Source organism: Halomarina salina (genome assembly GCF_023074835.1).
Classification (GTDB): Archaea; Halobacteriota; Halobacteria; order Halobacteriales; family Haloarculaceae; genus Halomarina; species Halomarina salina.
The window spans coordinates 2,061,345-2,115,838 of record NZ_JALLGW010000001.1; the positions used below are offsets into that span (position 1 = coordinate 2,061,345).

The 54,494-nt window shown below is 68.3% G+C and carries 58 protein-coding genes (1 of these 58 only partly in view); 21 read left to right on the forward strand and 37 right to left on the reverse strand.

Features of this window, described 5'->3' with window-relative positions:
- Nucleotides 1-661, reverse strand: partial view of a diacylglycerol/lipid kinase family protein gene (locus tag MX571_RS10480; RefSeq protein ID WP_247416340.1) — the 5' portion only. Its footprint begins 314 nt before the window's first position; 661 of the gene's 975 nt are visible here — the first part of the coding sequence; its start codon is at nt 659-661; its stop codon lies beyond the left edge, outside the window.
- Between the two features lie 54 nt (nt 662-715).
- On the opposite strand from MX571_RS10480, the gene MX571_RS10485 reads away from it, so the two are divergent.
- Nucleotides 716-1,444: a PHP-associated domain-containing protein gene (locus MX571_RS10485; protein ID WP_247418467.1), complete on the forward strand. Its 729-nt coding sequence runs from the start codon at nt 716-718 to the stop codon at nt 1,442-1,444.
- A gap of 90 nt (nt 1,445-1,534) precedes the next feature.
- Here the strand turns inward: MX571_RS10485 and MX571_RS10490 are convergent, their stop codons facing one another.
- Nucleotides 1,535-1,948, reverse strand: a complete 414-nt coding sequence (locus tag MX571_RS10490) for an Lrp/AsnC family transcriptional regulator (protein ID WP_247416342.1) — start codon at nt 1,946-1,948, stop codon at nt 1,535-1,537.
- A gap of 105 nt (nt 1,949-2,053) precedes the next feature.
- On the opposite strand from MX571_RS10490, the gene carA reads away from it, so the two are divergent.
- On the forward strand, nt 2,054-3,115 hold the full coding sequence (gene carA / locus MX571_RS10495; protein ID WP_247416344.1) for a glutamine-hydrolyzing carbamoyl-phosphate synthase small subunit: 1,062 nt from the start codon (nt 2,054-2,056) through the stop codon (nt 3,113-3,115).
- A 54-nt stretch (nt 3,116-3,169) separates the two neighbouring features.
- Here the strand turns inward: carA and MX571_RS10500 are convergent, their stop codons facing one another.
- The 4 genes from MX571_RS10500 to MX571_RS10515 form a co-directional block, all read right to left on the reverse strand.
- Nucleotides 3,170-4,321 carry a carbon-nitrogen hydrolase family protein gene (locus MX571_RS10500; RefSeq protein ID WP_247416346.1) on the reverse strand — a complete coding sequence of 384 codons (1,152 nt, stop codon included), beginning with the start codon at nt 4,319-4,321 and terminating at the stop codon, nt 3,170-3,172.
- Between the two features lie 261 nt (nt 4,322-4,582).
- A complete protein-coding gene (locus tag MX571_RS10505; protein WP_247416348.1) occupies nt 4,583-5,821 on the reverse strand; it encodes a serine hydrolase domain-containing protein in 1,239 nt (412 codons plus the stop codon).
- Entirely contained in the window at nt 5,818-6,327 is a 510-nt protein-coding gene (locus tag MX571_RS10510) for a DUF4188 domain-containing protein (RefSeq protein ID WP_247416350.1), read from the reverse strand. The genes MX571_RS10505 and MX571_RS10510 overlap by 4 nt, the downstream gene beginning before the upstream one ends.
- Nucleotides 6,328-7,240: 913 nt before the next feature.
- A complete protein-coding gene (locus tag MX571_RS10515) occupies nt 7,241-7,405 on the reverse strand; it encodes an FmdB family zinc ribbon protein (RefSeq protein ID WP_247416352.1) in 165 nt (54 codons plus the stop codon).
- A gap of 222 nt (nt 7,406-7,627) precedes the next feature.
- Between MX571_RS10515 and MX571_RS10520 the strand changes: the two genes are divergently transcribed.
- Nucleotides 7,628-7,783 (forward strand): hypothetical protein, encoded by a 156-nt coding sequence (locus MX571_RS10520; RefSeq protein WP_247416354.1) that lies wholly within the window; start codon nt 7,628-7,630, stop codon nt 7,781-7,783.
- 84 nt (nt 7,784-7,867) lie between these two features.
- On the opposite strand, the gene MX571_RS10525 is transcribed toward MX571_RS10520, so the two are convergent.
- The 3 genes from MX571_RS10525 to MX571_RS10535 form a co-directional block, all read right to left on the reverse strand.
- Nucleotides 7,868-8,983 carry an AI-2E family transporter gene (locus tag MX571_RS10525; RefSeq protein ID WP_247416357.1) on the reverse strand — a complete coding sequence of 372 codons (1,116 nt, stop codon included), beginning with the start codon at nt 8,981-8,983 and terminating at the stop codon, nt 7,868-7,870.
- A 112-nt stretch (nt 8,984-9,095) separates the two neighbouring features.
- On the reverse strand, nt 9,096-9,518 hold the full coding sequence (locus MX571_RS10530) for a hypothetical protein (RefSeq protein ID WP_247416360.1): 423 nt from the start codon (nt 9,516-9,518) through the stop codon (nt 9,096-9,098).
- Between the two features lie 137 nt (nt 9,519-9,655).
- The gene (locus MX571_RS10535; protein ID WP_247416363.1) at nt 9,656-10,228 is read right to left on the reverse strand and encodes an HD domain-containing protein; all 573 of its coding nucleotides are present in this window, start codon (nt 10,226-10,228) and stop codon (nt 9,656-9,658) included.
- A gap of 98 nt (nt 10,229-10,326) precedes the next feature.
- On the opposite strand from MX571_RS10535, the gene MX571_RS10540 reads away from it, so the two are divergent.
- The gene (locus tag MX571_RS10540; RefSeq protein ID WP_247416365.1) at nt 10,327-10,785 is read left to right on the forward strand and encodes a DUF6069 family protein; all 459 of its coding nucleotides are present in this window, start codon (nt 10,327-10,329) and stop codon (nt 10,783-10,785) included.
- 39 nt (nt 10,786-10,824) lie between these two features.
- On the opposite strand, the gene carB is transcribed toward MX571_RS10540, so the two are convergent.
- Nucleotides 10,825-14,064: a carbamoyl-phosphate synthase large subunit gene (gene carB / locus MX571_RS10545; RefSeq protein WP_247416367.1), complete on the reverse strand. Its 3,240-nt coding sequence runs from the start codon at nt 14,062-14,064 to the stop codon at nt 10,825-10,827.
- Between the two features lie 277 nt (nt 14,065-14,341).
- Entirely contained in the window at nt 14,342-14,896 is a 555-nt protein-coding gene (locus MX571_RS10550; RefSeq protein ID WP_247416370.1) for a DUF7529 family protein, read from the reverse strand.
- A 105-nt stretch (nt 14,897-15,001) separates the two neighbouring features.
- Here MX571_RS10550 and MX571_RS10555 point away from each other — a divergent pair, with 105 nt between their 5' ends.
- Nucleotides 15,002-15,406, forward strand: a complete 405-nt coding sequence (locus tag MX571_RS10555; RefSeq protein WP_247416372.1) for a VOC family protein — start codon at nt 15,002-15,004, stop codon at nt 15,404-15,406.
- Nucleotides 15,407-15,435: 29 nt separating this feature from the next.
- On the opposite strand, the gene MX571_RS10560 is transcribed toward MX571_RS10555, so the two are convergent.
- The 11 genes from MX571_RS10560 to MX571_RS10610 form a co-directional block, all read right to left on the reverse strand.
- The gene (locus tag MX571_RS10560; RefSeq protein WP_247416375.1) at nt 15,436-16,539 is read right to left on the reverse strand and encodes an ABC transporter ATP-binding protein; all 1,104 of its coding nucleotides are present in this window, start codon (nt 16,537-16,539) and stop codon (nt 15,436-15,438) included.
- On the reverse strand, nt 16,532-17,800 hold the full coding sequence (locus MX571_RS22695) for an ABC transporter ATP-binding protein (RefSeq protein ID WP_247416378.1): 1,269 nt from the start codon (nt 17,798-17,800) through the stop codon (nt 16,532-16,534). Before MX571_RS22695 ends, MX571_RS10560 begins: the two co-directional genes overlap by 8 nt.
- Nucleotides 17,797-18,816, reverse strand: a complete 1,020-nt coding sequence (locus MX571_RS10570) for an ABC transporter permease (RefSeq protein WP_247416380.1) — start codon at nt 18,814-18,816, stop codon at nt 17,797-17,799. The genes MX571_RS22695 and MX571_RS10570 overlap by 4 nt, the downstream gene beginning before the upstream one ends.
- The gene (locus tag MX571_RS10575; RefSeq protein ID WP_247416383.1) at nt 18,816-19,799 is read right to left on the reverse strand and encodes an ABC transporter permease; all 984 of its coding nucleotides are present in this window, start codon (nt 19,797-19,799) and stop codon (nt 18,816-18,818) included. Before MX571_RS10575 ends, MX571_RS10570 begins: the two co-directional genes overlap by 1 nt.
- Nucleotides 19,800-19,821: 22 nt before the next feature.
- Entirely contained in the window at nt 19,822-21,543 is a 1,722-nt protein-coding gene (locus MX571_RS10580; protein WP_247416385.1) for an ABC transporter substrate-binding protein, read from the reverse strand.
- A 152-nt stretch (nt 21,544-21,695) separates the two neighbouring features.
- A complete protein-coding gene (locus MX571_RS10585) occupies nt 21,696-22,226 on the reverse strand; it encodes a DUF5815 family protein (RefSeq protein WP_247416387.1) in 531 nt (176 codons plus the stop codon).
- Between the two features lie 36 nt (nt 22,227-22,262).
- Nucleotides 22,263-22,709, reverse strand: a complete 447-nt coding sequence (locus tag MX571_RS10590; RefSeq protein ID WP_247416390.1) for a hypothetical protein — start codon at nt 22,707-22,709, stop codon at nt 22,263-22,265.
- Between the two features lie 44 nt (nt 22,710-22,753).
- Nucleotides 22,754-23,575: a DUF7847 domain-containing protein gene (locus MX571_RS10595; protein ID WP_247416392.1), complete on the reverse strand. Its 822-nt coding sequence runs from the start codon at nt 23,573-23,575 to the stop codon at nt 22,754-22,756.
- A 53-nt stretch (nt 23,576-23,628) separates the two neighbouring features.
- Nucleotides 23,629-24,042: a DUF7124 domain-containing protein gene (locus tag MX571_RS10600; protein ID WP_247416394.1), complete on the reverse strand. Its 414-nt coding sequence runs from the start codon at nt 24,040-24,042 to the stop codon at nt 23,629-23,631.
- A 242-nt stretch (nt 24,043-24,284) separates the two neighbouring features.
- On the reverse strand, nt 24,285-25,673 hold the full coding sequence (locus MX571_RS10605; RefSeq protein WP_247416397.1) for an FAD-binding oxidoreductase: 1,389 nt from the start codon (nt 25,671-25,673) through the stop codon (nt 24,285-24,287).
- Nucleotides 25,674-25,927: 254 nt separating this feature from the next.
- Nucleotides 25,928-27,190, reverse strand: a complete 1,263-nt coding sequence (locus MX571_RS10610; protein WP_247416400.1) for an NAD(P)/FAD-dependent oxidoreductase — start codon at nt 27,188-27,190, stop codon at nt 25,928-25,930.
- A gap of 138 nt (nt 27,191-27,328) precedes the next feature.
- Between MX571_RS10610 and MX571_RS10615 the strand changes: the two genes are divergently transcribed.
- Entirely contained in the window at nt 27,329-27,931 is a 603-nt protein-coding gene (locus MX571_RS10615) for a DUF6149 family protein (protein WP_247416407.1), read from the forward strand.
- Between the two features lie 10 nt (nt 27,932-27,941).
- On the opposite strand, the gene MX571_RS10620 is transcribed toward MX571_RS10615, so the two are convergent.
- The gene (locus MX571_RS10620; RefSeq protein ID WP_247416412.1) at nt 27,942-29,360 is read right to left on the reverse strand and encodes an NAD(P)/FAD-dependent oxidoreductase; all 1,419 of its coding nucleotides are present in this window, start codon (nt 29,358-29,360) and stop codon (nt 27,942-27,944) included.
- Nucleotides 29,361-29,511: 151 nt separating this feature from the next.
- On the opposite strand from MX571_RS10620, the gene MX571_RS10625 reads away from it, so the two are divergent.
- Together MX571_RS10625 and MX571_RS10630 are read left to right on the forward strand one after the other, a co-directional pair.
- On the forward strand, nt 29,512-30,390 hold the full coding sequence (locus MX571_RS10625) for a homoserine kinase (protein WP_247416413.1): 879 nt from the start codon (nt 29,512-29,514) through the stop codon (nt 30,388-30,390).
- An 81-nt stretch (nt 30,391-30,471) separates the two neighbouring features.
- Nucleotides 30,472-30,894 carry an SCP2 sterol-binding domain-containing protein gene (locus tag MX571_RS10630; RefSeq protein ID WP_247416418.1) on the forward strand — a complete coding sequence of 141 codons (423 nt, stop codon included), beginning with the start codon at nt 30,472-30,474 and terminating at the stop codon, nt 30,892-30,894.
- Nucleotides 30,895-30,933: 39 nt separating this feature from the next.
- Here MX571_RS10630 and MX571_RS10635 read toward each other — a convergent pair whose 3' ends face one another.
- Nucleotides 30,934-31,905, reverse strand: coding sequence for a hypothetical protein (locus MX571_RS10635; RefSeq protein WP_247416420.1), 972 nt, complete (start codon nt 31,903-31,905; stop codon nt 30,934-30,936).
- 232 nt (nt 31,906-32,137) lie between these two features.
- Here MX571_RS10635 and MX571_RS10640 point away from each other — a divergent pair, with 232 nt between their 5' ends.
- Both MX571_RS10640 and MX571_RS10645 read left to right on the forward strand, forming a co-directional pair.
- Complete coding sequence (locus MX571_RS10640) at nt 32,138-33,190, forward strand: glycosyltransferase (RefSeq protein WP_247416422.1); 1,053 nt, start codon at nt 32,138-32,140, stop codon at nt 33,188-33,190.
- 96 nt (nt 33,191-33,286) lie between these two features.
- The gene (locus MX571_RS10645) at nt 33,287-34,486 is read left to right on the forward strand and encodes a Gfo/Idh/MocA family protein (RefSeq protein ID WP_247416424.1); all 1,200 of its coding nucleotides are present in this window, start codon (nt 33,287-33,289) and stop codon (nt 34,484-34,486) included.
- Between the two features lie 91 nt (nt 34,487-34,577).
- On the opposite strand, the gene MX571_RS10650 is transcribed toward MX571_RS10645, so the two are convergent.
- On the reverse strand, nt 34,578-34,865 hold the full coding sequence (locus MX571_RS10650) for a hypothetical protein (protein WP_247416426.1): 288 nt from the start codon (nt 34,863-34,865) through the stop codon (nt 34,578-34,580).
- Between the two features lie 110 nt (nt 34,866-34,975).
- Complete coding sequence (pdxS, locus tag MX571_RS10655) at nt 34,976-35,884, reverse strand: pyridoxal 5'-phosphate synthase lyase subunit PdxS (protein ID WP_247416427.1); 909 nt, start codon at nt 35,882-35,884, stop codon at nt 34,976-34,978.
- 104 nt (nt 35,885-35,988) lie between these two features.
- Between pdxS and MX571_RS10660 the strand changes: the two genes are divergently transcribed.
- On the forward strand, nt 35,989-36,744 hold the full coding sequence (locus tag MX571_RS10660) for a DUF1405 domain-containing protein (RefSeq protein ID WP_247416429.1): 756 nt from the start codon (nt 35,989-35,991) through the stop codon (nt 36,742-36,744).
- A 241-nt stretch (nt 36,745-36,985) separates the two neighbouring features.
- Here MX571_RS10660 and MX571_RS10665 read toward each other — a convergent pair whose 3' ends face one another.
- Together MX571_RS10665 and MX571_RS10670 are read right to left on the reverse strand one after the other, a co-directional pair.
- Nucleotides 36,986-37,903 (reverse strand): HFX_2341 family transcriptional regulator, encoded by a 918-nt coding sequence (locus tag MX571_RS10665; protein ID WP_247416431.1) that lies wholly within the window; start codon nt 37,901-37,903, stop codon nt 36,986-36,988.
- Between the two features lie 92 nt (nt 37,904-37,995).
- Nucleotides 37,996-38,799, reverse strand: a complete 804-nt coding sequence (locus MX571_RS10670) for a DNA polymerase sliding clamp (RefSeq protein ID WP_247416433.1) — start codon at nt 38,797-38,799, stop codon at nt 37,996-37,998.
- Nucleotides 38,800-38,917: 118 nt separating this feature from the next.
- Between MX571_RS10670 and MX571_RS10675 the strand changes: the two genes are divergently transcribed.
- From MX571_RS10675 to MX571_RS10695, 5 genes are all read left to right on the forward strand, one after another.
- The gene (locus tag MX571_RS10675) at nt 38,918-39,505 is read left to right on the forward strand and encodes a DUF8102 family protein (RefSeq protein WP_247416436.1); all 588 of its coding nucleotides are present in this window, start codon (nt 38,918-38,920) and stop codon (nt 39,503-39,505) included.
- Between the two features lie 763 nt (nt 39,506-40,268).
- Nucleotides 40,269-41,201: a methenyltetrahydromethanopterin cyclohydrolase gene (mch, locus tag MX571_RS10680; RefSeq protein WP_247416439.1), complete on the forward strand. Its 933-nt coding sequence runs from the start codon at nt 40,269-40,271 to the stop codon at nt 41,199-41,201.
- Between the two features lie 38 nt (nt 41,202-41,239).
- Nucleotides 41,240-41,758 (forward strand): double winged helix-containing putative transcriptional regulator, encoded by a 519-nt coding sequence (locus tag MX571_RS10685; RefSeq protein ID WP_247416442.1) that lies wholly within the window; start codon nt 41,240-41,242, stop codon nt 41,756-41,758.
- A complete protein-coding gene (locus MX571_RS10690) occupies nt 41,755-42,510 on the forward strand; it encodes an HAD family hydrolase (RefSeq protein ID WP_247416446.1) in 756 nt (251 codons plus the stop codon). The genes MX571_RS10685 and MX571_RS10690 overlap by 4 nt, the downstream gene beginning before the upstream one ends.
- Before the next feature lie 187 nt (nt 42,511-42,697).
- Nucleotides 42,698-43,093, forward strand: a complete 396-nt coding sequence (locus MX571_RS10695) for a DUF7344 domain-containing protein (RefSeq protein WP_247416449.1) — start codon at nt 42,698-42,700, stop codon at nt 43,091-43,093.
- A gap of 29 nt (nt 43,094-43,122) precedes the next feature.
- Here the strand turns inward: MX571_RS10695 and MX571_RS10700 are convergent, their stop codons facing one another.
- The 4 genes from MX571_RS10700 to MX571_RS10715 form a co-directional block, all read right to left on the reverse strand.
- Nucleotides 43,123-43,353 carry a hypothetical protein gene (locus MX571_RS10700; RefSeq protein ID WP_247416452.1) on the reverse strand — a complete coding sequence of 77 codons (231 nt, stop codon included), beginning with the start codon at nt 43,351-43,353 and terminating at the stop codon, nt 43,123-43,125.
- 71 nt (nt 43,354-43,424) lie between these two features.
- Entirely contained in the window at nt 43,425-45,053 is a 1,629-nt protein-coding gene (locus MX571_RS10705; RefSeq protein WP_247416454.1) for a GTPBP1 family GTP-binding protein, read from the reverse strand.
- Between the two features lie 73 nt (nt 45,054-45,126).
- Nucleotides 45,127-46,077, reverse strand: coding sequence for a DMT family transporter (locus MX571_RS22700; RefSeq protein ID WP_247416456.1), 951 nt, complete (start codon nt 46,075-46,077; stop codon nt 45,127-45,129).
- 58 nt (nt 46,078-46,135) lie between these two features.
- On the reverse strand, nt 46,136-46,822 hold the full coding sequence (locus MX571_RS10715) for a phosphoglycolate phosphatase (protein ID WP_247418468.1): 687 nt from the start codon (nt 46,820-46,822) through the stop codon (nt 46,136-46,138).
- 44 nt (nt 46,823-46,866) lie between these two features.
- Between MX571_RS10715 and MX571_RS10720 the strand changes: the two genes are divergently transcribed.
- Nucleotides 46,867-47,730, forward strand: a complete 864-nt coding sequence (locus MX571_RS10720; RefSeq protein ID WP_247416458.1) for an MBL fold metallo-hydrolase — start codon at nt 46,867-46,869, stop codon at nt 47,728-47,730.
- A gap of 248 nt (nt 47,731-47,978) precedes the next feature.
- Here the strand turns inward: MX571_RS10720 and MX571_RS10725 are convergent, their stop codons facing one another.
- Nucleotides 47,979-48,560 carry a J domain-containing protein gene (locus tag MX571_RS10725; RefSeq protein ID WP_247416462.1) on the reverse strand — a complete coding sequence of 194 codons (582 nt, stop codon included), beginning with the start codon at nt 48,558-48,560 and terminating at the stop codon, nt 47,979-47,981.
- Between the two features lie 84 nt (nt 48,561-48,644).
- On the opposite strand from MX571_RS10725, the gene MX571_RS10730 reads away from it, so the two are divergent.
- Nucleotides 48,645-48,851 carry a hypothetical protein gene (locus MX571_RS10730; RefSeq protein WP_247416465.1) on the forward strand — a complete coding sequence of 69 codons (207 nt, stop codon included), beginning with the start codon at nt 48,645-48,647 and terminating at the stop codon, nt 48,849-48,851.
- A gap of 244 nt (nt 48,852-49,095) precedes the next feature.
- Here MX571_RS10730 and pyrF read toward each other — a convergent pair whose 3' ends face one another.
- A complete protein-coding gene (gene pyrF, locus MX571_RS10735) occupies nt 49,096-49,887 on the reverse strand; it encodes an orotidine-5'-phosphate decarboxylase (RefSeq protein WP_247416468.1) in 792 nt (263 codons plus the stop codon).
- A gap of 77 nt (nt 49,888-49,964) precedes the next feature.
- Between pyrF and MX571_RS10740 the strand changes: the two genes are divergently transcribed.
- The 3 genes from MX571_RS10740 to MX571_RS10750 all read left to right on the forward strand — a co-directional run bounded on the left by MX571_RS10740 (nt 49,965) and on the right by MX571_RS10750 (nt 52,130).
- On the forward strand, nt 49,965-50,420 hold the full coding sequence (locus tag MX571_RS10740) for a hypothetical protein (protein ID WP_247416472.1): 456 nt from the start codon (nt 49,965-49,967) through the stop codon (nt 50,418-50,420).
- 66 nt (nt 50,421-50,486) lie between these two features.
- On the forward strand, nt 50,487-51,230 hold the full coding sequence (locus MX571_RS10745) for a PHP-associated domain-containing protein (RefSeq protein ID WP_247416474.1): 744 nt from the start codon (nt 50,487-50,489) through the stop codon (nt 51,228-51,230).
- A gap of 117 nt (nt 51,231-51,347) precedes the next feature.
- Entirely contained in the window at nt 51,348-52,130 is a 783-nt protein-coding gene (locus MX571_RS10750; protein ID WP_247416477.1) for a PHP domain-containing protein, read from the forward strand.
- Between the two features lie 42 nt (nt 52,131-52,172).
- Here MX571_RS10750 and MX571_RS10755 read toward each other — a convergent pair whose 3' ends face one another.
- The 3 genes from MX571_RS10755 to MX571_RS10765 form a co-directional block, all read right to left on the reverse strand.
- Nucleotides 52,173-53,492, reverse strand: a complete 1,320-nt coding sequence (locus tag MX571_RS10755; RefSeq protein ID WP_247416479.1) for an oxidoreductase — start codon at nt 53,490-53,492, stop codon at nt 52,173-52,175.
- A 68-nt stretch (nt 53,493-53,560) separates the two neighbouring features.
- Nucleotides 53,561-54,031, reverse strand: coding sequence for a DUF7993 family protein (locus tag MX571_RS10760; protein ID WP_247416481.1), 471 nt, complete (start codon nt 54,029-54,031; stop codon nt 53,561-53,563).
- Nucleotides 54,028-54,474 carry a DUF2240 family protein gene (locus tag MX571_RS10765; protein ID WP_247416483.1) on the reverse strand — a complete coding sequence of 149 codons (447 nt, stop codon included), beginning with the start codon at nt 54,472-54,474 and terminating at the stop codon, nt 54,028-54,030. The genes MX571_RS10760 and MX571_RS10765 overlap by 4 nt, the downstream gene beginning before the upstream one ends.
- Nucleotides 54,475-54,494 lie beyond the last annotated feature (20 nt).

The window sequence follows — 54,494 nt, forward strand, 5'->3', positions numbered from 1 at the left end:
CGTTCCCGAAGAGGACGAGGGCAGCGCTCCCCGACCACCCGTCGCCGCCCTCGACCGGTTCGATGGAGATGTCGAGACCGTCGTATGCGGCGAGTTGGCGGAGCGAGTTGGCCGCGTAGGCGAGGACGCCGTACTGCTTCTTCTGCTCGGGCGTCGTCTCGGCGCTCGCGTCGGCCGTCAGCCCGCAGATACAGGAGTTGAGGAACGGAATCGGCTCGCCGTCGTCGACGGTGACGGTCCCGAGGTCGATTGACCGGACCGGTCCCTCGGCCAGCACCTCGAACGCGTCTTCGATGCCCTCGATGCCCACGTTGTTGGCGAAGTTGTTGCCCGTGCCGCCTGGGACGACGCCGAACTCCACCTCCGGCAGCGCATCGGCCTGCCACAGTCCGCGGACGACGTGGTTGTACGTCCCGTCGCCGCCGCAGGCGACGACCCGGTCGGCGTGGTCGGCGGCCTCGCGTGCGATGTCGATACCGTCGCCCTCGTTCTCGGTCTCACGGACCGCGTAGCCGTACTGGTCGGCCAGTTCCCTGACGCGTGGGCCGTGCTCCCCGTCGCCGCTGATGGGGTTGAGGACGACGACCCGGTCGGCGTCGCGGTCGGAGGGGCTCTCGACCTGCATGTCGGTCGCGGCGTTCTGGTCCTCGGGCGGTACCATACCTCGATTGTAACGAGCGGAAGGACAAAGGCCTACACCTCGGTAGTGCAAGCCGTGTTCGCGCTCGACCTGCACACGCACACGCGATTCTTCCACGGCTTCCACTGCCGACCGACGCCGTACGACCCGGTCGGTGCGCGACTCCTCGGCCTCGTCGCCCGGCGTCGGGGCCTCGACGGTCTCGCGTTCACGAACCACGACTACTACGCGCCACAGAGCGCCGGACCGGTCTCACACGTGCCCGGTATCGAGGTGACGACGACCCGTGGCCACGTCCTCGTCGTCGGGCCGGACCCGCCGACGTTCACCAGACCCGAGCGGCTGGAACCCGAGGCGGTGGTCGAGATGGCCCACGACCGGGACTGTGCGGCCATCATCGCCCACCCGTACCGCAACTCGACGGTCCGGGAGGTCGACGCCGACTTCGACGCCATCGAGGTCAACGGGAAACACCCCCGGACGCAGAGCTGGGTCGAGCGACTGGCCGGGGAGTACGACCTCCCGTTGGTCGGCGGGAGCGACGCCCACTACCCGTTCGAGGTCGGTCGCGCGTTCACGCGCGTGGACGCGGACGAACTCACCCCCGAGAGCGTCGTCGACGCCATCCGAGGCGGCGACGTCGAACCCGTCGTCGGCGACTTCGTCACCGACCGTCTCGTCCGGAAGCTCTACCGACAGATACACCAGCAGAAAGAGCACCTCCAGCGACCCGCCTGGCTCGACACCGGCGGCGAGAGCGACCAGCCGACCCCCGGCGTCGGGAGCGCCCCCGACGAGGACTGAGGCGACGGCGGTCCCGCTCTGCGAGTTCCGACCGGCGCTCGACCGTCCAGCACCGGAAGAATTGCCACAACCTGCGGATTTCGTAGCGGCTCAGCCCAACTGCTCGTCCAGAATGAGTCGCGTCTTCGTCGAGATGACCTCCTCCTGCTCGCGGGCGCGCGTGATGAGGTCGTTGACCCCTCGCGTGTCCGCCGCGTCCACGATGAGCACGAGGTCCTCCTCGCCGCTCACCTGCCAGACGAAGTCGACGCTCTCCCACGTCGCCATGCGCTCGGAGATGCCCGCGGTGTCGACGGCCACGTCGACGCCGATCTCTATCATCGCCTTGACGTTCCCCGTGTGGGTGGCGACGGTGAACCGCTCGATGACGCCGTCGTCGACGAGTTTGTCCACGCGATTGCGCACGGTGCCCTCGCTCGTCCCCACCTCGTCGGCGATCTCGGTGTACGGCGTACGGGCGTCTCGGCGAAGCACGTCGAGGATGTCGCGGTCGAGTGCGTCCATGGAGGTGGGTACCTACCAACCGGCAACAGTTGACACTTACGAATTTCGTAATCACGCTTCGAAGGACAACACCTAAGAGGCCTTGCTGCTAGGTGATTCGTAACGATGGACGCCTACGTGGCAATGGAGGACGGACGTGTCGTCTCGGCGCGCGGACGTGCTCCCGGCCGGACACGTGGAGAACTGGTGTTCACGACCGCCTATACGGGCTACGAGGAGAGCCTCACCGACCCCTCCTACGAGGAACAGGTGCTCACCTTCTCGTACCCCCTCATCGGTAACTACGGCGTCCGAACCGAACGATTCGAGTCCGAGCGCGTCCACCCCACCGCCGCCGTCGCCCGCGAGTTCACCGACGACGTGGCCGACTGGCTGACCGAGGAGGGGATTCCGGCGCTCGACCACCTCGACACCCGCGACCTCGTCACCACCGTGCGCGACGAGGGCGCGATGAAGTGCGGCGTCGCCGTCGGCGAGGACGTCACGCCCGAGGACGCGCGCGAGGAACTCGCGAAGTGCGAGGGGATGAGCGACCACGTCGACATCGGCGACCAGGTGTCGGTGCGCCAGCGCGTCGTCTACAACGCCGGCGGCGACGGTCCCACCGTGGCCCTCGTCGACTGCGGCGTCAAGGGGAGCATCGTCTCCTCGCTCGTCGACCGCGGCGCGACCGTCTACCGCCTCCCGCACGACGCCGACCCGGAGGCCGTCGCCGAAGTGGACCCGGACGTGCTGTTCGTCTCGAACGGTCCCGGCGACCCGGAGAACTTCGAGGCGACCCAGGACATCGTCCGCGAGTTCGCGGGCGAGGTGCCGATGGCGGGCATCTGTCTCGGGCAGCAGATCGTCGCCAGCGCGCTCGGCGGCACGACCGAGAAGATGACGTTCGGCCACCGCGGCGTCAACCAGCCCGTCATGGACCTCGAATCGGGGCAGGTCGTCATGACGACCCAGAACCACGGCTACACGGTCGCCGACCCCGGTCCGCTCGACGTGACGCAGGTCAACGTCAACGACGACACGCCGGAGGGACTGGAGAGCGACGAACTCGACGTCCTCACGCGCCAGTACCACCCCGAGGCCAACCCCGGCCCCGAGGACACCCTCGGCTTCTTCGACGACGTGCTCGGCCTGGCGAACACCCGGACGCCGATGCTCGCGGACTGACCGTCCGACCGCAGGCCCGCTGCTTCTCGACCGTTCTTCGACCCCGCAGCGTCGCTACTCCTCCAGCGACCGCGCGACGGCCTCGACCGCCTCGACCGGGACGTCGTGGTCCGTCGCTATCTCCTCGGCGCGGGCGGCCGACAGCCGGCCGTCCCCTCGGCCGATGTCGCCGGACTGCCGACCGGTCGCGTCCGCCCGCCCGTGGTCGTGGCTGTGGACCGGGTCGAACGTCTCGTCGTTCACCTCCAGATTGACGGCGTCCCAGCGCGCGTAGTGGCCCATCGCGTCGAAGTACGCCTTCGTCGCGCGGCGCTCGTCGCGGTCGAACTCCGCCGTCAGCAGAGCTTCCTCGTTCAGGACGGGACCGGCCTTCACGACGCCCGCGGGGTTGACGAGCATGCTCCCGCCCGCCGCGAGGTCGTAGCCGAGTTCTCCCTCCTCGAACCCCTCCGGTTCCAGGTCGCCGAGGTACATCGAACAGGAGGCGACGAACGACTGCGTCTCGAAGGCGTACTCGCGGACCGCGGGGTAGATGTCGCAGGTGTCGGCGGCCTCGCTCGACTCGGCGCGAGCCTTGTCGCCGGGGTGGCCGTTCTGCGTCCAGAACCCGGGCCAGGTCGCGGCGTGGACCTCCTCGCCCATCGCACAGAGCGCCGCCTTCGAGAGCGTCATGTGGTTCTCGTAGCAGACGAGACCACCGAGCGTGCCGATATCGGTGTCGTGGGTGGCGAGGCTCGACGGGTCGCCACGGCCCCAGATGGTCCGCTCGCCGTGCGTCGGCATCAGTTTCCGGTGGCGACGCACCAGGTCGCCCGAACGGTCGAAGAAGAACAGCGAGTTGTACAGCGTCTCGCTCCCGCGGCGGTCGCTCCGCTCGTTCGCGCCGAGGACGACGTGACAGTCCGCGTCTTCGATGGCGTCGCCGAGTACCTCGACCGCCTCGTCTTCGACGTGCAGACTGTTCTTCTGGAGGTCGACCATCAACTCGGTCCAGCGCGGAATCGAGACCGACCCGCGCCAGTAGGGGTACCCCGGGAAGTACGTCTCCGGGAAGACCACGAGGTCCGCACCCGCGTCGCCCGCCCTCGCTATCCACTCGCAGGTCCGGTCGAGCGTCGCCTCCTTGTCGTGGTAGACGGGTTCGACCTGCGCCGCCGCGAGCGTGAACGACTCCTTCGGTTCGGTCTCCGGTCCGGTCGCGTGCATGACGTGAGATGTGTGGGCACGTCGCAAAAGCGTTCGCGCGACGCGGTACGCCGACGAGATCCTGCCCTCGCTCGTTCACGCGAGGACGCCGCGTGAACCGACAGAGTCGTGTCCCGAGTGAAATCTACGCCCCCGACCAGACAGGCCGCGTGTTCTCGGGCCCCGTGTGCAGCGGCTGCGTCCGGCAGCGCGAGTTCGACGCGGACACGAGTGCCTATCGCAATCGGTGGTCCGTCGCTCGACCGTGGTCGGGATACTGATTCAGGTGTGAGCCGAAACTGTCTCCCCGTCCTGGTGCTCGATGCACTCGTAGACGGCGTTCCTGAGTGCCACCTGTCGGGGGTCGTCAGTCAGGTGCAGGCCCATCCGGTTCGGGGTGTAGGCGAACCCCAGCCCCAGTTCGGGGTCCGCGAACCCGAACGACCCGCCCGCGCCGGGCGTGCCGAACGCGGCGTCCGACGTTCCGAACGGGAAGTCGGGAGACGGTTTCGAGTACCCCATCGCGTACGCCGTCTCGATGCCGATGACGATGTCCCTCGTCTCACCGGACGGTGGCACCGGGGGCGCAGTCAGTTCGGCGAACACGGACTCGGCGAGGCCCAGCGCCTCGCCGCCCGTCGCCAGCTCGCCGTACAGCCGAGCCATCGAGCGGGCGGTCCCGATACCGTTCGCCGAGGGAATCTCGACGGCGCGGAACGCACGACCGTTCAGGTCGGCCGGACGCCGCGTGTCGAGGACGTTCAGTGCCCGCCTCGTCACCGACCACGGGGTGAAGTACGACAGGACGAACCGGGGCGACATCGTCCGGAGGTTCCGAAGCATGTCCAGCGGCCCGAACGCGTCCAGTTCGGCGACGCGCTCGTCCGAGATCTCTTCGGGCAGCCCGATGTAGAACGCGAGTTCGAGCGGCTCCGCCACCTCCTCGGCGAAGAACCGGCCCAGCGTCCGCCCGTCGGTCCGGCGGAGCAGTTCGCTCGCGTACCAGCCCAGCGTGAACGCGTGGTACCCCTGACGGGTGCCGGGCCCCCAGTCGAGGTCCTCGTCCGCGAGCAGGTCCGAGAGGAACGCCGTGTCGGCGATCTGTTCGGGCGACAGACGCCCGTCGAGCGTCGCGACTCCCGCCTGGTGGTTCAGCAGCTGCCGGACCGTGACGTCGGCTTTCCCGCGCTTCGCGAACGCCGGCCAGTGGTCCGCGATACGGTCATCGAGGGCGAACAGCCCCCGGGAGAGTGCGACGGCGATGGCCGCCCCCGCCATCCCCTTCGTCCCGGAGGCCACGAGGACCATCGTCTCGGCCTCCCAGGGGTGTTCGCGGGCGGTGTCCCGGTGGCCACCCCAGAGGTCCACGACGGCCTCGCCGTGGCGGTAGACGGCGAGGGCCGCGCCGAGTTCGTCTCGGTCGTCGAAGTTCTCGGCGAACACCGCACGGACCGACTCGAAACCGGGCGCGACGGTACCGTGAATCGCTACGGTATCGGTACCCGGTGCCACAGTCGTCATCTCGCCGTCTCCGACCGACTCTCGACCGGTGCCGAGCGACCCGGCGTCATGCCGAGGCGGCGCGTCCGGGAAGCAATCGGGACGAGCTCCGTCACCTCGCCCAGCCCCTTCGGGGGCATGTCCCGGTAGAAGGTCTCGTAGTTGCCGTCCTCGACGAGGTAGATCTCGGCCCAGAACCCGACTTCCCCGTTCCGCAGGCTCTCGTCGACCCACTTCCAGGCGGGGACGTGCATGTCGTTCGGGTCGTGAGCGAACCGCTGGAGGTCCTCGAGCGACCGCCAGTACTGTATCGAACCACCGCCGCGGAGGCCCTGCAGGGCAGGCTGGTACCCGAGGAAGCCGCTGTCGGGGTCCGCCGCCAGCTCCTCGAACATCGCACCGATCTTCCGCCCCGCGAGAAACCACCTCCTGACGGCTCGGAGCTTGTTGAGCCGAAACCCGTTGATGTAGAGTACGAAGTCGCCGTCGGTCTCCGCAGCCATCCGGCCACTGATTACTCGTGCCATCTCCTCCTGTAGGCCCTCTGCAGACATAACCGTGACAGTCGACGTGTGGTCGTCGACGGCCCTGGTCGTCGTCGGCTGGGCCACTCTCGGCACGTTCGACGGACCAGCTACGACACTCCGTCGACGGACGGACGCTCCCGGCCCGACCACCGAGATGATCGACCGACGAAGGTGCGCTCGGGCCGAGTCGGCGACTCGTCTTCTGGACTCGGACCGTGATTACATGAGCGCACATCTAGAGTTATGGAATGGTAGGGAAACTGCTGAACTTTCGACCGAGCGTTAACATGCAGGGGGTATCTTTTTGTCCGTGGCAAGTGTTGCCAGTCGTGGTTCGCTCGTCCTGTTCGACGGGGGACGCGGACGGGAGAGAAGGTGGAAGCGGTTCCCGGGACGCTCCGGGCGAGTGAGCCCGGCCACGCGACAGCCATCGTGTGCCTCTGACAGCCCCGAACTGCTGTCGCGTGGCCCTCACCGACACCCGAAGAGTGGAGATGCTGTGTCGACGAGACGTCGAATCTCACACGACTGTCTGACGTTTCTACTATCGAAACGGTACGCGAGATCTCATCACCGCTGCGCTGTCAGTCGATTGTGGACTCACTCCTCACGGCTCGCGAACGGATGGGGGCGAGAGAGAAGGTGGAAGCGGTCCTCGGGACGCTCCGGGGCGAGTGAGTCCGGCCACGTAACGGGTGTGAGCCTCTGACAGCCCGACTCCTGTCGCGGGGCGTTCCCAGGGCGAGCCACCGGACCGAACGGTAACGAGGTCGTGTTTCCAGTGAACGATTCTCTGCGACGAGTTCGAGGCGGCGCGTCGGCGCCACCTCTCCGTCGAGAGGCTCGCCCTCTGTGTCCCTCACTGCCGGGACTCGACCCCGTGAGTCGAGTCTGGGTGATTCGGTCGGCGTTCTCACACTATCTGTCGAACGTTGTGCCCTCCACACTCCGGACAGGCGACGTTGGCCATGCTCGCCTCGGTCGATTCGAACGTACGTTGACAGTCGCGACAACTGTACGTATGCTCGGTCTCACCCTCCATGCCGATGGCCTGCTTCACCTGCCTGATGATGCTCATTGTCGAACCCCGTTCGTCAGTCGGTACCAATGGTCAATAAACTGTGAGTTCGTTGCACCGTTCCCAACGTTCGTAACTCTCTGGCTTCCGAGGTCTTACCACTGGAAGACTCCGGGCGAGTAGACGACTCGTGATAGACCCGCTCTCTGCGTCGCTCGTTCGGTACGAACGACGAATCTAACGCACGAGTGTTCCCTCGAAATGACACGATACCCGACACGAGTGGCAGAGAGTCCCAGTCTACGGACGCTGTTCGCGGGGACACAGATGACGCTGGTCGCTCTCGTGCTGTTCCTCGGGGGAACGTCCGGCTATCCCCTCGGAACCGGATTCCTCCTCCCTATCGCCGGACCCGTCGCCGTCGGCGTCACCCGATAGACCCACGCTCTCACACGACCGTTCCAACGCAGTGAGCGACCCATTACCCGTTACCGAACGCCGGGGACAGGGACCCCGGTGAACTCACTCGTCGGAACTCGCACCCGTGGTGTCCGTTCGCGGACTCGACCCGAGACTCTCGGCGTCCGTGACTCGGGGCGTGATGCGGCTGTCGTGGACGAGTTCGGTGAAGACGATGCGGACGAACTGGACCATCAGCACCATCAACAGCGGCCCCAGGAACAGCCCGTACCACCCGAACAGCGTCGTCCCGAGGATGTAGGCGAACACGGTGAGGCCGACGTGGATGGACTGCCCGGCGAGGTACGGCTGGACGAACGTCTGGGGGAAGAGGTCGAGAAACAGGAACGAGAAGAGGAGGAAGCCGACGGGGAAGACGAACGACGCCTCGCCCTGGGCTGCGAGCCAGAGGAGGTAGGCACCGACGGGGACGTAGACGAGCTTGCCGACGACCAGCGGCACCAGACTCGCGAGGCCGGTGAGCAACCCGAGTGCCGTCGGGAACGGGATGGTCAGCCCGGCTGGCGCGAGGAGGTTGAACCCGTTGTACGTGAACACGGAGAGGATGCCGACGGTGATCATCATCATCGTGTTCCCGAGGAACACCGATTCGAGGTCACGGTCGACCGCGGAGAGGTAGGCGTACGACACCGACCGCTCGTCGCCGACCGCCGAACGGAACCAGCCGGCGAGGCGGTGGTCGTCGCGCAACACGAAGAAGACGAACGCGAGCGCGACGAACAGCTGGACCAGTACGGCAGACAGCATCGAGAAGGCTGTCGCCCCGAACTGGAGCGCGTTGCGGTCTCGGAGCCGCGAGAGCAACTGTCGGGGGTCGCTCAAGAGCGACGAGACGTCGAGGTAGGGCTGCGCGAGCGACCTGAGGTGCTGGACCGACGCGAGATCGAGTTCCAGCACCAGCCGGGCGACGATGTACGCGATGAGCGCGACGAGCGGGAGTGCGACCAGCAACAGCGTCGACGTCGCGGCGAGTCCCGAGGAGTCGGTCAGCCGCCGGACCCGGCGGCTGACGGGCCGAACCGCGTAGTAGAGGAACAGTCCGAACACGAACGCACCGAGGAACCGCTGGACGGCGAGGTAGAGGAGCCCCACGAGGATCGCTCCGAGGAGCCACCACGCGAGCCGCGACTGGTCGAGGTCCGCGCTGATTCCTCTCATCGTTTCCTTCGGTCGTCTGGCGTTTCCGAAGCGGTTCCACCGCCCTCCCGACGCGACCGGGGGCCACCGTGCCGTCGGCAGTCGGACGACGAGTAGTGTGGCAACACGACGGTCACACCGCCGGGATGCCGATTGCCTCGAACGGGACCCGCGTGAACAGGGCCACGAGGTACATCGTGACGACGGCGATGAGCCACGCCGTGACGCCGGCGGGCACGGCAGTCACGATACCACCGTCGTACCGGAGGTACAACACGCCGATCCAGACGAGCAGCGCGACGAGCGCCCCCGCGAAGGGGGTGATGTCAGGTTCGTAGACGGCGAGTGCGTAGCTCACGACCGCCCACACCGCCGCGCTGAGAATCGTGGAGACGACGGCGTGGACGTACGTCGGATGTTGGTCGGAGACGAGGCGAATTCCCAGATAGTTCCCGACCCCTCCGACCAGGACGCTCACGACGAATATCAGCACCGTCCCCCACAGGATGGTCGTTCCGTCGAGCGTCGACTGGAGGAGCGACGAGATAGATAACACACGAACCGTTGACGCGGTGCCCGGAAAACGGTACGGCTTGTCCCTGTCCTGTCCGGTGAGGGGTGTGGCTTCCGCCGAGAACGAACGAGCGAGAGCGACCCGTTACGGATGTGTGAACGGGCTCTCGGTACTCCCCGTCAGGCGTCTCGCAGGTCCGACAGCACCCGCAGTCGAATCGCGCTCGCGGCCACCTCGTCGGCCCGCCTGACGAGTTCGGCTTCGAGCGTCGCGGGGTCGACGGCGGTACGCGAGGTGTGCGAGAGCACGACGTGCTGGAGTTCGACCGGGAGGCCCGCCGCCGCGACGACGTGGACCCCGTAGTAGGGGTGGCCCAGCAGGTCACCGACCGCCGTCTCGTCGTCGCCGTGGTACTCCGAGAGCTTCGAGACGTCGTGGACGAGCGCCCCTGCTACGACGAGGTCCATCGAGAGGTCCGGGTCACGGCGCTCGACGAGCGACTCCGCCAGCGCGATGGCACCCACCGTCACGTCCCGGACGTGTCCGACCAGGAACTCGTCGTCGATGCCGAGGTCCCGCTGGACCGGCGGGAACCACGGGACGGAGTCGAGTTCCTCGACCCCGTTCTCGGCCATCGCCGTCGCCCACGCCCGGACGACGCCAGCCCGGAGGTCGTCGTCCGCGATGCGGTCGAGTTGGGGGAACGCTTCGCGGACGGCGTCGCCGTGACGCTCGGTCGGTGACTCGCTCATGTACTCGACTGCGGTGGCTCCGCTCAAGAACCCTCGTCTCCAGTTTCGCAGTCGGTGTGCGCGCAGTTCAATAGCTCGTGTGGCCTACTTGCGCCGTCATGTCCACCAGAACACCGACCAGTCCCGACGCCAGCACGCGAACACACCTCGGCTCGGGAGCACTCGCGCGTCGCGGCATCGCCGCCGCGGTTCTCGGCCTCCTGTTGACGGCGGTGACGCGACTCGTCGCCGTCGCGCTCGATTCGTCGCTCGCCGACGTCCAGCAGTTCGCGTGGGGTCCCGTCGTCGGCGTCACGCTCGTCGCCGCCCTCGGCGCGACGCTCGTCTACGCCGTATTCGACCGGTTCACCGACCGCCCGGACCGGTGGTTCCTCGTCGCAGCCGCCGCGGTGTTCCTCGTCATGCTCGCGCCCCTCACGCTCGGTGCCGAGTCGCTCGACCTCACGACGAACGCGCAGGTCGGCCTCGTCGGCCTCCATCTCGCCGCAGCAGTCGGCATCGCCGCTGGTATCCTCGGGAGCGACCGGGTCGCGCGAGACCGTACGGTGAGTCGCTGAGAAGCACTCACCGAGAACTGCCGATAGCAGCGTTTCGAGCTACTCGCCGCCCCACTCGCGGGCGACCGTGGGCCGTTCGCTGACCGGGAGCACGTCGAGCGGCTCGTCCTTCGCCGCTAGCGCCTCCAGCGCTGCCTGAGCGCTCGCTTCGGTCGAGACGTACGGAACGTCCTCCTCGACCGCCGTCTCCAGCGCCGCCCGCTGGTCGGTGACGAGCAGGTCTATCGCCCCCTCGCGAATCGCGCCACGGAGGTCGTCCTCGTCGTCGAACTCGGCGAGGTCGTAGTGGTCGGCGAACGACGCCCGCAGGTCGTCGAAGGTGACCACTGCGGTCCCGTCGCGCGGGACGGGCGACCCGGCAGCGTCCTGCGCCTTGTCGTAGGCCTTGCCGAACGAACGGGCCGTGCCCATCACCTCGCCGGTGGATTTCATCTCGGGGCCGAGGCGGGGGTCCGAGCCCGGCAGACGGTCGAACGGCAGGACGACCTCCTTGACGCTGGTGTGCTCGGGGATGCGTTCCTCTGCTTCCAGTTCGGGCAGCGACGCCCCCGCCATCGCCTTCGCGGCGAGTTTGGCGATGGGGACGCCCGTCGCCTTCGAGACGAACGGGACCGTCCGTGAGGAGCGCGGGTTGGCTTCGAGGACGTACACCTCTGCTCCCTCGTCGCCCTCGTGCTCACGGACGGCCAACTGGACGTTCAGGAGTCCCACCGTGTCGAGCGCGTGCGCGATGGTCTCGGTCACCTCGCGGACGCGGGCGAGCGTCGAGGCGTCGAGCGACCGTGGCGGAATCGAACACGCCGAGTCGCCGGAGTGGACGCCGGCCGTCTCGACGTGTTCCATGATGCCGCCGAGGAGCACGTCCTCGCCGTCGCAGACCGCGTCCACGTCGAGTTCGACCGCGCCGTCGAGGAACTGGTCGACGAGGATGGGCTTGTCCGGCGACACCCTGACCGCCTCCTCGATGTAGTGCTCCAGGTCCTCGTCGGAGTGGACGACGCGCATCGCGCGCCCGCCGAGGACGTACGAGGGGCGGACCAGCACCGGGTAGCCCAGGTCGTGGGCGAGGTCCAGCGCCTCCTCGCGGCTGGTCGCGGTGCCGCCCTCCGGCTGTGAGATGCCCAGCGAGTCCATCAGCGCGTTGAATCTGTCCCTGTCCTCCGCGAGGTCCATCGCGTCGACGCTCGTGCCCATGACCTCGCAGTCGAGGCCGCGCCGGGCGAGCTCCGTTTCGAGCGGTTCGCCGACGTTGACGGAGGTCTGGCCGCCGAACTGGACCATCACGCCGTCGGCGTTCGTCGTCTCGACGACGTCCGCCACCTCCTCGGCAGTGATGGGTTCGAAGAAGAGGCCGTCGGAGGTGTCGTAGTCCGTCGAGACCGTCTCGGGGTTGTTGTTGACGACGTGGGCGTCGATGCCGAGTTCGCGCAGGGCGCGCACCGCGTGGACCGCGCAGTAGTCGAACTCGACGCCCTGCCCGATGCGGATGGGGCCGCCGCCGACCACGACGACGCTCTCGACGTCCGTGTCGACTCGCACCTCGTCGCGGCCGATGCCGCTGATGGGGTCGCGGGCGGAGTAGTAGTACGGCGTCGAGGCCGCGAACTCGCCCGCGCAGGTGTCGACCTGCTTGAACCGACGGTCGGTCGTGGTCGCGGCGACGTCGTCCAGCGTGGCGGACACGTCGAAGGCGTCGCCGCCCGCTGCTACCTCGGCGGTCGACGCGCCGCCAGCGAGCGCCGCCACCTGCTGGTCCGTGAAGCCGACGTCGCCCGCGAGTTCGAACTCGCCAGCAGGGGCATCCCTGGCGGCCTCGGCGATGCGGGCGTAGCGCTCGACGTACCACGACTCGATGCCCGTCAACTCGGCGACGCGCTCGACCGAGAACTCCCTGTCGAACGCCTCGAACATGGCGAACGAGCGGTCGGGCGACGGCCGTTCGAGGTACTGCTCGGCGAGTTCGTCGTCGTCCACCTCGACCCAGTCGACGGCCGGTTCGTACTCCGCCGAGCGCAGCGCTTTCAGCAGCGACTCCTCGAACGTGCGCCCGATGGACATCGCCTCGCCGGTGGACTTCATCGCGGTGCCGAGCGTGAAGTCCACGTCCTCGAACTTGTCCTGAGGCCAGCGCGGCACCTTCGTCACGACGTAGTCGATGGCCGGTTCGAACGCGGCCGTCGTCTCGCCCGTAATCTCGTTCTCGATCTCGTGCAGACGCTTGCCGAGCGCCACCTTGGCCGTGACGCGAGCGATGGGGTAGCCCGTCGCCTTCGACGCCAGCGCCGACGACCGCGAGACGCGCGGATTGACCTCGACGACCCGATACTCGCCGCCGGGCGTCCCGTCGTCGCGCCACGCGAACTGGATGTTACAGCCGCCCTGGATGCCGAGTTCGCGGATGACGCCCAGCGCCGCCGAGCGCATGTCCTGATGGCCGTCGTCGGGGATGACCTGCGACGGCGTGACGACGGTGGACTCGCCCGTGTGGATGCCCATCGGGTCGAGGTTCTCCATGTTGCAGATGATGATACAGGAGTCGTCGGCGTCGCGCATCACCTCGTACTCCAGTTCGACCCACCCCGAGATGGACTCGGTGATGAGTACCTCCGAGTTGCGCGAGAGGCGTAGCCCCTTCCGCACGCGCTCGTACAGCTCGTCGATGTCGTCGACGACGCCCGACCCGCTTCCACCGAGGGTGTACGTCGTCCGGGAGATGACCGGGAGGCCGCCCACCTTCTCGACGGCCTCGTCCACGCGCTCCTGGAGCGCTTCGGCGGTGAGTTCGCTGACCGACTCGCCCTCGTCGAGCGTGATGGTCGTCGAGGCGGGCACCGGCTGGCCGATGCTCTCCATGCGCTGGCGGAACAGGTCGCGGTCCTCCGTCGCGTAGATGGTGTCCAGCGGCGTCCCCATGATGTCCACGTCGTACTCGTCGAGGACGCCCTCCTCGGCGAGTTCGGCCGTGACGTTCAGCCCCGTCTGGCCGCCGAGCCCGGCGATGACACCGTCCGGGCGTTCCCGCTCGATGACCTCGGCGATGGCCTCGGTGGTGATGGGTTCGATGTACACCGCGTCGGCCATCTCGGGGTCGGTCATGATGGTCGCCGGGTTGGAGTTGACGAGGACGACTCGCGCCCCCTCCTCCTGCAGGGCTCGACACGCCTGCGCACCGGAGTAGTCGAACTCGGCGGCCTGTCCGATCTGGATCGGACCGCTGCCGATGAGCAGAATCGTCGGGTTCTCTGCTGGGACGCTAACCGAGCGCTCCTCGTCGCTCATTACCCACACCGAGTCAGCACATCGTAATAAGCGCCACGAAAATCTGCGAAACCCGAAGCCGATTTACGAAATTCGAAATGGCGGCGGAGTACTCTTCACGGACCTCCTCGCTCGCTTCCCTCGCGCCTCGCTACTTCTCGCGGCCCACTCCGTTCGCCGTTCGCGTATCGGAGATTCTCCTTCGTTCGCTTCGCTCACTCAGTCCGAATCTCCCTGCTTCGCGGCTCGCTACGCTCCCCGCTCACCAGTTCGAGGCGCTCGCTTCCCTCGCGCCTCGCTACTCCTCCAGTCTCGCCTCCAGCACCTCCTGCGGGAAGAACTGCTCCGGCCGGTCCAGCACGAACTCGACGGTCCCGTCCTCCCGCAGGCGCCGGGTGCTGATGCCCAGCGACTGTCCCTCCGCCATGCCGTAGTACAGTTTCTTCGCGTGCCCGAAGTCGTAGTAGCCCGGCAGCAACACGGCGCGCTTGCGCTGCTCGTCGCGGAGGACGAGCAGGAAGAACACCATCGACACCTCCGCACGGAACGCGTCGTAGTCGTTGACGTCGCCCGCGTCGACGAACTCGACCAGCGCCTCGTACTCGCTGTCCGGGAGGAGCACGTCGAACGCGTCGCGCTCGAAGTCCGGCCACACCTGGCCCGGGTGGAGACAGAGCGTCTCCCACCCGCGCTCGCGGTACTCCTCGGCCGTCGTCTCCATGTCGCCGACGATGTCGTCCCAGTAGTCCGCGACCCCGCCGAGTCCCTTCACGGACGTCGGTTCGTCCATCGCCGGTACGTCGTCGGGGTCGGGGTCACGGGAGGACTCGTCACCGACGTCGTCGCTGTCCATGGTATCGCAATGCCGGCCTGCCGGGGAAAAGCTGTCGTGACCGTCGTGCTGACCGTCCTCCTCGCTGCCCGCTACGGTTATCTCCGGGCGAGATATCGCTGCCGTATGGAACCGCACATCAGTATCGTCACGCTCGGCGTCTCCGACCTCGACCGCTCGGTTCGGTTCTACGACGAGGGGCTGGGCCTCCCGCTGCGCGAGCGTGACCCCGACTCGAACGTCGCGTTCTTCGAACTGGCGGGCGCGTGGCTCTCCCTCTACCCCAGAGACCTGCTCGCGGAGGACGCGACGGTTCCCGCCGACGGGTCCGGGTTCGCCGGCGTCACCATCGCGCACAACGTGGCGACCCGTGAGGGAGTCGACGACGTCCTCGCCCAGGCCGAGGCCGCGGGTGGCGACCTCGTGAAATCCGGAGAAGAGGTGTTCTGGGGCGGCTACTCGGGGTACTTCGCCGACCCGGACGGCCACCTCTGGGAGGTGGCGTGGAACCCCGACTTCGACCTGGACTGACCCACCACAGGTCGTCGCCCGGCGCGAAATCAGTCGGCCTCGCTCTCGGACTCCGCTCGCCCGTCGGCATCGCTCGCGGTCCCCTCGGCGTCGTCGGGGGCCGCGTGCATGATGGGGTCGCTCTCCCAGTAGGCGTGGTTCTCGTCCAGCCTGAAGCAGGCCGCCTCGTGACGCTCGCCCGCGTCGTACGCCGGTGGCTCCTCGCGCCGACACGCCTCGCGGGCGTGCGGACAGCGCGTGTGGAAGTGACAGCCAGCGGGCGGGTTGCGCGGCGAGGGTACGTCCCCCGCCAGCGCGTCGACGCGGCGGCCGTGTTCGCCGGTCGCCGCGCGCGGGACGCTCTCCAGCAACGCCTGCGTGTAGGGATGTTGCGGGTCGTCGAAGATGTCCTCGGTGGCCCCCGTCTCGACGATTTCACCGAGGTACATGACGGCGACGCGGTCGCAGATGTGGCGGACCACGCTCAGGTCGTGGGCGATGAACAGGTACGTCAGCCCGAACTCCTCCTGTAAGTCCTCCAGCAGGTTGAGCACCTGTGCCTGCACCGAGACGTCGAGCGCGCTCACCGGCTCGTCGAGGACGATGAACTCCGGTTCGAGCGCCAACGCGCGGGCGATACCGACGCGCTGGCGCTGGCCGCCCGAGAACTCGTGGGCGTAGCGGTCGACCTGTCCGGCCGACAGGCCGACGCGTTCGAGCAGTTCCATCGCCCGTTCGCGGCGGCCCTCCTTGTCGTCCATCCCGTGGATGACGAGCGGTTCGGCAATGATCTCGCCGACGGTCATCCGCGGGTCGAGACTGGAGAAGGGGTCTTGGAAGACGATCTGCGCGTCGCGACGGAACCCCTTGCGCTCGGAACTCTCCATCCCGAACACGTCCCGACCGTCTATCTCGACCCGGCCGCCGGTCGCCTCGCGGAGCGCCAGCAGCGTCTCGCCCGTCGTCGACTTCCCGCAGCCGGACTCGCCGACGAGGCCGAGCGTCTCGCCGCGTTCGATGTCGAACGAGACCCCGTCGACCGCCTTCACGCTCTGTGGGTCGCGGCCCAGCAACCGGTCGACCAGCGAGTCCTGCTCGAAGTAGTACTTCCGCAGGTCCTCGACCCGGACGAGCGGGTCGCCGCCGTCAGTCATCGTTCTGCACCTCCTCGGTCCGGCGGTCCGCGTCCGTCGTACCGGGGCGGTCGGTCTCCGCCGGCTGGTCGGCCTCGAAGTAGTCCTCCGGGAGCGCCTCCGAGGGGTCGTAGTCGTGGTCGGCCAGCACACAGCGCGCCCGGTGCTCGTCGCTCCCGTCGGCGTCGAACTCGGGTGGGTGGTCGAGGCACTCGCGCATCGCCTTCGGACACCGGTCGGCGAAGTAACACCGGTCGCCCATCTCCTCGTCCAGCAGCGAGGGGACGTTCCCCTCGATGGGCTGGAGCCGCGGCGCGGGGTCGTCGAGGTCCGGAATCGACCCGAGCAACCCCTCCGTGTACGGGTGGGTCGGCCGGTCGAACACGTCCGCGAGGGTGCCCCGCTCGACCACCTCGCCGGCGTACATCACGCAGACACGGTCGCACATCCGCGCGATGACGCCGAGGTCGTGGGTGATCATGACGATGCTCATGTTGCGCTCCTCCTGCAGGTCGCGCAGGAGGTTGAGAATCTGCGCCTGGATGGTGACGTCGAGCGCCGTCGTCGGTTCGTCGGCGATGAGCACGTCCGGTTCGCCGGCGAGCGCCTGCGCAATCATCGCGCGCTGGAGCATCCCCCCGGAGAACTGGTGTGGGTACTCGTCGGCCCGCTGTTCTGGGTCCGGGATACCGACCTGGTCGAGCAGTTCGACCGCCCGTTCGTGGCTCTCCGGGTCGGTGTAGTCGCGGTTCGGGACGATGCCGTCGAGCAGGAACTTCCCGAGACCGTACCCCTGCGTCCGCGACCGCGTCGACCGCGGGTTCGCACTGGCCCGCCGCTGGACCTCGACGGCCTCCGCGATCTGCTCGCCGACGGTGATGGAGGGGTTGAAACTGCTCATCGGGTCCTGGAAGATCATGCTGAACGACGGCCCCCTCAGCGACCGGCGGACCCGGGGCGGCAACTGCTGAAGGTCGACGAACTCGCCGTCTGCCGCGTCGCCGAACTCGTCGGCGAGTGACTCGTTCCGGTACCAGACCTCGCCGCTCGTCACCTCGCCCGGCGACTCGACGAGGTCGATGAGCGACAGCGCCGTCACCGACTTGCCGGACCCGCTCTCGCCGACGATGCCGAGAATCTCGCCGTCGCGCACGTCGAACGACACCGACTCGACGGCGTTGACCTGCCCCTCCTCGGTGAAGAAGCGCGTCGAGAGGTCCCGTACGCGGAGGAGGTCGGGGGCCGTCGGTCCGGTCGCCCCGTCCGTTGCTCGGTCGCTCACGCGCCGCTCCCTCCTTCCCCGCCGAGGCCGGGGTCGAGTGCGTCACGGAGCCAGTCCCCGACGAGGTTGATGCCGATGACGGTCAGGACGATGGCGATGCCGGGCATGGTCGCGACCCACCACGACGTCGCGAGGCTGTCACGCCCCTGCGAGATGTCGAAGCCCCAGGAGAGCTGCGTCCCGGAGAACCCGAGGAACGACAGCGCGCTCTCCAGCAGGATGATGGCCGCGATCTGGATGGCACCGAGGACGAGGATGGGTGTCACGCTGTTCGGCAGGATGTGCTTGCGGATGACGAAACTGTCGCTCGCGCCGAGGCTCCGGGCGGCCTTGACGTACTCCTCCTCGCGCACCGAGATGGCCTCGCCGCGGGCGACGCGGGCGAACCACACCCACGTCACCAGCGCGACGACGACGATGACCGTCACCGGGATGGTGATGGTCTCCGGCATCCCCGGTGCGAGTCCGGCCGCGACGAACGGGTCGTACACCCGTCTGGTCAACCGCCCCCACAGTCCCACGAGCGCGACGGCGAGGACGAGCGACGGGAACGCCAGCATCACGTCCGCGAAGCGCATCAGCGCGTCGTCGACGTAACCGCGGTAGTACCCCGCGACCAGGCCGACGGGCACGCCGATGAGCATGGCGAGGAGCGTCCCAAAGATGCCCACGATGAGCGACGTCCGCGCACCGTAGACGACGCGCGAGAACATGTCCTGCCCGAGTTCGTTCGTCCCCATCGGGTGGTCCCAGGTGGCGTTGATGGTCTGTTGCTCGCTGACGACCTTCACCGACCCGTTGACGAACTCCGAGGAGGTGGTGTTCTTCGTCTCGCTGAACCCGATGGGCGGGAGGTTCCCGTCGTCGAGGTTCTGCGTGCGCGGGTTGTCCGGCGCGACGAACGGCGCGAACACCGCGACGAGCAGCACCGTGACCACGAGGAAGACGCCGATCTTGGCGAGCCAGTTGCTCCGCCACTCGCGCTTCAGGTTCCGGATGGTTCGTGGAGAGACCATCAGTCGATCACCCGCGGGTCGAGGTACGCGTAGAGGGCGTCCACGACGATGTTCACGAGTACGAACCCGATGCCGATGACGATGAGGCTCCCCTGCAGGATGGGCCAGTCACGCGCGTAGACGGCGTTGATGACCGTGTTGCCGAGCCCCGGCCAGTCGAACACCGCCTCGGTGATGACCGCGCCGCCGATGAGCGTCCCCAGCTGGAGCCCCACGACGGTGATGACCGGGATGAGCGTGTTCCGGAGCGCGTGGCGGTACCGCACGAGCGTCTCCGGGATGCCCTTCGCGCGGGCCGCCCGCACGTACGACTTCCCGAGTTCGTCGAGCATCCCGCTGCGCGTCAGTCGCGTGATGAGCGCCGTGAAGTACGTTCCCAGCGTTATCGCCGGGAGCGCGATGTGCGACAGCCACCGCGTCATCCCCGAGAGGTTCCCGTCGAACAGCATCCAGAACGCCGTCGAGAACGCGATGCTCCGGCCGCCCACCGGGAAGATGTCGAACTGCACGGAGAACCACAGCAGCAGCATGATACCCAGCCAGAAGTTGGGCGTGCTGATGCCGAGCAGCGAGAACGTCGTCGCGCCGTAGTCCGCCGGCTGGTGGCGTCGGGTCGCGCTGACGACGCCGAGCGGAATCGACAGGACGACGGCGACGAGCGTCGCCGCGACTGCGAGTTCGACGGTCGCCGGCAGCCGAGCGAACACGACGGCGCTCGCCTCCCGGCGCGTGATGTACGAGTATCCCATGTCGAACTGCAGGAGCCCGACCAGGTAGTCGAGGTACTGGGCGTACAGCGGCTGGTTCAGGCCGAGTTCCGCCGCTATCTGCTGGCGCAACGCGGGGCTGGCGTCCAGCGGCGCGACGACGTTGACCGGGTTGCCGGGCGTGATGAACCGCAGCAGAAACACGACGGTGATGACGCCCCAGACGACGACCACACCCTGCAGTACCCGCTTCAGGAGAAACCGTCCGAACGACATCAGCGAGGGGCCCCCACCGCAATCACTCGCTGGTCGTGCCGGAGCCGTCCGAGCTGTTGCCACCACCGCCACTGCCACCGCCGCCACCGCTTCCGCCCTCCGACCCGGCCATCGACTGCGCCTGCTGGACGAGGCCGTCCACCTCCTCGTTGCTGAAGGAGGTGAGCGCCCCCTCGGTCGTCAGCAGCGGGATGATGGTCTGACTGGCGTCGAACGTCGCGTTCCCCCAGCCGATGAGGTAGAACGGTGGCCCCGTCGAGAGGTCGCCGTCGAGCAGTTCTTCGGCCAGCGTTCCGAACTCGCGCTGCTGGACCGACGCCGAGACGTTCTCGAGCTGGTCGATCTGGTTGGTGACCGCCTGCGCTATCTGGAGGTCCTTCAGGTACCGACCGACCGGCGTGTGGAGCGTGATGCTCGCCCCCGAGTAGCCGCTCTCCTCGACGAGCTGCTGGGCGCGCTCCCGGTCGAACTCGTACGGGCCGACGTCGGAGTTGTAGCCCGTGAACCCCTCCAGCGTGGGCTGGCCGGTCGGGTCGGCGAACGTCGAGAGCACGTTCTCGATGATGCTGTCCAGGTTGACGGCGTAGTTCATCGCCTGTCGGAACTCGACGGAGTCGAACGGTTCGGTGTTGTACACCATCGCGTTGTAGATGACGCGCGTACTCGGGACGGCGCTCAGCGAGGTGCCCCCGTTGTTCTCGATGCGCCCCGCGTCCTGGGGCGGGACGTTGGTGACGAGGTCGGCCTCGCCGCCGAGCAGCTGGTTGACCCGCGTACTCGACTCGCCGGCGGAGGCGATGACGAGCGACTCGGCGGGAGCCGGCTCGCGCCAGTAGTCCTCGTAGCGCGTGTAGCTGACCCTGACGTCCTGCTCGTAGTTCTCCAGCTGGAACGGCCCGGTGCCGTTCATGTCGGAGTTGATGGTCGCCGTGTCGTTGTCCGCTATCCACTGCTGCTGGACGATGTCGCAGTACGTCGCGAACAGCGAGAAGACGATGGGGTTGATGCCGTCTGAGCTCACGTCGACGGCCCGCTCGCCGTCGACGACCTCCGCACCGGTGACGCCGGACAACTGGTCGCTCTGCGGACTCGCCAGCCCGCCGACGTCCTCCTGGACGATGCGGTTGATGGAGAACGCCACGTCCGCGGGCGTCAACTCCTCGCCGCTGTGGAACGTCACGCCCTCTCGGATGGTGAACCGGACGGTGCCGTCCTCGACACGCTCGTACCCGTCGGCCAGCGACTGGACGACGTTGCCCTCCGCGTCCCGACTCAGCAGGCCCTCGTACGACTGGAGGACGATGTTGTCCGTCGTCGTCTCGCGGTGGTCGTGCGGGTCCAGCCCGGAGTCCATCTGACTCTGGGTGATGCGTACCTCGCTTCCCTCCTGTGGGACGATCTCGTACGCGTCGATGCGCTCGTCGCGCCGGGCCTCCCACTGGATGCGGTCGGACTTCCCGTAGACGCTGTACTGTCGGTTCAGGAATATCCACGGCGCCTGTTCGTGGAGGACGAGGTTCGCCCGCGCGAGGTACTCCTCACGGGTCTCGGGCTCCGGGAGTTCCGTCCCCTGTCCGTCGCCGCCGGTGGTCGTGTTGCCGCCGCCGCCACCGCTGGTCGTTCCGTCGCCGTCCGTTCCGTCCCCGTTCCCGTCGCCGCCAGCACAGCCAGCGAGCGTCGCCGTCGCCGCTGCCCCCCCGGCCAGCGTCAGGAACGTCCGTCTGTCTACTTCCTCGCCTGTCATGCACTGTCATCGCAGACCTGGGCTATTAAATTGATTGCCCTGCATCCGGCCTTCGGCTGGTGATTCCGGGCCGTTGTCAGCTTCGGTCCGGGCCGGGTCGGTCCGTCGCGCGGGTCGGAGGCGGGAACTCGCCAGACGGCGCCGTCCCGCGCTCACACCGGTCGGTCGTGCTCGCTCTCGAACTCCCGCTGGGCCCGGTACTGGTCGACGAACTCGCTCACGTCGAACTCCAGCATCTGCCGCTCGAACGCCGTCATCGCGTCGTCGTCCGAGGCGTGACTGACCGCGTGCTCCATCAGTTCCACCAGCAGTTCGACGACCACCTCGTGGAGCCGTCGCGAGTCGAACGCCGTCATCCAGACGATGGTGTAGCCGACGCTGCCGTCCTCGCTGACGTCGGCGCTGACGACCTGTTCGGGGAACTCCTCCAGCACGATGCCCATCGCGTGGGTCGTTCCGAACGGTTCGCCCGTCGTCGTGTCGATGGCCTCGTCGAGGACGCTCACGAGGTCCTCGGGGACGAACCGGGAGAGCGGGTGCATGTCCATCACGACGGCGTGCCGGTCGCCGCAGGCACAGGCGTACTCGCGCATCCCCATGTCGAGGTCGTGGACCCCGACCGTCTCCCCGCAGGGCAACGAGAGCGTGCGCGTCCGCCCACCGGGTACGCGCGGTTCGGTCATACCCCGACTTGGTGGTAGCGTGGGTTAAGGACGGCGCTATTCCTCCGAGGCGTCCAGGTCGTCGGGCTGCTCGCTCTGTGACTCGGGACCGGCGGCCTCCGCCGGTTCGGCCGCGTCTTCGACGGACTCTCCCGGTGGCTCCTCGGTCATCGACCCGGTCGACCCGCTGGCCTCGGTCCCGGAGGCCGCCGAGTCGTCGTCCTCGTCAGCAGCGTCGCCGTCGTCAGCGTCGGAGTCGGCGTCCTCGCCGCCGGCGTCGTCACTGTCGGCGTCGTGGTCGGCCGTCGCTGCCTCGTCGTCGCTCGCCGAGTGCTCGTCGTCCTCGTCGCCCTCGACTTCGATCTCCAGTTCGACCTCTATCTCCGCACCGTCGAGTTCCAGTTCCGCCTCGGCGGTCCGCGTCTCGCCGACTTCGATCTCCAGTTCGTTGGTGTCGACCTCTACTTCGACCTCTACCTCGACGTCGACGTTGTGCTCTGACATCGCCCGGGGCTACGCCGGGCGGAAGAAAAACCGTTGGCCCTGTCTCAGCGCCACTCCTCGTCGATGTCGCCGTACGGGTCACCGAACGACGACAGCGCGAACTCCGAGTCCGGGCGCTTCATGCCGAGCAACTGCCGGTAGGCACCCGCCACCGTGGCGCTGGCGTACGCCACGAGGAACGCTCCGATGACGGTGCTGACGACCGTCGCGACCACCGGTGAGACACTCCCGAACACGATGTTCGTCCCTCTGTTCGCGATTATCGAGAGGATCTCCAGCACGACCGCCAACCCGAGGAGGTTCAGGCGATGGCCCTTGGTGAGCGCCCAGCTTCCCTCGAGTGCCGCTATCGGTCCCTTGTCGAAGACGGCGATCTCCTGCCGGACGAAGTAGAGGCACAAGGCGATGAAGATACCCGGCACGATGAGCAGGACGAGTCCGATGCCGGTCGCGACTACGGCGATGAGCCCCGCGACGAACCCGAAGAGGGTCGCCCGCCCGAGATTCCGCTCTGGTTGATAGAGCGTCTCCGTCGCGTCGCTGACGAACGTCCGGTCGGAGATGACTCGAATCGCCTCCGAGACGAACACGCTGGCGGTGAGCAACACGCCAGCCACCAGCGGACTGTCAGAGACCGCGAACGGACCCGCGCTCTCGGGGAGCAGTGGTCCCTCACCGACCTCCGCGACCGCCTCCTGGTACCAGGTCTGCTGGACGATCCAGTCGAACAGCACCTGACTGAGCGTCTGGCCAGCGACCGCAGCGAACAGCCCGGCCAGGACGAACAGTCCGACCAGGAGGAGACCGTTCCGCTCGAACAGCCTGTCGAATCCGTATCGTAGCGCGGAACCAATTTGCAGGGACATACCCGGCACTGGGGCGAGTTCCGGGAAAAACGTTCCGGGTATCTGATACCCGCTCAGGGCCAGTCGTCGCGTTCCTCGCCGCCCGCCGTCGTCGCCGAGTCCGGGTCGCCGAGTTCCCACCCGGCCGCCTCGGCGGCGTCCTCCACGTCGAGGAACTCCCAGTCCACCTCGTCGGCGAGCGCCTCGTCGTCGGCGTCGACGCCGACGAAGACGTGCCGGTCGGTGTCGAACTGCCGTTTGACGTTCTCCAGGCTCTCGCGCTTCCCGCGCGGTCCGGAGAAGAAGTCCTGCCGGATGCGGTTCTTGCGCGTGAAGTTCGTCACGACGTACGTGGGTTTCTCGCTGACGACGCCGAGGTACGTCGTCCACGTCCGCGCGTCGTCGAACACCGCGTCCGGCTGTCGGAGCCGTTGCAGCGCCTCCAGTTCGAAGGCCAGCGTCATGTCGCTTGAGCCGCCACCGTTCATACGAGAGCGTTCCTCGGAGCGCCAAAACCACTTCCGGTCCCACCTTTTGCTGCACTCGCGTAGCGGCGACACGCCTCGCTGTCGCTCGGCGGTCGCCTCTGACTCGCTGGCAAAATCTGGACCAAAAGCCTGCGTCACCCCCTTCGGGGGTTCCTTGACCCGCTCGCTCACTGCGTTCGCTCGCGGTACAATACGTTGGACCAACGCCTACCGCACCGCACGAAAAACGACGCCCGAACCGGTCAGTTCGCCGGTTCGACGTTCTGGTTGACGTGGAAGAAGTTGTCCGGGTCGTACTCGGCCTTGATGCGCTGGAGTCGCTCGTAGTTCTCGCCGTAGGTCGCCCTGACGCGGTCGGCCCCCTCCTCCATCATGAAGTTCACGTACGACCCCGCCTCGGAGTGCGGGTGGAGCGCCTCCCAGTAGTCGCTCGCCCACTCGGTGATTTTCTCGTCGTTCGCCGGGTCGTGGTCGACGCCGACGATGACCATCGACCAGTTCGCGTCGCGGGCGTTCCAGGCCGTCTCGTCGGGAGCGACGTCGTGGACGGCCCCGTCGATGGGGTAGAGGTGCATCGTCGACTGGCCGGTCGGCACCTCGCCGAACCGCTCGTGGACCGCGATGGCGTCGTCGGTCAACTCGCTGACGTAGTCGCCCTTCCAGTACCACTGGTCGCCCGGCGGGTAGTAGACGTCGAACAGCGACTGGAGCGCCGGGTACGGCATCGGCCCCACGTGTTCGAACAGCGGTTCGGCGGCGTCGCGGGCGGGCTGCAGCACCTCCTCGACGTCCTCCTCGGGGCCGAGATAGCACCAGACGAGGCCGCAGACCTTCTCGCCCTGTATCTCCTCGGGGAAGGGGTCGCCGGGCACCCTCGCGACGAGGAAGAACGCGTAGACGTCCCTGGGGGCGTTCGGGAGCCACTCGCGGTACCAGCGCATCGTCTCCGGGAGGGACTCGATGGGCCAGAACAGCGGTCCGGCGACCACGGTGTCGACCGGGTGGAGTCGATACTCGAACGCGGTGACCACCCCGAAGTTACCGCCGCCGCCGCGGAGCGCCCAGAACAGGTCCTCGTGTTCGTCCTCGCTCGCGTGGACCAGTCGGCCGTCGGCCAGCACCACGTCCGCACCGAGCAGGTTGTCGATGGTCAGCCCGTACTTCCGTGTCAGGTAGCCGTGCCCGCCGCCGAGCGTCAGGCCGCTGACGCCCGTCGTCGAGACGACGCCGCTGACCGTCGCCAGTCCGAAGGCGTGGGTGGCGTGGTCGACGTCACCCCAGGTGCAGCCCGGCTCGACGGTCGCGACGCGCTCGTAGGGGTCCACCCGGATGCCCGTCATCCCGGCGAGGTCGATGACCAGCCCGTCGTCCACGAGTCCCAGCCCTGGGCCGCTGTGGCCGCCGCTCCGCACCGCGACGTCGAGGTCGTGTTCGCGGCCGAACCGCACCGCCGCGACCACGTCGGCGACGTCGGTACACCGCGCGATGAGCCCCGGCCGTTTGTCGATCATCCCGTTGTAGACGGCGCGCGTCTCGTCGTACGCCTCGTCGCTCGGGAGACAGAGCGTGCCGCGGAACTCCTCGCGGAGTTCGACGACGGCGTCGTCCATCCTCGTGCTGTGGGTTGCCATGGCTGTTCTCAGTTGTCTTTGAGGCAACAAATAGTTCTATGAATGGTTTCGGGGCGGTGTCCGGTTGGTTTGGGCGTCCTCGCGGCTGGTTCGTGCAACGGAGCGCGTTCCCTCCGGGCCCCGGTGTTACCGTAAAACGTGCTGGTACCTCGCGCCTCTCGTCACCTCTCTGCCGGCCGGTCACCACCGCGTCGACGAGCCACCGACTCGGGAGTCGGGTGGGTCGAGCGTCGAGGAACGAGGGGACGGGCCGCTTACTGCTCGGCTTCGACCGGTTCGAACTTCTCCAGGTCGATGGTGTCCTCGAGCAGGAGCTCTTTCTTGTCGCTCACGTCGATGCGGTCGCGGGCGAGTTTCTTGAGCTTCGACTGCGGGGCGAGGTTACCGATGAGGACGCCGCCGACCACCTTGCCGTCCTTGATGGCGACGCGCCGCCACTCGTCGTCGCTGTACTTCTTCTCGACGTCGTCGTCACCCAGCGTCGGGTGGCCGAACGAGAGGAACGGGAAGTCGAAGTGCGTGATGGAGTACGAGGAGACCCACTCGAAGGTGGCCTCGTCGACCTCGACGCCCTGGTCGAACGTCATGTTCGTGCCGGCGATGGAGCCCTGCTCCTTCGCGCTGCCCCACGCACCGTTCTGGGCCTGGTCCTCGAGGATGACGTCGTAGAAGTAGGTGAGGTCGCCCGCCGCGTACACGTCCTCGACGTTGGTCCGCATCTGCTCGTCGACGACGATGGAGCCGTCGTCGGTGCGCTCGATGCCGCTCCCCTGCAGGAACTCGGTGTTGTAGTTGAGACCGATGGCGACGCCGACGAAGTCAGCGTCGTAGTAGTCGCCGTTGGGGTCCTCGACCCCGACGACCTCGCCGTCGTCGTTCACGTCGAAGTGGTCGACGCCGCTGTCGAAGACGGGCGTCACGTTGTTCTCCCGGAGCGCGTCGTGGATTATCTCGGCACCCTCCTCGCTGAGCGCGTAGCGCCACCAGGCGTTCCCGCGCATGAGGTAGTTCGCCTCGACGTCCTGCGCGCCGCAGATGGCGGCGAGGTCGATGCCGAGCAGGCCCGCGCCGATGACCGCGCCGGTGTCGGCGCGTTCGGCGTGTTCCTGGATGGCGCGGGCGTCCTGGAACGTCCAGAAGTGGTGGACGCCGTCGGCGTCGCTCCCGTCGACGGGCAGCTGCGTCGGCGTCCCACCCGTCGCGACGAGGAGGCTGTCGTACTCGATGGTCTCGCCCGTGTGGAGGTTGATCTCGTGGGCGTCGGTGTCGACGCTGGTCACCATCGTGTTGAGTCGGAGGTCGATGTCCCGGTCCTCGTACCACTCCTCGTCGTGGATGGAGATGGGTCCGGCGGGCATCTTCCCCTTCGCGAACTCTTTGATGAGAATGCGGTTGTACAGGGCCTCCCCCTCGTCGGTGATTACGGTGACGGAAGCGTCGGCGTCGGCTTCGCGGATGGTCTCCGCGGCCGAACTGCCCGCGATGCCGTCTCCGATTATCACGTGCGACGCGCTCATGGGCGGCGATATGATACGACCCCTAATGTGGGTTGCTATCTCCGAAATTAGTGTGGTACGAGCTCACGCACGGCCGCAGTCGGTGGGTCTCGACGGTGGTCACCAACATTCAAGCACGGCCCGACCCAACCTGCGTCCATGAAGATTCGCCAGAATCCACGGCACTGGGCGGCCAAGAAGGCGCTGACGACGCCCGGCGTGCGCTCCGTCGCCAACTACGGACTGGTGAAACTCCACACGCGCATCTTCGCGGGGAAGGCCGACGAAGCCCGCCGCGAGGAGCGCGAATCGTACCTCGACGCGCTGTTCGACGCGACGATGGACGCCTACGTCGCCGCGCTGGAAGCCGACTACTCCGAGGCCGAGGCTCGCGAGATAACCCACATCCAGGCCAACTACGACTTCTTCGACAAGGGCTGGACCGAGATGATGGAGATTCCGGCCGACGAGTTCGAGGCCCACTACCGCCGCTACGAGGAGTTCTTCACTGCTCACGGCATCACTATCGACGACCCGCTGGGCGAGTTCCGACCCTCCGGCGGACTGCCGGACGTGCCGGCGACGCCGGAGCACCTCGACGACCCGACGTACGCGAACGCCGTCGCCGGGTTCTCCGACGACGTCTACGTCGAGACGCCGGGCGGGATGACCGTCGGAGGCGACGAGGAACCCGAGGACGTCAGCCTCGCCGACGCCCCCGGCGTCTCCGACGACGACGCGACCAACGAAGCGGACGACTGAGGACCCCCGGTCAGTCGTTCACCGACGGCTCGGACGGCTCCGGTTCGACGCGCCGTTCCCGCGTCTCGACGATTCGCTCTGCCACCTCGAACCCCGCCACGATACCACCGTCGAGCGACCGCTCGGGGTACTGCGACCGCGAGGCCATCCCGGCGTAGTAGACGCCCTCGCCCACCTCGTCGCGCAGGTCGTACGGGACGACCATGTCCAGGTAGCCGCACTCGTAGACGGGCGCGGTCCGGGGGTTGCGCGCGACGCGGAACTCGCGGACGGTCGAGCGGTCGAAGTCGGGGAACAGGTCCTCGATGCCCGACAGCCAGTGTTCGCGGAGTTCGGCGTCGTCCATCCGCCAGAGGTCCTCGTCGAGCGACTGGACGTAGCTGGCGACGTACAGCAGGTGGTCGCCGCCGTAGCGCTCGGCGGGCACGAAGTTCGTGTGGTCGATGAGCGCGCCGAACGGCGCGTCGTCGCCGACGTTGAGCCAGTACGTGTCGGTCAGCGGTTCGTCCATCGTCACCACCGCACAGACCGACCCCTGGAACTCGATGTCGCACTCGTAGCCGACGAGGTGTTCGAGGACGTTCGGCATCGCGGCGACGACCACCGCGTCGACGTCGTGGGTGGCGACGCCCTGGTCGGTCTCGACGGTGAGCGCCTCGACCGCCTCCTGGTCTCGCCCATCGTCGCCATCAGCGTCGCCCGTCCCGTCGCCCTCGCCGAACTGCCCGTCCACGCCGACCACGTCGACGACGCGCGCGCCGGTCGTCACGTTCTCGTGGCCCACCGCGTCGACGAGGGCGTCCACGAGGACCGGGAAGCCGCCGTCGAAGTAGCCGAGGTACTCGCCCTTCAGCAGGTCCCGTTCGCCGCGGAACTTGATGCGCCCGAGCAGCCACGCGGCGCTCACCTCCTCCTTTCGCGACCCGAACTTCGCGTCCAGCAGCGGTTCGAAGAACGACTCGTAGACGTTCTCGGTCGTGTGCTCGATGCAGAACTCGCGGGCGGTGACGTCCTCGAAGTCCTCCAGTCGCTCGTAGGAGTCGAACGAGGGGACGCCCCCGCGCACGTCGACGTCGAGCGTGAGCATCCCGAGTCGGAACTTGTCGTACAGCGAGAGCGGCGGGAAGGCGAGTATCTCCCAGGGCTTGTCCATCGGGTGGACCGTCCCGTCGACGTAGTAGGCGTTCTTGCCGATACGCCACTCCAGACGGTCGGCGACGCCGAGTTCCTCGGCGAGTTCGACGATGGTCTCCTCGGACTTCGAGAGGTGGTGGTAGAACTTCTCGACGGGGTCGCCGTTCGTCTCGTAGGTCGCCGCGAGGCCGCCCACGTCGTCGCCCGCCTCGAACACCTGCACGTCGTGGCCCGCCTGCTGGAGGCGGTACGCGGCGGCGAGCCCCGCGACACCGCCGCCGACGATACCGATCATGGTCCGGGGTTCGCCGCTTCGGCGTATGTGCCTTCGGGTCTGGGCGCGGTCCTCGCTCCTCTCCAATCGTCTCGGTTCGCTGTCACGCGTTGTTGCGCCGACCGGGACGGCAGTCGCTAGCTTTTTGCGGCGTCTCCCGAACTGTCGTGCCATGGTTACCGTCCGGGCCCCGGCGACGAGCGCGAACCTCGGGAGCGGGTTCGACACGTTCGGTCTCGCACTCGACAGACCGGCGGACATCGTCTCCGTGGAGCGCGCCCACCGAACCACCATCGAGGTCACCGGCGCCGGTGCGCGCTACATCCCCGAGGACCCGGAGAAGAACACCGTCGGTGCGGTCGCCGAGGCACTGGACGCCCCCGCACACATCCACATCGACAAGGGCGTCCGGCCCGCGTCCGGGCTCGGCTCCTCGGCGGCGAGCGCCGCCGCCGCCGCCGTCGCCCTCGACGAACTGTACGGGCTGGGCCACACTCGGGAGGAACTCGTTCCCGTCGCCGCCGAGGGGGAGGCGGCCGCCTCGGGCGAGGCCCACTCGGACAACGTCGCACCCGCGCTCCTCGGCGGGTTCACGGTCGTCGCCGACGACGGCGTGACGCAGGTGTCGCCCGACCTCTCGCTGGTCGCCTGTCTCCCCGACATCGTCGTCTCGACGCGCGACGCCCGACAGGTCGTCCCCACGTCGACGTCGATGGACGACCTCGTGGAGACGGTCGGCAACGCCGCCACGCTCACCGTCGGAATGTGCCGGAGCGACCCGCACCTCGTCGGCCGCGGGATGGACGACCCCGTCGTGACGCCCGCCCGCGCGGACCTCATCACGGGGTCGGAGGGCGTCGAGGGGGCCGCCCGCGCGGCGGGCGCGACGGGCGTCACCGTCAGCGGCGCGGGGCCGACGATGCTCGCGGTCTGCGAGCCGGGAACTCGCCGAGCCGTCGCGATGGCGATGATAGACGCCTTCGACGACGCCGGTGTGGACGCGACGGCGTTCCAGACGAGCGTCGGCGAGGGTGCGACGCTGTACGACTGACCAGTCGGTCCGGTCCCCCGACGGTGAATCGGAATCCCTCTTCGGACGAACGCTTATGCGGGGCGCTACCGTCTCCCGGTCATGGTCCACGAGTTCCCCAGCGAGGAGTGGATGGCCGCGTGGCGGGAGACGGTCAACGCCGACGAGGAGTACGCCGAGGCGGCCGCCGAGTGGGGTGTCGACTTCGACGGCGACATGGTGTTCCACCTCACCGCCGACGACAGACTCCCGGAGGACAGGCTGTTCTTCGTCGCGCTGGAGGGGGGTAGGGCCCACGAGACGTACGAGATAGACAGTCTCGACGACGCGGACTACGGGTTCGTCTTCCGCGGGACGTACACCGACTGGGTCGACCTCACGGAGGGCGACGTCGGCGCCATCGACGGGCTGATGACCGGCCGGTTCGAACTCGACGGCGACATGCAGCGCGTCCTGCAGTTCAGCGACGCGGCCGCTCGACTCGTCGACCTGGCGTCCGCAGTCGACAGTGACTACAGGTACTGATTTTCGCGGAGTCGAGCCGCTCCGGTCGGGGCGGCGTCCTCAGGCGCTCGTCGTCCCCGCTTCGGTGCCCGAACTGGTCGGTTCGGTCGTCGTGTCGGTTGGTTCTGACGTCGTCGTGTCGGCCGGCTCTGACGTCGTCGCTGTCGGTTGGGCGGTCGTGGGCTCCGGCGTGCTCTCGGTCGGTTCGGTCGTCGTCATCGACTCGGCGCTGGCCGTCGTAATCGGCTCGGACGTCGCCACCGGTTCCTGTGTGGTCGACGCCGTCGGGGTCGGCTCCGCCGTCGTCGGCTCGGGTGTATCGGTCGGTTGCATCGTCGACGGCTCCTGCGTCTCTGTCTGCATCGGTGCGTCCGTCGACGTCGTGGTGCTCGGTGCGGCCGTCGTCGGGAGTGGATTCTGGGTCGGCTCGGGCGTGGGCTCCGGTGTACTCGTCGGCTCAGGCGTCGGTGCTTCGGTTGGCTCGGGCGTAGGTTCCGGTGTCGGCTCGGGCGTGGGTTCCGGCGTCGGCTCTGGTGTGTCCGTGGGCGTGTCGGTCGGTTCGGTCGTCGGCTCGCTCGTCGTCGGTTCGGGCGTGTCGGTCGGTTCTTCGGTCGGCTCCGGCGTCGGCTCTTCCGTCGGGTCCGGGTCGTCGCCCTGGTCCTGGTCAGGGTCGTCGACCGGGTCCGGTTCCTCGGTCGGTTCGCTGGTGGGGTTCGCCGTCGGCTCCGGCGTGTTCACCGGTTCGTCGGTCGGCTCCGGCGTCTCCTGACCGTCGTCGCCGGCGTCGGTCGCCGGTGCGTCCGTCGCTCCGTCGGTCTGGGTGGCCGTCCCCGCTCCGTTCGTCGTCGAGTCGTCGATGGGGCCGACGGTCGGCAGCTCCGTCCCGTTCGTCGCGTTCGACGGGCCGGCGGACTGGTCGTTGATGTCGACGATGCCGCCGAGGAGGCTGAACCCGAAGTACGCGAGCGGGACCACGAGTAGGAGGACGCCGAGTGCTACGACGGCGACGAAGGTGATGTCGTCTGTTTCCATGATCGAAGGCGGGTTACCGCGGCTAGACATTGTCGAGACGCTTAACTTGGCGGCCCTTAACGCCGATATCCAGACTTTCACCGAATAGAGTATGTCTCTGGGCTGTGCCAATCGCGTCCTTCGCTGGGCGATTCGGCGGATGCCGATGTGGTTAAGCATTAATACTCTCGCTATCCGACACACACCACGAACATCTGTGGTGTCTCCAGCGTCCGACCGACCGACAGTCTACATGTATCCTGACTACTCGGAGAGCAACGCCTACCAGCGACACCTGCGCGACGCGATCGGCGAGCGTGGCTACGACGTTCGGATGGTCACTGCCGACACGTCGCTCCCGCTGCTCGACGCGGTCCGCGAACACGGCCGACCGGAGGTGTTCCACATCAACTGGCTCCACCGACACTTCGTCACCGACTCGAAGGTTCTGACCGCACTCCTCGCCCTCCGTCTGCTGTTCGAACTCGTCGTGTTGCGCGCCCTCGGCGTCGAACTCGTCTGGACCGTGCACAACCTCGTCGAACACGGCCGCCGCATGCCGCGACTGGAACTGGGCGTCCGCCGAATCGCGGCACGGCTCTGTGACCGGATCATCGTCCACTGCGAGAGCGCCCGCGAACTCGTCGTCGAGACCTATCGCCTCCCGGAGTCGACGCAGGAGCGCATCGAGGTCATCCCACACGGCCACTACGTCGACAGCTACCCGAACGAGGTCGACCGGGAGACGGCGCGGGACTCACTCGGGTTCGACGACGACCAGACGGTCTACCTCTACTTCGGCCTCATCCGGTCGTACAAGAACGTCCCCAACCTCGTCCGCACGTTCTCCACTCTCGACGCGCCCGACGCCCGCCTGCTGGTCGTCGGCAACCCGATGAGCGACCGACTGGAGAGCGAGGTGCGGACGCTCTGTTCGAAGGACGACCGCATCACCTGCGTGCTGGAGTTCGTCCCCGACGAGGAGATACAGGACTACATGAACGCCGCGGACGCCGTCGTCCTCCCGTTCGAGGAGGTGCTCACTTCGGGAACGGCCATCCTCGCCATGTCGTTCGGCCGCGCGCTCATCGCCCCGCGGGCGGGATGTGTCGCGGAACTCCTCGACGGCGACGACCTGCTCGGCTACCCGCCGAACGACCCCGAGGGACTCCACGAGTCGCTTGTCTCCGCCCTCGACGCCGACCTCGAAGCGCTGGGCGAGTACAACCGCGAACGGGCAGACACGCTCGACTGGGAGGGCATCGCGGACCGGACGGTCCGGGCGTACGCACGCGGCGCGCGGTGACGGAAGGGGGACAGCGTCGTCGCCGGCCTCGATAGGACCCGACTACTCCGGAGTAACCGCCGCATACTCATGGCCGCGCCGCTCACTGTCTCGTACATGGGAAAACGGGTCGCTATCATCGGCACCGGCGCTGATCCAGAGAAGAAAGACCGAACCGGCTTCGCGATGGCGTACCGACACGCGCCGGGGTACCTCCGCCTCGACGACTGTGACCTCGTCGCCTGCGCGGACATCGTCCCCGAGAACGCTCGCGCGTTCGCCGACAACTTCGACATCCCCCAGACGAACGTCTACGAGGACTACGAGGAGATGCTCGCCGAGGAGGACCTCGACATCGTCTCCGTCTGCGTCCCCGCCGCCTTCCACGCGGACATCGTCGTCGGGAGCGCCGAGAGCGGCGAGGTCGACGCCATCCACTGCGAGAAGCCCATGGCGACGACGTGGGCCGACTGCAAGCGCATGGTCGACACCTGCGACCGCCACAACGTCCAGTTGACCATCGACAACCAGCGCCGGTTCGGCACGCCGTTCCGCAAGGCGAAGGAGCTGCTCGACGACGGCGAGATCGGTGATCTCGTCCGCATCGAGTGGTCGGAGGACAACCTGTTCGACGCCGGGGTCCACACGTTCGACCTCTGCCGGTACTACACCGACGACGAACCCGTCGACTGGGTGCTCTCGGGTATCGACTTCAGCGAGGAGAACGTCTGGTTCGGCACGCACAACGAGAACCACGGGCTCTCGCAGTGGAAGTACGACAACGGCGTCTACGGCCTCGCCGCGACCGGCGACGGGATGGACATGGTGGGCTGTTACTTCCGCCTCGTCGGCGAGCGGGGCGTCATCGAACTCGGCGTCGAGGACGGCCCGGCGCTCCGCTACCGCACGGACGGCGGGAAGTGGAAGACGGTGAAGACGACCGACTCCATCCACGGCCCGGCCTACAGCCGCCCGCGCGCCGGTGCCCGACTCGTCGCCCGGCGACTGCCGGTCGTCTCCGACCGCACCTTCGACAAGACGACGTTCTACGAGCGTGCCATCGAGGAGGTCGTGAACGCCCTGGACGAGGGCCGCGAACCCGAGATTTCGGGGGCGAACGCGCTCGCCGGGACCGAACTCGTCTACGCGTCCTGGGAGTCCTCGCGCCGCCGCGGCCGCGTCCAGTTGCCACTCGACATCGACGACAACCCGCTCGTCGAGATGATCGAGGCGCGCAACGACGACGGCGACGACGAAGGAGACGAGGCGAGCGAGGGACAGGACGAGTCGGCCGAAGAGGCCGAAGCGAGCGACTGAGCCCCCCCCCGTCACGCCACTGTTCCACTCGGTCTCGGTCGCTATCGGTCGCAGTGGCTCTCGGAGTTCGAGCTCTCCTGCGCCCGCCTCCTTACTCGGAGTCTCCACGACCGTCTCGGCCCGTTTCTACAGCGACCGCTGCCTCGTCCGTCCCTTCGGTCTCGGTGCCGTTCGTCCCCTGGTCGTCGCTCGTCCCGGTCGGTGGCCGAGCGGGCGACCCCTCGGGTGTCTCGGTCATCATGAACCCTGGGCCAGGGTCTTCACTGGGTGAGGGGTCGAACGTCCCGAGGACGCTCAGCGCGCCGAAGAGGACGAGGACCAGTACCACCAGTGCGCCGATTGCGAGCACCGCGACGAACGCCGTGTCGCTGGTGTCCATGGCGTTCGCCCGCGACGGGGGTCGGTCGCTTAGTTACCCGAGGCTGAAGCGTCCGAGGTGCTGAACGACTCCTGCGCAGAAGCGTGTAGGCTGCCGATTCCGTCGCCGACTCAGACGCCGCGACCCTGCAGCTTCTCCTCCTCGGGCATCGTCTCGTTGGCCTGCCCCTTCATGCCCCGGCCGATGCCCTTCGCGATGTCCTTCAGCGTCTCGGGGTCGTCGTAGTTGTTGACCGCCTCGACGACGGCAGTGCCCATCGCCTCGGGGTCCTCCGCGCCGAAGATACCCGACCCCACGAAGATGCCGTCACAGCCCAGTTGCATCATGAGCGCCGCGTCGGCGGGCGTGGCGATGCCACCGGCCGCGAAGTTGACGACCGGCAGGCGACCGCGCTCGGCGGTCTCGTGGACGAGGTCACGGGGTGCCTCGTTCTTCCGCGCCCACTCGTCGCGCTCCTCGTAGTTCATCCCCGAGAGCTGTCGGATGGAGCGCTTGATGGTGCGCTGGTGGGTGACGGCCTGGTTGACGTCGCCCGTCCCCGCCTCGCCCTTGGTGCGAATCATCGCCGCGCCCTCGTTGATGCGTCGGAGCGCCTCGCCGAGATTGCGCGCGCCACAGACGAACGGTGCGGTGAACCCGCGCTTGTCGATGTGGTAGCGCTCGTCGGCCGTCGTCAGCACCTCGCTCTCGTCGACCATGTCCGCGCCCGTGGCTTCGAGAATCTGTGCCTCGACGGTGTGGCCGATGCGCGCCTTCCCCATCACGGGAATCGAGACCTCGTCGATGATGCCCTCCAGCAGGCTGGGGTCGGCCATCCGGGCGACGCCGCCGCGCTTGCGGATGTCGGCGGGCACCGCTTCGAGGCTCATCACGGCGACCGCACCGCAGTCCTCGGCGATGCGCGCCTGTTCTCGCGTCACCACGTCCATGATGACGCCGCCCTTCTGCATCTTCGCGAAGCCGCGCTTGACGAGGTCGGTCCCTCGCTTCAGGTCCTCGATGTCGGTCGCCTCGCTCATACGAATCGTCGGGACGGGACGCACTTAACCCGTGTCCTTCGCCCGTCGGACCGCCCGACGGGACCGACCAGCAGGGTTTTGCACGCCCCCAACTACGCCGACGTATGACCGCCGCCGACTCGTCGGGCGACCACTCCTCGACCGCGGTCGAGCAGTTCCTCGCGTTCGTGCGTGACGGCTCTCTCCCCCCGAGCGACGACCTGCCGCGCTACCTCGCTCCCCTCCCGAAACTCCTCGAAGACGTCGGCTTCCGGTTCGTCTGGCTGGTCGTCGTCGTCAACCTCGCGGGCACCGCGTTCGGCTTCTACTACTACTCCGGGCAGTTCGCCGCGACGCCCGTCGAACTCTGGCCGTTCGTCCCCGACTCGCCGATGGGGACGCTGTTCATCGCGCTCGCCCTCGGTCTCTGGGCGATGGACCGCCCGAACGAGTACGCCAACGCGTTCGCGCTGTTCGGCTGTATCAAACTCGGCGCGTGGACGCCGTACGTCCTGCTCGCGTTCTTCCCGGCGTGGGACTACCTCTGGTGGCCGATGTACAACTTCCTGTTCTGGAGTCACTGCGCGATGGTCGTCCAGGCGTTCGTCCTCCACCGCATCGCCGACTTCCCCGTCAGGGCGGTGGCGCTGGCGACGGCCTGGTACACCGTCGACCTCACGTTCGACTACTTCTACAACCCGGTCGGCGTCCTCACCCACACCACCATCCCGGTCTTCCGGTACGAACCGTGGTTCCTCAGCGACGCCGTCACGAACCTCCAGATAGCCGCGGCGGGTGCCGTCGTCCTCACCATCGTCCCGCTGTTCGTCGCGCTGGCGACCCGCGTGAAGAAACTGGAGTTGCGGCTGGCAGAGCAGTGACTGCGGGCCTGGTGCTCCCGCGAGCGAACGCAGTGAGCGAGGGGAAGCTCGCTGGACGAGTACAGCGAGTCCAGCGTTGGACTGAACGGGCGAGCGCGCTACGGGAAGCACGACGAAGCAAGCACTGGAGCGAACGCAGTGAGCGAAGGGCGCAGCGAGTCGCGCGACCGTAGCGCGGGAGGGCGTTCGAGGCAGCAGAAAGACTGTCGGGACCAGCGGCAGGATGGCCGACCTCGTCGACTCACTCTAGCGCTTCGGGGTCGCCGTCGGCGTGCGAGCGGACCCACAGCTCGCCGATTCTGGAGAGTCGCGTCCGGTAGGACTTCCCCTGTTCCTCCTGCTCGATGTACCCCTTCCCGCCCGGTCCCAGTCTGTCGACGTTGTAGATGACCTTCGAGCGGAACGAGTCGCTGTACTCCTCGCCCAGGTCGCGAGCGAGGGTCTGCGCCAACTCGGACACCGACGCGAACTCGCCGTGGTCGCCGAGCGTGAACATGATGAGTTCCTCGAACGGCTTGACGTTGGAGAACGAGGCGACGGGCAACTCGACGACGTGGCTCCCCTCCACCTCCTTCGCGCCGATGGTCGTCCCGCGTTCGTCGAACTCCGCGAGCAGTTCGCGGGCGTCGTCGAGCCACCCGGTGATGCGTTCCTCGTCGACCGAGGAGTCCCGGACCTCGCTCAGGAGGTCCAGACCGAGCCGTAGCTCCTCGGCTAGTTCCGTCTCCAGGTACTTCTCGGGGACCGTGTAGTAGGTGCGGATGCGCTCGCGGTCGCCCTGTCGCTCGACCATGATGGAGTGGGCGGCGGTGGCGAACGCGAACGAGACGGTTCTGGGCATCGAGGAGACGTTCACCCACACCTCGCCGTCCTCGCGTTCCTCGCGGTCGAGTTCGGCGTTGATGAGGCCGTACGCCTGCTCGAACGCCGTGTCGTAGTCGTAGACGTCCTCGACGACGAACCGCTCGGTCTCAGCGCCCAGGAGGTTCTCGAAGTCCTTCTCCAGTTTGGTGGCGAGGTGCCGCGAGTACTCGACGTTGGCCTCGCTGCCCACCGCGCCTTCGAGGAGGATGACGCGGTCCACGTCGAGTTGATCTCTGACGAGCGGGGCGATGAGCCGGTCGTAATCGAACCCGACCGGGACGATGTGGGTCTGCATACGTGGTATGGCGCGAGACTGGGTAAAAAGACCGGCTGTCGCGGTGCTCGACGTATCCCCGTTCGACTCGACTCGCGGTCCTGCAATCGAAGTCAGCGCCTCGCGATGCGTGGCGACAGCGCGTACTCGACGTGCCCCGCACCGTCGGCCACCTCGAACGAGAGCGACAGCGGAATCTCCGTTCCCAGTTCCAGCGACACCTCGCTCCCGCCCGGAATGGGGCGGTCCAGCGCCCGGAGGTAGTCCACGGAGTAGAGCGACTCCGCTTCGCACGCGTCGATGTCGACCAGGTCCTCGCCCGACAGTCGGTGTCGCACGTCGTCCGTGTCGCCCTCCGCGGTCACGACGAACGCTTCCCCCTCTTCCTCGACGCCGACGGTGGCGTGGTTCGACACCATGTCCGCCGCGCGAATCGACCGCGAGAGCGCCTCGGCTTCGAGCACGACCGACGCCTCGTACTCGAAGTCGAGTTCGTCGAGGTCCGGCGGCGAGCGAATCGCGTCGGGGTCGACGAGCGCCATCGAGTAGTCGAGTCCGGCGACGGCGACGTCGAGGCGTCGGGTTTCGGGGTCGAGCGCCAGCGACACCGGGTCGTCGCCGCTCGCCATCGAGAGCACGTCGTCGAGTCGCTCCAGCGGGACGCCGAGCGTCCGCTCCTCCACGTCGAACGTGTCGAAGGCGGCCGTGTCGAGGTCCAGCGACACCGACGCCACCGTCGCGGGGTCCATCGCGGCGACGTGGAGCCCCTCCTCGTCGAACTGCACACGACATTCGTCGACCAGCGCACCGAGCACGTCGACGGCGGTTCGGAGCGTCGCCGCCGGCGCGACGACGTGAAGAGGGGACTCGTCGGGTCGTGTCTCGTGGGTGGACTCCTCGTGGGTAGCTTCTGCCATTGGCCTGACCGATTCGTTCTCGACCCGACCAATAAGCGTTCTGTAGCGATACTAGTAGGTACTCCGAAACGCAGTATCATTATACGTGCTTAGCGAATAAGATAACTCGATACGAATTATGGTTGGCGACGAAAGCACGACCGACGACGCGAGAGGGCGCGGAATCCTCACGGCTGCGGACCGGGCGTACCTGCGCGGCGAGGCCGACCTGTCGAGCGTGCAGTCCGAGCGCAACACCCGCGCGCGCATCCGGGACCGCACCTACGACGCGATGCTGGACTTCGAGTTGCTGGTCGAACGGCTCTCCGAGCGCGACCGGAAACTCGTGTTCGAGAAGCGCTTCGGCGAGATGGAGGGCGCCGACGCGTTCGACGCGCTGGTGTCCGCGATGGCGTTCTGCTACCGCGCCGTGGGCGACACGAACACGGAGTTCGAGGCGGTGCTCCGCGAGGCAATCAACGTCGCCGAGGCGAGCGACGAGCGTGCGGCGAGCGTCGACCTCGACCTGACGTATCACTCGCTGACCGTGCCGGAACTGCGGCGCAAACTCGACCGGGGGGAGTCGCTGTCGCTGACCGAACTCTCCTTCCTCCAGTCGAGCGACGAGGTGAGCCTGCGCGAACTCGCGCGGTACTTTGACGACGTGGCGGACGCTCGTCGTGGGATTGACGATGGGCGTATTCAGTCGAAGGTGACCGAGTTCTAGGTGGATTGTTGTCCTTCGCTCCGACTGCTCTCACTGGACGTGCTGAGACTTCGAAAGGCCTCGGTCGGTACGGTCACCTGACTCGCTGCGCGTGGTTCGAGACGGCTCCGCCGTCTCGTCATTGCCGGACTGCGTCCGGCAAGCAGTCGGAAACCAACGGTTTCCGACGACATCACGAGAGAGCGAAGCTCTCTCGAACGACTTCGCTCGCTGGCGCTCGCTCCAGTGCTTGCTTCCTCACGCGGGCGTACCGACCTCGCCCACGTGAGACTCACTCCGTTCGTCTCACTGGCTCTCGTTCGCTCGCTACCACTCGCTCACGAGAACTTCCATTCCACCGAGGACCGCACCGCGCCTACCCGACTCCGTCGGCCGCGCACGAGAGCGCGGCCAGCCGTTTCGGTTGCGGTGGCCGGGAGCGCATCCCGAGCCCAAGCGAGGGTGCGCGACTCGGGGAAGGGCAGGGCTGCCCTCGGTGGACTGAAAGGGAGAGGGCGCTCGTCGCCGCCCCGACGAAGCAAGCACTGGAGCGAACGAAGTGAGCGAGGAGCGCAGCGAGTCGCGGCGGTACGAGCGCCCGAGGGCTTTCGAGTCGTTATCGTTCCAGGGACAGCCAGCGAGGGCTTTCGAGGTATTCGCCACTCCCCTCACTCCTGCGCGGGCGTTCGAGGTCCTTGCACTGGGTACTCGGACGTCTACAGTTCCACCAGCCAACCCACCTAGACTGACAAACCCTTTAGCCGAAACCGCCCGAGACGCGCCCATGGAGAGTCTCAACCGGATGGCGCTGGAGCTCGTCGACGAGGCCATCGAGTTCGCCGACGAACTCGCCGTCGACGCCTACGAACTCGACAACGGCGCGACGGTCGTCGACTTCGGTATCGACACGCTGGGGGGCGTCGAGGCGGGCCTGCTGCTCGCCGAGATACAGTCGTCCGGCCTCGCGACGATGTCCGCGCGGATGGACGAGCTGGCGGGTGCGCCCCGGACGTACGTCGACGTCTCGACCGACCACCCCGCGCTCGCCCTCCTCTGCTCGCAGAAGGCGGGCTGGGAGGTGTCCGTCGAGGACTACGAGGCGCTCGGGAGCGGCCCGGCCCGAGCGCTCGTCGCCGAAGAGGAGGAGTTCCAGCGGGTGGGCTACGCCGACGCCTTCGAGTTCGCCATCCTCGCGCTGGAGACCGACGAACACCCGACCGAAGCGGTCGCCGAACACGTCGCGGAAATGTGCGACGTGGACCCCGGCAGCGTCTTCCTGCCCGTCGCGCCCACGGCGAGCATCGCGGGGAGCGTCGCCACCGCCGCACGCGCCGGGGAACTGGCGACCTTCCGCCTCTCGGAACTGGGCTACGACCCGATGGACGTACTCTCCGTCACGGCGAGCGCACCCGTTGCCCCCGTCGCCGAGGACGAGCGGGTCGCGCTCGCCCGGACGAACGACGCGCTGGCGTACGGCGGGCGCGCCCACGTCGTCTGTGACGCCGGGTTCGACCGGTTCGACGAGGTGGCCTCGACGGCCGCCGAGGAGTACGGCGAGTCGTTCTCGCAGGTGTTCGAGCGCGTCGACTGGGACTTCTACGACGTCCCGACGAGCGTGTTCGCGCCAGCGCAGGTCACCGTCGACGTGGTCGGCGGCGAGGCGTCGAGCTACGGCGGGACCGACGAGGACCTGCTCGCCGACGCGTTCGGCCTGTGACCGACGATGAGTGACGCGTCCCCGACGGGGTGCCGGCGATGAGGTTCAAGGTCGTCCCCGAGCCACGCTCCGTCTCGTTCCTCCGGGAGGCGACGCTGGCCCTGCCGCTCGTCCCCGGTAGCGAGGACGACTGCTGTGCGCGACTCATGGCCGACGCGGACGTCGCTTCGCGCGATGCCGCCAAGGAGTGGCTCACGTTCCTCCGGGCGCTGGGGCTGGTCGCCGAGAGCGGCGGGAAGTACTACCAGACGCGCTCGGACCCGAGCGACGCCGACCTCGCGCGGGCGTTCCGCGAGCGCGTCCACCCGGTCGAGGACCTGCTGGCGGTGCTCGACGCGGCTCACGAAGAAGAGGAGACGCCACTCTCGAGCGGCGAGGCGTACGAGCGCGTCCGCGAACGCGTCCCGCAGTGGGAGCGCTCGCACCGCACCGACTGGGAGGACGTGTGGCGGACGCGTATCGACCGCGCGCTGGACTGGGCGGTGACGTTCGGCCTCGCTGCGGAGGTGGACGAGGGCTACCGACCGGCGGACGACGCGGAAGGCGACCCCCGATGAGCGAGGAGAGCGACGACCGGCCCCCGTCGGAGACGGCACACACCAGGCCGCCAGGGACGCTCGGCGACAAGGGCACGCCGATTCGTGCGGTGTTGTTCGACCTCGACGGGACGCTCTGTCGGTACCGGCGCTCGCCGGGCGAGGTGCTCGACGTGGCGTTCGAGCGCGAGGGGCTCGACCCGCTGTTCACGGTGGCGGCGTACGTCGACGCGTTCGACCGGTTCGCCGACGAGGCCGACGGGATGGCCGACCTCCGGGAACGCTGTTTCGCCACGCTCGCCGAGGAGCGAGGCCACGACCCCGCAGTCGGGCGGTCGCTCGCGCGAACGTTCGCCGACGAACGCGACCAGCGCGACGTCGTGGCCCTGCCGGGCGCACACGATCTGCTCGACGGCCTCGCCGGCCGGTATCGTATCGGCGTCGTCACCAACGGTCCGCGGGACGCACAGCTCGCGAAACTCGACGGCCTCGGTCGCCGCGACGCGTTCGACGTGGTGGTCTGTGCTGGCGACGAGACGCCGCCGAAGCCAGACCCGGAACCGTTCGAGCGAGCGGTCGCGACGCTGGGCGTCAGTGCAGCCGAGGCGGCGTTCGTCGGCGACTCGCCGACGACGGACGTCGCGGGCGCGAACGCTGCGGGGCTCGTCTCGGTACTCGTCGGCGACCGCGAGGACCCGGAGTGCGCTCCCGACGTTCGACTCGCGGCACTCGACGACTTCGACGGCCTCCTCCCGGAACGCGGGTCGGGGTGAGCGCTCGGTGGAGACGGGTAGTGCTGTCTCCGGTGTTCCGCCGCGGTTCAGAATCTGAGGCGCGGGTCAGAGGGTGAGTATAACGGCGTTCTCTCCCAGCGTGGGACATGGTACAGAAGCTACGGTACATCGACCTCAGTGCGCGTGGTGAGAACGGTCGACGGGGTGTCCAGCCTCGACGGGACCGATGAACAGCCGCGACGACGAGCAGTCGGGAGACGGCCCAGGGATACCCCTCGACACCGTCTTCGACCTCCTCGCGGTCCGCGAACGTCGGGCCATGCTGTACTACCTGGCCGACCACGGCTCCGTCCCGTTCGACGAACTCGCGGCGGCCGTCGCCGGCCGGGACGCCGACGGTGAGACTCACTCCCGCGTCGCGGTGGCACAGAGCCACGTCCACCTCCCGCGGTGTGTCGACGCTGGCGTGGTCACGATCGACGACGAGACAGAGGAGGCCGCCTACACCGGGACGCCGTCGCTCACCGCGTGGCTGGACTGGGCACGCGGCCGGGACAGTCCGACGTACGCCTCGGACGTGAGCGGGACGCGGGCCGTCGAGTCCGGCGGTGAGCCCCGGTGAGGCGGCCCCAGAGGACGGACCGTTCCGCGTCAGACCGCCCGGCCGCCGATGCCGGACGTCCCCAGCGAGAGCGTCCCGACGACCATGAGCGCCACGGACATCAGGCCGATGAGCACCTGTAGCGGCGTCACCAGCGGGACGAACGCGAGGAGGGCGACGAGGAGCGCACCGACGACGATGAGCAGCGCACCTCCCCGTACCTTCTGCCGTTCGCTCAACGAGCGGTCGTACTCGCGGATCTTTCGGCCGACTGTGGACATAGGTAGTGGTAGGACTCGCTGAACCATAAATCGCTCCGAGTGACACGACTTGCCGTGACAGACTGGCCGGGTCAGCGTTCGCCCGGCGCGACGTCGGTGACGGTACCGACGCCCTTCGACTGTCCCTCGCGGAAGACGAACCGCTGGCCCTCCTCGACGTGGTACGGCCGGAACTTGAAGCGGACGCGCGTCTTCCCGGTGTCGCCGGGGAGCAGGTGTCCGCCCTCCGGCGAGAACTCCGCCGCCTCGCTCACCGTCTCGACGTGGACGACCGGTTCGTACCCCGACTGGATGCGCGTCGGGTGGTTGAGCACCATCACCTCCGCCTCGAACTCGCGGACGGCGGTCGGGTCGGCGTCCCGCGGCAGGAGGACCATCCCGCGTTCGACCTCCTCTTCACGGACCCCTTTCAGCGCCACGCCGACGATGCGACCCGCCTTCGCCTCGTCGACGCGGTGGTAGTGCATCTCGATACTCCGCACTTCGACCTCGCGGAACGAACCGTCGGCCATCGGCCCGAGCAGGAGTTCGTCGCCCGCGCTCACCGTCCCGGTCCGGACCGTCCCGGAGGCGACCGCGCCGACGCCAGCGACCTTGTACGTGCGGTCGATGTACATCGAGAACTCGCCCGCGCCCTCGGCGGTCTTCGGCAGGCGCTCGAACAGTTCGTCGAGCACCTGCAGCCCCTCCATCGTCACGGCGCTGGTCGAGAGGATGGGGACGACCTGCTCGCTGATCTCCTCGATGGCCGTCTCGACGCCGTAGCGGTCGATGCGGAGCGGCGTCCGGTCGGCGTTGCGCAGCAGCTGTTCGACCTCGCGCTCGACCTCCGCCAGTCGCTCGGCGCTCACCATGTCGGCCTTCGTGATGGCGACGATGGTCGGCAGGTCCGTCGCCAGCAGGATGCCGAGGTGCTCGCGGGTCGTCTTCGTCGGGCCGTCGTCGGCCGCGACGACGAGCAACCCGTAGTCGAGCTTCTGTCCGACCAGTCCTCGGATGGTCGTCCGGAGCCACGGTTCGTGGCCGACCGTGTCGACGAACGACACGAGTCGGTCGGCCTCCTCGACGATGCGCGCCCGGTCGGTCTTGCGGTGGGGGTTGTCCATCCGGACCGGGTCGCCGTCGTCGAAGCCGTAGACGCCGTAGGAGAGGTCCGCGGACAGTCCCCGCTCGACCTCGTGGGGCTGGACGTCGAGGAAGCCGCGCGTCCCGCCCTCGCCGTCGTCCGCCTGCCCGGTCACCAGCGACCCGACGAGCGTCGACTTCCCGTGGTCGACGTGGCCCGCCGTGCCGACGACGATGTGCTCGTCGTCCACGTCCAGCATCGCCCCCTCGCGGATGGAGGCGACGCCGACGATGCCGTTGCCGCCCTCGGTGCCCGACTCGTCGGGGACGCCCCAGGTCTGGACCTCGTCGATGTGTGCGCCGGCCTCCTCGGCCAGCAGCGAGAGGACGTCCATCGTCTCGGAGAACTCGTCGGGGCTGATGCCGGCGAGGCCGCCGTCGTCGGTGACGCCGACGACGTACGTCGCCTCCCCGTCGCCGGAGAGGACGCGGTGACGCAGTTGCGCTGCGAGGCTCTCCAGCCGTCCGTCCGCGAGGTGGAGGGCGCGCGTGAGTCGTTCCTTGAACTCCACGCTGCCCCCCTCCTCCTCGCCGCGTTCGAGCGCTCGCTCCAACACGGCCCGGTCAGGGCTCATCGGTGGTGAGTAGTCCGTCACCCGTGAAAAGGCTTCCCGCGGGTGTGTATGTTTGTCACGGCACGGCTCGGTGCTACGGAGCGGAGTCGGAGTCGCGGACCGGCGCCGGGGCGGTCGGGTCGTCCTCGCGCGACGGTTCGGTGTCCGTCGTGCTGGCGAGGTAGATTCCGAGCGCCATGACGCTCCCCCCGACGAGGAGCGGCAGTCCGACGCGTTCGCCGAGGACGAGCGCACCGAGCGCCACGCCGACGGCGGGTTGTGCGAAGAAGAAGACGGCGACGGTGCCCGCGCCGACGTACTCCATCCCCTTGTACCAGAGATACCACGCCGCGGCGGTGCCGAACACGCCGAGGTAGCCGACGGCGGCGACGAGCCGGGGTGTCACGGGCACGTCGAACGCACCCGGCTGGGCGAGGAACTCCCCCAGCGCGAACACGCAGAACAGCGGGAGAGAGGTCAGCGTGGCGTACGTCGCGGCCTCCAGCGCGGAGTAGCGCCTGACGAGCGGCTTCCCGTACACCGTGTACACCGCGAACGTGACGCCCGCGACGACGAGCATCCCCGACCCGAGGAGACTCCCCCCGGTGTCCAGCCCCGACCGCCCGACGACGAGCACGACCGTCCCGGTGGTCGCGAGCGCCATCCCGAGCGCTCCGCGCCGGGAGAGCGCCTCGTCGAAGGCGACGACCGCCAGCACGAGCGTGAACACGGGTGTCAAGATGGTCACGAGCGACCCCTGCCCCGCGCTGGTCAGCGCCGTCCCGACGTACTGCGTGGCGATGGAGACGGCGACCCACGCACCGAGGACGGCGAACGAGCGCCACTCGGCGCGTGAGAACGAACGACGCGGCTTCGTCGCCCGGACAACCGCGAGCAGGACGGCACCTCCGAGGACCATCCGACACAGCGCGAGCGTCAGCGGCGGGACCGTCTCGAACCCCCACGCGCTGACGACGTACGTCAGTCCCCAGAGCACCGCCGCGCCGAGTGGTGCGAGGGCGGCGAGGCGGCTCCCACCGTTCACGCTGGCCACCCCTCACGTCGAATGCCCACCGCGTCGACCTCCACTGTACCGACGTTCTTCACGCCGAGCGAATCGCGTCCAGTGCTTCGAGGAACCCGTCGGCGTACGACGCCTCGGTCGTGTGGTCGGCGGCCAGTTTCGCCGTCTCGTCGGCGTTGGCGACGGCGTAGGCGTCGCCGACGAGTTCGAACGCCGCGGCGTCGTTCTCCGAGTCCCCGACCATGGCGAACTCGTCGACAGAGCGGTCGAGACGGCGACAGACCGCCTCCAGCCCCGCGCCCTTGTCGACGCCGCGACTCGTCACGTGGTAGGCGTAGCCGGTGTCGAACACGTGCATCCCCTCGGCGGCCGCGAGTTCCTTCAGCGGCTCCAGTGGCTGGTCGAGGCTGACGGCGAGTTCCGTCTCGCGCCAGCGGTTCGTCAGGTCCACCTCGCCCCACCCGGGTTCGTAGCCCTGCTCGCGGTACCGTGTGACGACGCGCTGGGCGGCCTCCCGGTCGCCGACGAACGTCAACTGGTCGTCGTCGACGAGGTACGCCGCGCCGCCGTTCTCGGCGACGACGCGGGTCGGGATGCCGACGAACGAACAGAGCGCGACCGGGTAGGGCAGGGCCTTGCCGGTCGCGACGACGACCGGTTCCGGCCACTCCCGGAGCGGCGTCATGACGCGGGGGTCGACGGCCCCCTCGCCGTCGGTCAGCGTGCCGTCGATGTCGACGGCCAGCGGTGGAGTCATGGTGGCGATGGACGCGCCGGGAGAATCAAGCCACCGCTTGGCGAAGGTTGGGTATGCAGCCTCCCGTCCGACCGGTACGGGTCGCGCCCGACACGTACCTCGTCGACGCCATGCTGTTCGACACGCCCGGTGCCCTGTCGGCGTACGTCCTCGACGCGGACAGGCCGGTGCTCGTCGACGCAGGCACCGCCGACCGGACCGACCGCCTCCTCGGTGCTCTCGACGCACTCACCATCGACCCGGCGGATATCGAAGCGATTCTCGTCAGCCACGTCCACCTCGACCACGCCGGTGGGGCGGGCGAGCTCGCCCGTCGCTGCGAGAACGCGACCGTCTACGTCCACGAACGCGGGTACGACTACGTCACCGACGCCGCGAACCTCGACTACCTCCGCGCGAGCGTCGACGAGGTGACGGGGATGGACGACCCCTACGGCGTCCCCGAGGTGGTGCCCGAGGACCGGACGGTCGCCGTCTCCGGCGGCGAGACGCTGGACCTGGGTGACCACACGCTCCGACTCGTCGACGCGCCGGGTCACGCACCCCACCACTACGCCGTCTTCGACGAGACCACTCGCGCGCTGTTCACCATCGACAGCACGGGCACCCACGTCGACGGCCGGCTCTACCCCTCGACGCCACCGCCGTTCGACCTGGACGCGAACCTCGCGACCTGCGACCGACTCCGGGACCTCGACCCGTCGGTGAACCTCTACGGTCACTTCGGGCCGGGCGGTGACGACCCCGTCTCGGAACTCGACGCGTACGCGGCGCTCCTCCCGGAGTGGGTCGAACTGGTCGGCGACCTCGCGGCCGAGCGCGGCGAGGACGTCGGCGCCATCGTCGACGCGCTCGACGAGCGCTGGCGCTCGCCGACGACCGAACGCGACGTCGCAGGGGTGCTGGCGAACCGGTAGGTCGTCGGTCGGTGTCACCGAACGCGCTCCTCGGTCGTGGTCCAGTCAGAAGTGGGAAGGAAGGTGGAAGTGTTCCCGACACGCTCACGGGCGAGCATGCCTCAGCCACGCGAGGTCCGCACTCGGCCACGGGCGACCTCGCGTTCCGTCGCGTGGCCTCGGACGAGCCAACGAACAGGACCGATTTGAATCTTCCGTGAACGTGTGTAGTGTCGGGACCGACAGACTGTGCCAGAACGCCGACAACGTCACTCCGAGAGGCGTTCGTACGCCGCGGTGACGCGCTTGAACTCCTCCTCGTCCCCGCCGCGGTCCGGGTGCGTCTCCTTCACCCGTTCGCGGTAGGCCCGTCTGACCGCCGACTGGTCGGCCGACGGGTCCAGGTCGAGGATACCGTACGCCTCCCGCGGGGTCGGTCCGGGGTCTGGCTCCGGCGGTCTGCGCTGGCGGCGACGCCGCTGGTCACCGGCCCGACGTTCCTGCCCGGTCGCGCGTCGGCGTCGCCCCCGGCCGCTCGCGGTCCGGCTTCGAGCGTCGCGCGGCCCCGCCCCGAACCCGCCCCGGCCACCGTCTGCCTCCGCCGTCTCTCGTCTCGTCCGCCGGGTTCTGCCGCGGTCGTCGATGCGTGCGCGTCGCTCCACGCTGGCGTACACTCGCTCGACGAGTCGTCCGGACGCCTGGTACCACATCAGGTACGCGACGACCCCGAACGGCACCGCCAGCAGCAGCGCTAGCGGTTCGAGCAGGACGGCGAACAGGGTGAGGAGGACGGCCATCCCGCCGAACGTGGCCGCGAGCGCCGACACCAGTTCGGGGCGTGAGCGGTTCACGACTCGACTAACGGCCGCGCGGGCCTAAACCCCTCGGCGGTGCAGGCCGTACGGTTATCCCGCGCCAGTGGCTACCCGACGAGTATGAGTGTCTCCGGCCTGTGTGAACTCTGTTCGACGAACGAGATCGTCGACGGCTGTGACCGCTGTGGCCGACTCGCCTGCGAGGTCCACTACGACAGGGAGACCGGCCTCTGTACCGACTGCCTGAAGGAGTCGGGCGGGACGCCGGACGACGAACCAGAGCGCCAACCGGACGGTCCGGACGGCGTGGATACCTACCAGTTCTGAAGCCGGACTCCCCGAAATCGAACGACTCGGCGACAGTAGCGGCGGTGTAGCGACCGACGCTCGCCTCCGTCCTAATCTATTAGGTGGAACCATGAGGTGAGAACCCCGTGTTCTCTCGGACGAAGCAGGCGGGGTCAATTCCGTTCGTGGGCACGATATGGAAGGCTTACCTGCCTGCTTCTTTCCTCACGCCGCTACGACCCGTGAGCGGGCGCGCCGAGGGGCGTTCGACGCTCCCGGCCGTTCACCGGTGACGGTTGAGTCGCTTCTTGAGCCGTTTCGCCGCCTGTCCGGCCGCCTTGTCGAAGGTCTCTCCCTCGCCCGCGAAGATGATGCCGCGCGACGAGTTGACCAGACCGACGCCGTCCGCGAGGCCGAACTCGGCGGCCGCCTCCGCGTCGCCGCCCTGCGCACCCACACCGGGGACGAGGAACGGGAGGTCCGGGACGAGTTCGCGGACGCGTTCGAGTTCCTCGGGCGTCGTCGCGCCGACGACGAGGCCGACGTTCCCGTGGACGTTCCACTCGTTGGCACGCTGGGCGACGTACTCGTAGAGGCGCTTGTCCGTGCCGACCTCGAGGTTCTGGAAGTCCGACCCACCGGGGTTGGAGGTGCGACAGAGGACGAACACGCCCTTCTCCTCGCGCGAGAGGAACGGTTCGAGCGCGTCTCTGCCGAGGTACGGGTTGACCGTAATCGCGTCCACGTAGTCGAGGAGGTTCGCGTACTGACGCGCCGTGTTGCCGATGTCGGCGCGCTTCGCGTCGAGCAGGACGGGGACGTCCTTCCCCTCGGCGTAGGCGACCGTCTCCCGGAGCGACCGCCAGCCGTCGCTGTCCTCGTAGAACGCCGCGTTGGGTTTGTAACACGCGGCGTGTTCGTGGGTCGCGTCGATGATGCGTCGGTTGAACGCCCAGCGCGGCAGGTCGTGGTCGCGCAGGTGGTCGGGCAGTCGCTTCGGGTCGGGGTCGAGGCCGACGCTCACGACGCTGTCGACGGCGTCGATGCGCTCGCCGAGTCGCTCGAAGAAGCTCATTGCCGGGCGTGGCGCGCCCACCGAATAGAGTGTTACTATCCGAAATAGCTACGTTCGTGAGAATCGTTCTCGAAGCCATGTCCTCCCCGCCGCAGTCACCCTCGTACCGTGACGACCGGTACGCTGGCTACGGCGCCGGTCTCGTGGTGTTCGGTCTCGCGGTCGTCGCGGCCGTATTCTCCCGGACCGCGACCGGAGCGTACGCGACGCTCGCCGGGCGGTTCGTCGGTCTCATCGTCCTCGGCAGCGTCGGTGTGTTCGCGGTGGCTGCCGGGTCGGAATCGTCTCCCGTCCATCGGCGCGTCGTTTCGGACACTCGCGGTCGTCGGTTGCTCCTGAAGACGGGCGGGTTGGCCCTCTGGACACCGGCGCTGACGTCGCTCGCGACGGTCGTCTCCGGCGGGGTGGCGACCGACCTCTCCTCCTCGGTGCATGTCGGTGCGGTGGGCCTCGGTCTCCTCGGACTGGCGGTCTGCTGGCGTGCGCTCGACGCGGTCCTCGACCGGGCACGCGACGGTCGCACGGGCCGGTGAACCGTCGAACCACCGACTGGTCGGGTTACGGGGAGTTTTAACCGCTCGCGCCCCAAGTCAGGGGCGATGGATGACGGTGTGACGGTCGCGGTCGACCCGCACGTGCACTCGGCCGCGTCCTACGACGGCCACGACCCCGTCGACCTGTTGCTCGAACAGGCCGCAGCGGTCGGACTGGACGGTATCGTCGTCACCGACCACGACACCATCGAGGCGTCACTGCGCGCCGCCGACATCGCAGACGACTACGGGTTAGTGGGCATCCCCGGCGTGGAGGTGTCGACCGCTCAGGGCCACCTGCTGGCCATCGGCGTCGAGGACTGTCCGCCGCCGCGTCGCTCGCTCGACGAGACGGTCGACATCGTCCGGGACATGGGTGGCGTCGCCGTCGTCCCGCACCCCTTCCAGCGCACCCGACACGGCGTCCGTCGTCGGTTCATCGACGACTGTGACGGCCTCGAGGTGTACAACTCGTGGGTGTTCACGGGCTACCGCAACCGCCGCGCACGCCGGTTCGCGAGCGAGAAGGGCTACACGCCGGTCGCCGCCAGCGACGCCCACGTCGCACCCTTCATCGGGCGAGCGTACACCGAACTCGCCGTCGAGGACGTCGACTCGCCCGCGGAGGTGGACCAGGAGGACGTCCTCGACGCGCTGGACGAGGGGGCGACGGCGACGACGGGTCGGCGGCAGCCGCTCCACCGGAGCGCCTCCCACTACCTGTCCGGGGCGGCCCGGAAGGCGGGCTACGCGCTTCGACAGCGACTTCCGGGGATCGGCTCGGTCCCTACCCCGGCCGACTCCTCGTAGAGCGGAGCCGTTCACGCGAGTTCGGTCGCCGTCGCTGGGTCCGACGCGCCGACCTGCCCTCCCGGCTTATAAGTATAGCCCGCTTTCCTATCCTGAACGGCAGTATAGGGGACAGTCATGGGAAGAGAGGTGTCCGTGGCCATCGACCCGCACGTCCATTCGGAGGGGTCGTACGACGGACACGAGCCGGTCGAGCGGCTCCTCGAACGCGCGGTCGAGGTCGGACTGGACGGCATCGTCGTCACCGACCACGACACCATCGAGGAGTCGCTGCGTGCTGCCGATCTCGCCGCCGACTACGGGTTAGTGGGGATTCCGGGTGTGGAGGTGTCGACCGCCCAGGGCCACCTGCTGGCCATCGGCGTCGAGCAGCGTCCCCCGCCCGGCGACCCGTTCGACGAGACTGTCGAACGGGTCCGAGAACTGGGCGGCGTCGCCGTCGTCCCCCACCCGTTCCAGCGCACCCGACACGGCGTCGGGAAGCGGTCGGTCGGCGACTGCGACGCGGTCGAGGTGTACAACGCGTGGGTGTTCACGGGCTACCGCAACCGTCGTGCCCGTCGGTTCGCGGACGCGAACGGCTACCCCGGCGTCGCCGCGAGCGACGCCCACTCGGCGGCGTACGTCGGCCGAGCGTACACCGAACTGCTGCTCGACGTGGACTCGCTGGACGACCTCACCGCAGAGCGCATCGTCGACGAACTCGCTGCCGGGAGCGCCACCATCGAGGGTCGCCGCCAGCCGCTCTGGCGGAGCGCGAGCCACTACGCCTCGTGTACGGGCCGACGAGCACGCGGGGTCGACCCGCGACGACCGTCGCTCCGCACGCTCGGAGCGGTCGCCGGCGGTGCGGTCGTGGGGAGCGTCGCGCGCGCTGGCGTCGCGCAGTTCCGCTCGTAACTCGGGGGTCTCCGACCCAGCGCGCGCGGGTCCAGTCGTCGCTCAGTCCAGTTCGCGCCGTCCGTACGCGCCCTCCCGTTCGAGTTCGCCACGCTGGCGGAGCACCGGTGGCGTCCGGCACATCCCCGGCGCGCCGGCCGCCTGCGGGACGATGCAGTTGTTGCAGTCCGCACAGAGCGCCTCGCTCTCGGCGTCGGCGAGCAGTCGCGCCGGCAGTTCCGGTTCGGCGTAGAACGGCCGACCGAGACCGACCGCGTCGCAGGCCGCCGTCGCCACGTCGTCGCCGAGCAGTCGGTCTATCTGTGGGCGCTCCCTGATACCGCCCTCACAGAGGACGGGGACGTCGACGCGCTCGCTGACCCGACGACAGAGGTCGGCGTTCCAGCCGCGAGCGGGCGGATTCCGGGCCGCCTCGACGCGCGTCGCGGCCGCGACGGCGCGGGCGCGCCAGCGACTCCCGAACGCCGCCGCGTAGCCGGACTGGAACTGGCCGGCCGACCAGCCGCGTGCCGGGTACTGGCCACGGATGAGGCTCATGTCCCAGAACGTCGAGCCGTGGACCGGGGCGAGCGCGTCGTAACCGTACTCCGCCAGTCGGACCGCGAGGTCCACCGCGTCGTCTGCAGAGAGGCCCGTGCGGACGAACGGCGGTCGCTCCTCCTCGGTCGGGACCTTGGTGAACAGCGGGACGTCGCCGGCCCGTTCTCGTATCTCGTCGTGGACGAGTTCGAGGAACCGGCCGCCGTCGTCGAACTCGTCGTCCCGGTCGTTGTAGTACGGCGAGCAGAACTGCTGGACGATACCCATGTTGGCGCTCGAGAGGTGGATTCCGTCGTAGCCCACCTCGACGGCGCGCCGTGCCGCGCGCCCGAAGTCCGCCGCGAGGTCGTACACCTCCGCGGTCGTCAGGACGTGCGGGTCGTACGAGAGAAAGCCAGTCCGCGCGGCGGCGCGGAGGTGGACCGGAGGCAGCGAGACGGCGAGTTGCTGGAGGTCGGGATGGGCAGCACGGTACTCCCGGTGCCACGTCTCCAGACTGCGGAGGCCGCCGTGGTCGAGCTGGACGACGATTCGACCGTCGTGGTCGTGGACGGCGTCGACGACGGGTCGCAGGCGCTCGGCCTTCGCGTCGGTGTCGATGCGGGTCATGTTCGGCGCGACGGCCCCGCCCTCGCCGCGGACGAGCGTCGCTCCCTGGAAGACCAGTCCTGCTCCGGCGCGGGCGGCGGGTTCGAGTTCGTCCGCGAGGTGCTCGCCCGCGTCCGCACCGTCGCCCGCGCACTCCAGCAGCGGCGCGCGATAGAGGCGGTTCGGGAGGGTCAGCCCACCTACGTCGAGCGGTTCGCCGAGCGTCGCGGTCATCGACGGAGCGTGGCGACGACTGGAGAAAAGCCTGCGGACTACGCGGTAGGGTCGCCCCAATCCGCGGACTACGTGTCCTCGCCGTCGAGTCCGTCGAGCGCCGCCGTCACGACCCGGAGCACGCGCTTCACGTCGGCTCCGTCCTCGACGAACACGAGGACCCGCGGCGGGTCGACGGCCTTCGGTCGCACTCGCAGGTCGGCGTCCTGCGCGGCCCCGGGGACCGCGTCGAGGCCTGCGCGGAACTCGACGCGCGCCCGGTCGTCGTGGGCGTACACGTCCGCGAGACGGACTGTTCCCCCCTGTTCGTCGTCATCTCCGGCTAGCCCGCTGGCGACGACGCCGTACGCTCGCTCCCCGAACTCGTCGGGGTCGAGCGATTCGGCGTCCTGCACGTCGACCAGTTCGAGGTTGGCCAGCGGGCCGTCGGAGCGGGCGACGAGTTCGCTGGCGAGGAGCTGGGCGAGTCGGACGCCGGAGGCGGTGCGGTCTGACTCCTCGCTTCCTCCTGCACCGTCGCCGTCGCGCTGGTCGGTCACGACGAGAGGTCCGCCCGCGCTCGTTCGGCGTGAGCGGCCACGTCGACGCCGTTCTTGTGGGCGTAGAGGACGGCCGCGGCCTCGATGGTGACGCCCGCCTCGGACTGGAGGGCGTTGATGGCGGCGACGGCCTCCTGCTTCTCGGTCCCCGCGTCGACGAGGGCGTCGAGGATGCGCTGGAACGTCGAGCGCTCCTGGATGATGGACTCGTCGGGTCGGAACCCCTCCGGGATGGGTTCGTCGTCGGGGTCGAACTCGACGGCGAGGTCGCCGTCGTCGCGGGCGACGAGGCCCTCGCTGACGGCCACGTCGATGAGCCGCTTCGCCTGGTCGGGGGAGAACCAGTCGCGGTCGAGACTCAGCGCGACGACGAACTCGCTCTCGGCGACCCGCTCCCGGCCCTTCGCGCGGAACGGCGCGGCCACCGCTTTCCGGAGACTCATCGACGGATGGGCGGCCCCGG

Excerpts from the sequence above, each read along its gene's own strand:
- MX571_RS10570 (WP_247416380.1), bottom strand. The coding sequence starts at position 18,816 with ATGGTCTCTCCACGAACCATCCGGAACCTGAAGCGCGAGTGGCGGAGC.
- MX571_RS10705 (WP_247416454.1), bottom strand. The coding sequence starts at position 45,053 with ATGAGCCCTGACCGGGCCGTGTTGGAGCGAGCGCTCGAACGCGGCGAG.
- MX571_RS10560 (WP_247416375.1), bottom strand. The coding sequence starts at position 16,539 with ATGACTGACGGCGGCGACCCGCTCGTCCGGGTCGAGGACCTGCGGAAG.
- mch (WP_247416439.1), top strand. The coding sequence starts at position 40,269 with ATGGAGAGTCTCAACCGGATGGCGCTGGAGCTCGTCGACGAGGCCATC.
- MX571_RS10620 (WP_247416412.1), bottom strand. The coding sequence starts at position 29,360 with ATGATCGGTATCGTCGGCGGCGGTGTCGCGGGGCTCGCCGCCGCGTAC.
- MX571_RS10675 (WP_247416436.1), top strand. The coding sequence starts at position 38,918 with ATGGTTGGCGACGAAAGCACGACCGACGACGCGAGAGGGCGCGGAATC.
- MX571_RS10690 (WP_247416446.1), top strand. The coding sequence starts at position 41,755 with ATGAGCGAGGAGAGCGACGACCGGCCCCCGTCGGAGACGGCACACACC.
- MX571_RS10590 (WP_247416390.1), bottom strand. The coding sequence starts at position 22,709 with ATGTCAGAGCACAACGTCGACGTCGAGGTAGAGGTCGAAGTAGAGGTC.
- MX571_RS10745 (WP_247416474.1), top strand. The coding sequence starts at position 50,487 with ATGGATGACGGTGTGACGGTCGCGGTCGACCCGCACGTGCACTCGGCC.
- MX571_RS10650 (WP_247416426.1), bottom strand. The coding sequence starts at position 34,865 with ATGGACACCAGCGACACGGCGTTCGTCGCGGTGCTCGCAATCGGCGCA.
- MX571_RS10525 (WP_247416357.1), bottom strand. The coding sequence starts at position 8,983 with ATGAGAGGAATCAGCGCGGACCTCGACCAGTCGCGGCTCGCGTGGTGG.
- MX571_RS10610 (WP_247416400.1), bottom strand. The coding sequence starts at position 27,190 with ATGAGCGCGTCGCACGTGATAATCGGAGACGGCATCGCGGGCAGTTCG.
- MX571_RS10670 (WP_247416433.1), bottom strand. The coding sequence starts at position 38,799 with ATGGCAGAAGCTACCCACGAGGAGTCCACCCACGAGACACGACCCGAC.
- MX571_RS10510 (WP_247416350.1), bottom strand. The coding sequence starts at position 6,327 with ATGGCACGAGTAATCAGTGGCCGGATGGCTGCGGAGACCGACGGCGAC.
- MX571_RS10660 (WP_247416429.1), top strand. The coding sequence starts at position 35,989 with ATGACCGCCGCCGACTCGTCGGGCGACCACTCCTCGACCGCGGTCGAG.
- MX571_RS10575 (WP_247416383.1), bottom strand. The coding sequence starts at position 19,799 with ATGTCGTTCGGACGGTTTCTCCTGAAGCGGGTACTGCAGGGTGTGGTC.
- MX571_RS10685 (WP_247416442.1), top strand. The coding sequence starts at position 41,240 with ATGAGGTTCAAGGTCGTCCCCGAGCCACGCTCCGTCTCGTTCCTCCGG.
- MX571_RS10600 (WP_247416394.1), bottom strand. The coding sequence starts at position 24,042 with ATGAACGGTGGCGGCTCAAGCGACATGACGCTGGCCTTCGAACTGGAG.
- MX571_RS10540 (WP_247416365.1), top strand. The coding sequence starts at position 10,327 with ATGTCCACCAGAACACCGACCAGTCCCGACGCCAGCACGCGAACACAC.
- MX571_RS10635 (WP_247416420.1), bottom strand. The coding sequence starts at position 31,905 with ATGGAAACAGACGACATCACCTTCGTCGCCGTCGTAGCACTCGGCGTC.
- MX571_RS10720 (WP_247416458.1), top strand. The coding sequence starts at position 46,867 with ATGCAGCCTCCCGTCCGACCGGTACGGGTCGCGCCCGACACGTACCTC.
- MX571_RS10585 (WP_247416387.1), bottom strand. The coding sequence starts at position 22,226 with ATGACCGAACCGCGCGTACCCGGTGGGCGGACGCGCACGCTCTCGTTG.
- MX571_RS10645 (WP_247416424.1), top strand. The coding sequence starts at position 33,287 with ATGGGAAAACGGGTCGCTATCATCGGCACCGGCGCTGATCCAGAGAAG.
- MX571_RS10630 (WP_247416418.1), top strand. The coding sequence starts at position 30,472 with ATGGTCCACGAGTTCCCCAGCGAGGAGTGGATGGCCGCGTGGCGGGAG.
- MX571_RS10640 (WP_247416422.1), top strand. The coding sequence starts at position 32,138 with ATGTATCCTGACTACTCGGAGAGCAACGCCTACCAGCGACACCTGCGC.
- MX571_RS10500 (WP_247416346.1), bottom strand. The coding sequence starts at position 4,321 with ATGCACGCGACCGGACCGGAGACCGAACCGAAGGAGTCGTTCACGCTC.
- MX571_RS10665 (WP_247416431.1), bottom strand. The coding sequence starts at position 37,903 with ATGCAGACCCACATCGTCCCGGTCGGGTTCGATTACGACCGGCTCATC.
- carA (WP_247416344.1), top strand. The coding sequence starts at position 2,054 with ATGGACGCCTACGTGGCAATGGAGGACGGACGTGTCGTCTCGGCGCGC.
- MX571_RS10535 (WP_247416363.1), bottom strand. The coding sequence starts at position 10,228 with ATGAGCGAGTCACCGACCGAGCGTCACGGCGACGCCGTCCGCGAAGCG.
- MX571_RS10750 (WP_247416477.1), top strand. The coding sequence starts at position 51,348 with ATGGGAAGAGAGGTGTCCGTGGCCATCGACCCGCACGTCCATTCGGAG.
- MX571_RS10550 (WP_247416370.1), bottom strand. The coding sequence starts at position 14,896 with ATGGACAGCGACGACGTCGGTGACGAGTCCTCCCGTGACCCCGACCCC.
- MX571_RS10695 (WP_247416449.1), top strand. The coding sequence starts at position 42,698 with ATGAACAGCCGCGACGACGAGCAGTCGGGAGACGGCCCAGGGATACCC.
- MX571_RS10625 (WP_247416413.1), top strand. The coding sequence starts at position 29,512 with ATGGTTACCGTCCGGGCCCCGGCGACGAGCGCGAACCTCGGGAGCGGG.
- pyrF (WP_247416468.1), bottom strand. The coding sequence starts at position 49,887 with ATGAGCTTCTTCGAGCGACTCGGCGAGCGCATCGACGCCGTCGACAGC.
- MX571_RS10765 (WP_247416483.1), bottom strand. The coding sequence starts at position 54,474 with ATGAGTCTCCGGAAAGCGGTGGCCGCGCCGTTCCGCGCGAAGGGCCGG.
- MX571_RS10595 (WP_247416392.1), bottom strand. The coding sequence starts at position 23,575 with ATGTCCCTGCAAATTGGTTCCGCGCTACGATACGGATTCGACAGGCTG.
- MX571_RS10490 (WP_247416342.1), bottom strand. The coding sequence starts at position 1,948 with ATGGACGCACTCGACCGCGACATCCTCGACGTGCTTCGCCGAGACGCC.
- pdxS (WP_247416427.1), bottom strand. The coding sequence starts at position 35,884 with ATGAGCGAGGCGACCGACATCGAGGACCTGAAGCGAGGGACCGACCTC.
- MX571_RS10700 (WP_247416452.1), bottom strand. The coding sequence starts at position 43,353 with ATGTCCACAGTCGGCCGAAAGATCCGCGAGTACGACCGCTCGTTGAGC.
- MX571_RS10615 (WP_247416407.1), top strand. The coding sequence starts at position 27,329 with ATGAAGATTCGCCAGAATCCACGGCACTGGGCGGCCAAGAAGGCGCTG.
- MX571_RS10605 (WP_247416397.1), bottom strand. The coding sequence starts at position 25,673 with ATGGCAACCCACAGCACGAGGATGGACGACGCCGTCGTCGAACTCCGC.
- MX571_RS10755 (WP_247416479.1), bottom strand. The coding sequence starts at position 53,492 with ATGACCGCGACGCTCGGCGAACCGCTCGACGTAGGTGGGCTGACCCTC.
- carB (WP_247416367.1), bottom strand. The coding sequence starts at position 14,064 with ATGAGCGACGAGGAGCGCTCGGTTAGCGTCCCAGCAGAGAACCCGACG.
- MX571_RS10730 (WP_247416465.1), top strand. The coding sequence starts at position 48,645 with ATGAGTGTCTCCGGCCTGTGTGAACTCTGTTCGACGAACGAGATCGTC.
- MX571_RS10505 (WP_247416348.1), bottom strand. The coding sequence starts at position 5,821 with ATGACGACTGTGGCACCGGGTACCGATACCGTAGCGATTCACGGTACC.
- MX571_RS10555 (WP_247416372.1), top strand. The coding sequence starts at position 15,002 with ATGGAACCGCACATCAGTATCGTCACGCTCGGCGTCTCCGACCTCGAC.
- MX571_RS10580 (WP_247416385.1), bottom strand. The coding sequence starts at position 21,543 with ATGACAGGCGAGGAAGTAGACAGACGGACGTTCCTGACGCTGGCCGGG.
- MX571_RS10515 (WP_247416352.1), bottom strand. The coding sequence starts at position 7,405 with ATGAGCATCATCAGGCAGGTGAAGCAGGCCATCGGCATGGAGGGTGAG.
- MX571_RS10740 (WP_247416472.1), top strand. The coding sequence starts at position 49,965 with ATGTCCTCCCCGCCGCAGTCACCCTCGTACCGTGACGACCGGTACGCT.